Here is a 48,632-nt window from a genome sequence, read left to right as displayed (position 1 = left end):
CGGTCAGCCCTCCAAGAGCCGACCACCCATGAATCATTGAAAAATTGATTCGGGAATCCTATAACGCACGGCAAAATCAACAATCTGCCAAAGTAGTGCTCGGCGTCGGAGCTAGGATATTGCGGCGGTCCTGGCTATTACTATCCCGTTATGGCGGTGGGCCGGGCATCGGCGTGAACTTCGGCACACGCGGCTGGCAATCGTCCCGCGGCGCAGCTCGTCACTCTGTGCGGCCTTGGTCATCTTGGGCAAGGCGCTCAGAATCTTCTTCTCGATTAAGTAATCTTCTTCTCGGTTAAGTTGATGTCTTTGAGCGTGTCATGGAAAAGGTCTTGTAGAATCTAAGGTTTGCTCACCGCGTGCCTCCAGATGATAAAATCGAGACGACAAGCCGCGGACTGCCGCGAGTTCCGACGCAAAAGCCTGGCGCGAGCGACGCCGGGCTTTCATAAGTACAGATCTCGTCTCACCAGTAAGGCGAGGCCTGGTAGTAGTCATAGACGCGCCGGTCGTTCTCGCGATTCCAGCTCCAGTCATTGTCGCTGGTGTAGCGCGGCGCTTTGTCCAACTGGTCTCTGGTGATGTTGGTGCGGTATCCGCCGAGATTGGTATCATAGGTTAGGCTCGACCACGGCGTTGGATAGTGATCATCGCCGATGCCGAGGAAGCCGCCATAGCCCAGGACCGCGTAGGCGACCTTGCCCGATACCTTGTCGATCATGACGCGCTCGATGCTGCCAATCTTCTGCTGGTCGGCTCCATAAACGGCGGTGCCTTCAACCTTGTCACTGCCGATAAGATTTCCTGTCTCGCGTTCTGCCATCACTCTCTCCCGGGTACATGGTTAGAACTTGAACGCGGGCATGACGAGCTCGTTCCTAGCGCTGAGAGCGTCGCAGGAGATTATGGCCGCCAGGTATCCAGCACCTCGTCCGCTTCCGCCAGCTCGATCTGGACATCGAAGCGCTGGGCGTAGAGGTGGAGGGAGGCCTCATGCGCAGCATCGGACGAGGAGCACAAACCGTCTTTCACGACGATGACGCGGTAGCCGAAGTCGACGGCGTCGAGCACCGTTGCGAGCACACAGACGTCGGTCTCGGAGCCGGTCACGAGCAGCGTCTCGACATGCTTCTCCAGCAAATAGGCCCGCAACGCTCCGGTTGCGAAGGCTGAATAAACCGGCTTGTCGATGGAATGAGCGGGCGGCGCAAAGCCCTCGAGCTCGGGCACCAGGCGCAACAGATTGAGATCCATCTTGCCGCGTGTCACCGTCGACCATTTCTCATAGTAAGCGCGCCACATGCCAGCTGCATCTCCCGGCACAACGGGCGGAATAAAGCGCGTGAAGATGGTGCGCTCGGGCGCGCGGGCCACGAGCTCCTGAATGACTGGCACGACACGCGGCATCCACGGCGTGGGCCACGGGCCGCCTGCGGCAAAGAGGCGCTGCATGTCGATGCAGAGATGCGCGGCGCGATCACCGAGTGAGGCCTTAAGCCGTCCCATGCCGTACTTCCCGGTGCCATAGAGGAAGACCGTACCAAGCCGTCAGGAGGGAAACGAACACGGAAGTGCCGATCGCGATGGCACTACGGGTGTCCTCGCTGACGACGTAAAACACGACCGCGACGTCGGCGGCGATCCCGAGCGCGAGGGGAAGCTCGGCTGCGATCACGAGCGCGGAGCCGATGCGGAAGAATTGCGGATCATCCTCGCCGTGATAGGCGAGGCGATGCAGCGATGCGGGCGTCATCAGGAGAAGGATCGAGAATGCCACGGACAGAAGCCCGGCCGCATGGACGGCCTGCATCGAGCCGGGTAAGGCTTGGAAGGATTTTGTCAGCGTCGCTACCAATTGAAAGCCGAGCAGCGCCTGCCCGCCCGGGATGATGACGCGTGCTTCGGTCAGAAGCTGTTCAATCTTGGTTTTGAGCGGCGTCTCACTCTCCGGGGGCAGCGGCTTGGCTTTCCGCCGCAAAGCCATTCCCAACCCGAAGTGGAGGCAAAGTCCGACCGCGGCCAGGCCCGTTCCCACGGCCACGCCAACTTCCTGCCCAACAAGGAAATCGAAAATGCGCCAAGGCCCAGCGTCAGCGGCAGGAGGCTCCAGCCAGTCAGGCTTGTCGCGACATGTAGCGCCCGGTGTCGGCTTTGGCCATGGCAGGCGATGCAGTGATACATGGAGGGGGCAATGAGGAGACCAACGCTGCCGCAGAGCAGCACCAGCGCCGCGCATTGAAGCGAATGCCCCGCTGGCGACACATCCTGGAAATGGTCCTGAAACACCCCTTGAAAAGCAAAGCCGAATAGAACCTGCGCGCCCAGGATAAGGAGGCGGGATTCGTCGAGGGCGGTCTTGAACCTTGCATCAAGTTCTTGCGTCATTGCATTTTTGTGAACTTTTGTTGCGCTTGCTGGTTCCAAATAAAAAGGGCGAGGAATGATGCAAGCATTGCACCCGCTTAGACACCTACGGGCGGCCTTCGCTACGTGCACGAGACTCTCCGCGATGCCGGCCATGCGGTAGGGCGCATGCATGGCGGATGGCGCCGGCCAGCTGTCTTTTGACTAGCCGCGCGTCCTTCAGCCGCCCAACGTCCGGGAGCGGTCCGCACCGGTCAACCGGGGACGCCCGCAACGGGGCAGCTGGGGACCCATAATCTTGTCCGCGGCCACGCGAAGAGCCCCCGCACGTTTCATCGCTTCGATCCGGGCTGGTCCCGGTGGTAGCGCCCGCGCCTTGTCGAGCGCGACTATAGCGTGAGCATCAAGTTCAGGCGCTGAGCGCGACTCAAAAGCTTTCTTCACCGGTCAACCGTTCTTGCCTTGCCGCATTGCCTTGAGGAAGCCTCAGCTGTCCGTGGCTCATATTTAGCGGCGACCTGGCGCATTCCACAGCTCATCATCAGCATCGCTTGGGTCAACACGCCGGTCGATCAAGCCAGACAGCACCGATTTGATAGCGCGCGGGGCCTGCCGAGCGCCTACGCGTTGGCATCTCGTTCACAAAACGACAGCATGGTCGAGCGGAAGCCGGCAACGCACGATGGTCCGGCCTTGCTCGCGCAGCAGATGCAGCTCTCCGTCGAGCGCACGCACGCGTTCGTGCATGCCGGTCAGGCCTCTGCCGAACGTCAAGTTCTGCCGCAGACCAATGCCGTCGTCGGATATTTCGATCTCGATCTGACCTCCGTTAACCGTCACCATGACACCCATGGTTGTTGCCTGCGCGTGCCGGAGCACATTGGTCACACCCTCCTGGATCACCCGATAGGTGGTTTGCGAGAGCAGGCCGTCGAGGACGTTCAAACGAGGATCTATGCGGGATGTCACGCCGAGGCCGGGAGCCTGGGACTGGGCATTGCGCAGCACCGCTTGCACGCTGGCGGTCAATCCCAGTTCTGCAACATAGACCGGGCTCAGGCCCTCCAGCACGCGCCGGTTGGCCTGTTGCAGGGCTTCGGTCGCGCTGAGAATTCCGTGCGCCGGTGAGCCGGGATCGGGTGGGCCCTCGGCGTCGGGATCGGACAGTGCCGTAGCGTTGGCGCGGATGGCGAACAGAAGTGGGCCGATCTCGTCATGGAGCTCGCGGGCCAGCTCGCGGCGCTCGTCGTCCTGCACGGCGACGAGTTTGCGCAGCAAGTCTCGATTGTCGCGGCTGAGGCGCTTCAGCGTCGCGGCGAGTTCATTGGCTTCCGCACAGCTTTTGCGGATCTCGGGTGGGCCGGCCAACGGAATCGCAATGTCATAAACGCCGTTTCGCATCCGGGTCAGTCCGGCACCGAGCTGTGCCAGCGGGCAAAGCGCCGTGCCCGTCGTGAAATAGGCGCTGAGTCCTGCGAGTAGCATCAGCGCTGCGCTCGACGCGGCGATGACCAGGAATCCCACCCATTTTTCCAGGACTTCAGCCGAGAGGTCGGGTCTGAAGACGATATCACCGACATGCGCCGTTCGGATTTCGACCGGATGGGTCGAGCCGAGCTCGGGAATCTGCAGCAGAGCGGTAAACCAGGCGGGAACGCCGCCGCGGTACGTGTCCGAGGCGACGCGCTGCCGCTCGGAACCCGACGGCACGAACGCGATGGCGGCAGGCATGCGGAGCGCGCCCGCGAATGCATCGAGCGTTTGCTGCGGATTGTCCGCGGCGGCGAGCGCAGCGTTCAGCGCATCGGCCACGAGCTCGGCAGAGCGCGCGCCTTGGGCGTTCTCATTCTCGAACTGCTCCGGAGAGAAGGTCTGCAACGCAAGGCCGCCGAGCAGCAATCCGCCGATAACCATTGCTGCCATGGGCAGCAACAGCCGTGCACGAAGAGAGAGGCGGTTCCACAGTCTGGGCACATCGGGCTCCGATCGGTGATTCTTCTCTTTCAATCTCTGCGCTAAGTTTCTATTTTGGCGGAGGAGGAAGCGTGCGCGATACAGTCAAATCAACCACGAGAATATTGATCGTCGACGACCATCCCGTGGTGGTGTCGGGCTGCCGGTCCCTTTTTGCCGCAGACAAGACAGTGAAAATCGATGAGGCCGCAGATGCCAAGGCCGGCCACCGAGCTTTCACACAGAAGCGGCCAGACGTGACAGTCATCGATATCAAGCTGCCCGATGTGTCCGGATTCGAGCTGCTGCGCAGGATCCGCAAGGATGATCCAGACGCCCGTATTATCATGTTCAGCATGAATGACGATCCCGCATTCGTTGCGCGGGCTGTGGAGATGGGCGCCCAAGGCTATCTCTCGAAAAGCGACGATCCGCGCCTGTTCGTCAAGGCGGTGCGCAAGGTCGCGGCCGGCGAACGATTCATTTCGCCTCACCTTGCCGAGGCGATGGCCTTCGCCGGCGCCGCGATCAAGGCTAATCCCGCGTCGCAGATGTCGGCGCGGGAGCTGGAAATCCTGCGGCTGCTTGGCCGCGGCGACAAGATCGTTGACGTCGCAGCAGCGCTCGGTATCTCGTACAAGACAGTCGCCAATAGCACGTCCCTGCTCAAGCAAAAGCTCGGTGCGAAGAACCACTCCGACCTTGTGCGGATCGCCGTCGAAATGGGACTCGGCTGACCCTTGCGCGAATTGAACTAGCCGCGACTAGTGACGCGGCCAGTTCTTCACTGCTGGAAGAACCAGGTCGCATTCGTCGAGGCAACGGAAGCGACGAATGTACCCTTCCGGCAATCTCCATCCGGGCCGTAGCGAAGGCTCACCAGCTCGGTAACTGCCAGCCCTGCCAGTCTGGCGCGCGGTAGCTCGCAAATCGCTGACTGCGTTGTGCAAGGCGCCGCCGACTGTCGCGTTGTGCATGCCGGGCAGGTTTTACGCGTCGAGCGGCTTGCTCAGGCGGCTTCGACGGGGTTAGCCGAGGCGCGTCGGCTTGCGCAACCGCTGCAGCCTGCGCTTCGAGCATCGGAGAGAGGGTGGTGATAGGAGTCGGGTCGGCAGGTGAAGCGGTGACGATCGGAGCGTTGGTATCCATCTGTATCGCCTCGGGCCACTTATGCTGCGAGTGAATGCGGATCGTCACGTGGTCGATGTCGTTACGGGCAATGGTGACTGGCGCTGCCGGAAGATACCAATCCGCGAAAAGCAGCAAGCCGAGCAGCATCGCGCTTGTGAACAGAAAATATCGAAACAGAGGCATCAAACCGTCAACACTATGCAGAGCCGCATATCGGCACCGGCGTCCCTCGTGCTCACGGAAGGTAAACCGCTCGTGCGGACCGCAGGCCTGGGTGTTCGCTTGTGGTCCGCCGATCGGGGTCGTGATCAGCATGCCGGCGACATTGCCGAGGTCATTGCGGTCCCGATGAGCCCGCTGCTCAGGCAAACATGTCGCGCTCGGAGCAGCTTAAGCCGACCGTTCCAGTTGCCGCCGTTGACGCCTGCGCTGTCGTCCCTCGCGTCTGCTCGGTCGCTGCGTCGAGCGGGCGAGGCGGGGGGACGGCAGGTGCGTCAGTCTGCTGCGGGCACAGGCGCAGCTGAAACCTCCGGCACGACCGGCAAGGGTGACAGATTCGGCAAGCGTGAGGATCTCGCGGCCGACGTCGGTCGGTTGCCAGCCCGTTTCGTCCCGCAGCACCAGGCGGTTTGCGAACAGGTCAAGGTCCGGCACGCGGGCGGCGAGACACCGCATTCTCTGCGTTCATTCCGGGCCGCTCGAATTCAGGATGGCAAGATCACGCTTGAGCTCGGCGACGCTGGCGCGCCCGCCCGGATAGCTCGACAGCACCCTCGGGATTGCCATCTGCGACGACACGCCACGCCATGCCACCCCACGCATCACCGACATCGTGGAGGGTCGGGCGAATCTTGTAAAGCGATCGAAAGGCTGGAGGCCTGCGCGGGGACGGGAATAGCCTTAGTGCGCCAACTGTTCGGTGCACCGCGCTTGCCCGCCTCTCACCACGACGACGAAGGGGACGGCCCATGCCGCCGCGGCATTGCCTAGCAGCACCATGGTCAAAATGGCTTGCGTGAACATTAAACGGACCTCCGCTGCACAGCGGCCCAAGGCCGTCGCGGCCGCATGGGGACGCCGCGGGGTCGGGGCGGGTCATCATCCTCGTCGTCCAGCCGCCGCAGCGCGCCGAGGATATCGGCCAGTCGAATGGTGTGGCCCATACCGGGAATCTCACGCAAAGCGGGACAGGATTCGACGGTGAACATGTCGGACGCCCATGACGACAGGATGATCCGCTTCTCCGGCACGGAAAGCTCATCGTCCTTCAGCACGTCCTCCGGCGAGGCATAGTGTGCGGCTGGGTGGAAGATGGGGTTGAGATTGCTGGTGTTCGTGTTTGCGTTACTCATCGGTTGCCTCCCTACGCTCCTTTCTTCGGGACGGGTTCGAGTTGGTGCCGGACGGCGGCGGAGCCGCCGCCCGGATGTCGCTACTGCGTGTTGATGGCGATGCGCTTGACGCCCGCCCGCGGATTCTCGGATTTGGGCAGCGACACGGTCAGGATCCCGTTCTTGAACGACGCTTCCGCCTTGTCTTCTTCAACGTCCTCGAGCGGGATCCGCCGCTCGAAGGCGCCGTAGGCGCGCTCGGTGAAGTACCTGCCTTCGTCGCTGCGCTCGGCTTTCTTCTCGCCGCGAATGGGCAGGACACCGCCGGCGATTTCGATCTGGACGTCCTTCTCCGTCATGCCGGGCAGTTCGGCCGTGATGGTCAGTGCTTGATCGGTCTCACTGAGCTCGATCTTGGGCCAGCCGAATTGCCCTTCCATCAGCGGCGACAGACCGGTCCCGCCGAAGCTGCGGAAGGCATCGTCGAACAGGCGGTTCATCTCGCGATGAAGAGTCATGAACGGATCTTGCCGCGCGTCGGCGCAAGTTCCTGATTCCGCGACCAGGGAATGAGATCACGAATTGCCATTGGTTGTTCTCCTTTGTTGGATGGGGCAGGGAGCGCGGCCGCCCTTGCGAGCCGCCGCGTTCCGCCATCGAACCTTGGCTGGCGTCAGGCTGCCTTCTTCTGCTCGATCCGCGAAGGAGAAGCGCCGCCTGCGATCTGGATCCGGCGCGGCTTCATCGCCTCGGGCACATCGCGGACCAGATCGATGATCAGCAGTCCGTCGCGGAGAGAGACCTCTTTCACCTGGACGTAATCGGCCAAGTTGAACACGCGCCGGAACGGACGCGCGGCGATCCCCTGGTAGAGATACTCGCCGGCCGCCTTCTCGGGCTTCCTGCCCTCGATGGTGAGCGCGTTCTGCTCGGCGATCACCGTGATGTCGTCGGCGCCGAATGCGGCGACGGCGAGCGAGATCCGGTAGTGGTCCTCGCCGAAGCGTTCGATGTTGTACGGGGGATAGTGATCCTCGGTCGCCTGGCGCATTGTGCTGTCGACGAGGTTGGCCAGGTGGTCGAAGCCGATGGTGGAGCGCCACAGGGGCGCGAAGTCAAAGGTCGTCCTCATAACCAAGTCCTCCATAGAGCAAGATGGGTACGAAGGAGCGCAGGACAGGGGTTTCAGACGGGGTCCCGAAGACACCGACCCGGCGCCCGCACCGGGCCCGATCTGGCGCCCGGCACACCGCTCTCGCGGTGAAAATTGACTTAGAAAAACCGAAAGTCGTTTCAAGAGGTAGGCCGCAAAAATTTATAGGCATAGCGGCGACGCTCGTCGTCGCCGCTATGCCGCTTTTTCGAAGGAGTCGGATAGGCGCCTTGGCAGCCGATCGCCGGCGAATATTTTTGCGCCGGGAAATCCCCTTTCCCGGTTTCTCAACACCCAAAAGGGCCTTAAGACCGTCAGGAGTGACAACGATGCTCGATGAAGATATCGCCCTTACTCGCGGGCACCGCAACAACGTGCCGTCGATACCGTTTCAAAGAATTGCTCAACGTCGGAGCTGCTTCTTAGACCGGCTGCCTAGACGGTCGACAAGGACGAAAATTGAGCCGATCACGACAGCACCGACTGCTATTGCGTCGGTGATCAAAAGCACTGGTGGTTCGCGCAAGAGCTTTCCCTCGATGAAAATGGCCGCAGTGCACTGCGCACTGCGGCCCGTCCGGGAAAATTGCCTGTCAGTGAAATGAAAATACTTCCAGCCCGGTTGAGATCGAGGCTGCCGCACGGATTTCGATCAGTGGAGTCTACGGATTTCGATGAGTGGAGTCTAAAGTGCTGTTCCAGTAGATAGGACATTGCGCATGTTGCTGGGCGGTGACAGCAAAGTCCGCCATGCGAGGGCGAAGAAGCCCAGGGTCGACAGCAATCCATGCCCCTCAATTCCAAATCCTCGCGCACGCCCCGGAAAAACGGATGCCGTACCCTCCCTGGGCAGATTTGGCGCGGTACTCGATCTCGACCAGAACCTTGGCCCACCCATATCCCCTTATGCGCAATGCGCTGGGGCTGCGTCTTGCGGATCAGGGGCGTCAGGCGCTCGCGGAGGTCATCGGCCGACGAACGTAATGGTCCGGCTTCCATTTGACCGCACAGATGAGCAACTTTGGCCTCAGCGTGCCCCCTCGCGCTGAGGCCGTTTTCTTGTGCTTGGCGCTATTGGAACTTCCAGGCACCTGACCTGTTGGGGCGCGGGTGCTTACCGCCCCGATCTGAGACGGCTCCTGCAATCCTGCCCCCAAGCCCTGCGGGGGCCGTCTCGATACGGGGTCCCAGCGCCTCCCCATAGGAATTTTCGGTCTGCGCAAAACCGTTCGCAGAAGCTGCTCGCGTTGTTGCCTGTTTGCTGGCCCCCTTCAACGCTGTGTTCACTTGTGTACATACGTCAATCGTCGACGGATGTAGTATCCTCCCGTCACCGAGCGACCCTTGGCTTATGTCGGTGATGAGACCGCTGTCACCGCGCTCCCGCCCTCCTCCCATGGAAAGGGCAGCGCATGACCATCAAGCGCCGTCGATTTAAGCAAGCCTCAAGTCTAGAAGAACGCCTCGCTGATCATGCGATGCGCCTCCGCGCGGCGGCCGGGAAGCTTTCGTCCTGTGCCGAGCGGGAAGATTTGCTTCGCAGAGCTCGGCAGGATGAGACCGCGCTTCACGTCAGCGAGTGGCTGCGGTCGCCTGGTCTTAGGCCGCCAGAGTAAGCCTCTTCACTCATGGTATCGGGCGAGCCCTGGTCGGGAGTGGGTGCCTACGTCGCAGAGGTGAATTGGACACTTGTCAAGTGGAGATAACTCGGGAGGGGCCCTCTCGGTCGTCCCTTTTCCAGATACACTTGGGACCGCGTGAAGCGCACGACGGGACGGCTCCGGCGCCCGCCGCTGCCTAACAAGGCGCGCCGGGGCCGTCTCGACTGGCTCCGATAACACAACGCCGCCCGCTTAAAATGCATGCGGGCGGCGTTGGCTCTAGCCCCAGGAAGGAAATGCAAAATCCTGATAACTATGAGGATGCGGACGCAGGCCGAAGGTACATGCTCCGGATCGCTGCAGAGAAGGTAGCTCGTAAGGGCTACGCGAACAGGTCCGTGCCGGCTTGCCTCATCTGCGTGAACGTGCCGTTCTCGTGAACGGGCTCCAGCCAGCATGCGCGATCGCCAGCTTCAGCCCCGGTGTATTTGGCCGGCGTCGCCTTATCCTTCGCAGGAAGGGGTCGTTCAGCTTCGCGATGTAGATCCGGCCGTCCTGCTATGACTCAAACGCTCGTGCATGCTCCATGAGCCTGCGGGCGGCTTTCTCGGGGTCGGAGTAGGGACGATCTGCGGTGAGTTTCATAGGCGAGGAATCACGACTTCCATCCCGCACTGAATGGCACCGCGTGGCCAACCCCGTCATGCCAATTCGGAACGGGGCCCCTGTCCGCGTTCATAGCGGCCAGTGTAGACTTCGATCTCAGCCATTGGCTTGATCTCGCCTTGGGGCATAGCCCAGACATGGGCACCAGATACCGGTTTTGCGAATCTGGATTTGCATATCCATGAAGCCAAAACGACTGGCGGAACGACGCCGATCAAGGGGCGATCCCGTCTTTCTCAGCGCTGCGCAACAGTCGAATATGTTGGATCGGCGGGGATCTGTGCTTCGTATTGCTTAGCTTTTTCAAGTAGCGCGTCGCGAACTGGACCTTCCGGCAAAAGCGCGGCTTGATGGCGTGCCTCTCTCGCGCATTCTGCTAGTTTACTTGCCAGTTCCTCCTTCTCGCGATCCATAGTCGTTCCTCGGAGCAGCCAAGAAAGCCACGCTAGCGCGGTTGGCTCGTGTTTTCTTGCCACGTCGGCGAATGCTCAGAAATCCACTTGGTCGCGTCGTGCTCCGTAACGAAACCCTTGATGACTTCGGTTTCGCCATCGGCCCACAGAATATCGATCCTCCAGCCGGTGCCGGGGTTTTTGCAAGCCATGAAAGCTGGTCGCTGCTCGATCATTGCTTGACTATGCGCCGACGGTGGCGAGCTACAAGCCAGTGATCCTGCCACACTTCGCTTTTTTTGGTGCGCCGAACGACGGCGGTCATTGCTTCTCTGCGGGGAGCCGATGCCGCTGGGCAGCGTTGGAGCCGGGGATCGTGGTGGAGTTTCCGCCGCGGAGCCGCGCCAGTGCAGTCCCCCGGCCAGAGTTTGGTGCCTCTGGCCGCGCCAACCAATTTGCACCCATTGGCGCTTGCGGCTTGAGCTGAGCCGGAGGCCGTTAACCGCTCGCGGTGGAGCAGTTTGGGCAAACGCGCTAGTTGCTAAGAGCAGTTCGAAAGTCCAACCAGCGGCTTCATGTCCGTCCCCAGAGTTTTGTTGGTAGCGCCTAACTGCGCACGAAATCTCGCAAGATCTCGAAGTTTCATCGCGGTCCGGCCCTTGCGGAAGCTTCCGAGCGGTGGCTTTTAGCTTCACCGCCATTTCTTCTAGCGCCTGTAAGGTCGGTCATCGTCATTTCTTCGCCCTAGGCTCATCTGGACCGGTCGGCCGAAACGATGCTCATCACTGCTTCTCTGCGGGGAGTGCTGATGCCACTCGGCCTGCCTATGCGCGCGCCAGGGCTGGGTTAGTATGTGAGAACCAGTAGGCGCTGCACAATCGCGCCGAGGCAAACGAGTACCACCAACAGCTTAAGGAGATTCGCCAACCGGCGATCCGGGGCAAACTTTTCGATTGCCCAAAAACAGATTGCTCCCACCACAACGATGATCAGAATGCCGATTAAGAGTGTAATGATCGACATTGTGCAGGTCTCCTCCGCGCTATTTCTTCGCCTCGAAACAGTTCATTTCCGGTTCCGGTCGCGACGCACCTTCTGGAATTCCTCGGGACCTTTGATGAGCTTGCGCTTGCGGCTGGCTTGATCGTCCGCGCTGGCTGCAGGATCGGTCGCCTTGTCGATTGCAACGCCTGCCAACTCCCGGGCGCGTTGCCTCGGGCCTTCGTGACCCCGCCGGTCGTCGCGCTCAGGCTGGGGCTTGGTCGATATGGTCAACCCGAGTTCGACCAACCGCCGGAGGGCTTCAGACAGAGAAGGCAGATCCGGTTGATATTCAGCCCATCTGACTACGCTCGCGCGCATTTCAGGAGATGCGCGGAACCCCATTAGGGGATCCTTGCCCGTAGCCGGCCGGCCTCGCTTTTTAGGTTGAACTTTTATTGACTTCTTCATGATTTAGGTTGTACCTTAAAAGCGCGCCGAGCGGAAGGTGGGTGCTTCGGTCGCGGCTGTGACCGAGCCACGAAGGAGTGGAATCCAGATCACCCAGGCTAACAGCGTGCATCGCACGCTGCCGTCAAGCACGTCTGCAATCTACGCAGACAATCCCCCCGTTGCCCACTGATCGTCAAAGCGCGCTCGGGCGCCTCGGTAAGCTGCGACAGAAGGCCAGCGCCGAGATCGAAAGGCTGGTCGACTTCCTCGATGCCAGCGACATCGATCCGGACCTTGAGGAGATCGACATGTGCGAGCCGATCGGCGATGAAGAAGCATCCCTCGGTTCGCTCGATCGGGCCGCGAACCAGGACCGCTGGGGCGACGGTGCCCATTCATGGGGGGCCGGCGATGTTGATCGTGAGCTAGACCGGGGCGACGATGAGCCGAGCCTCGGTGCCGTTGAGCTGCACCCATGCTGCCTCGAATCGCCCAACGGCTCTAACCCGACAGGCAACCAAACCCATTGGGCCGCAGGCGGGCTCCGAGATCTCAAGCACGACCCTGCGGAGTCCGGCATCGCCGATCTGGGGGCCTTCTCGAGCAATCGGACCAAGGGATTGGGACCGGGGGGCGTGGCATGAACCAGATAACCCGAGGGATCGGCCTGCAGATGATTGCGGGTGCTGCAGCCGCCTCAGCGCTCAGCGGACTAGCCGGAGCCGCCGAGGCTTCCGCTGATCCAGCACTCGCCGCCATCGCCAACATCGACAAGCCTCGGCGACCACCTGGCTTCCATCTACGCATGCGATTGGGCGGAGGTACAGATGCGTACTACGACGCCCAAGACCACAACGAAGCCTGCTGTCACGCTGCAAGAGATGCCGCGTGGGAGCTGGCGGCAACGATACCCACCACCCTTGCTGGCAGTCGCCGCCGTTCTCCAGTTCACGAACGAGGTGGAGGACGAGGGCGATGAGTGGCCCGACGCCGACGACCATCGGCCGGGAAGGCTGGCACTACCAGCTAAGGCAGACGATGGCCGCTGCGGAGATGAAGTTAGCGACAGCGTGAGGATGGAGAGCCCGCCGGTTCACGCCGACGGGTTTTGCTTTGCGGTATGCTGCGCTAGCGATAGGCTGGCATCATTGCTTTAAGAGGGAGAATGCGACGTGGCGACGGGTACTGTGAAATGGTTCAATCCAGTCAAGGGATTTGGATTCATCCAGCCACAATGGCGGCAAGGATGTATTCGTGCACATCTCGGCGGTGGAGAAAGCCGGTCAAAGCAGCCTCAATGAGGGTGCCAAAGTAGGCTACGAAGAGAGGGAAAACCGGGGCAAGACGTCGGCGGAGAATCTGAGAATGGGCTGACGAACTGTAGCCGGGAGCGAGCCCGCCGGTTTAGGTCCGGCGGGCTTTTTCTCGGCGCTCAGATATCCCAGCCCGCTACCCTTAGCATTTCGTTGCGATCTTCCACGGTCATGCACGCTTTCGTCGAATAATCAAGTGCAACGAGCTTGCCCTTGAGCCGCCCCCAATCGGAGGCCTTGTATTCGAAGGCTCGCCGTCCTCGCCGGGGAAATAGTCAATCGGGGAAGCCATCGGTATCGAGCAGTATTCTATGGTCAACATAAGATAGCGGTTCAGCGGCTGTCATGATCAACAAATTGCTGGCCCCAGTCCGGCTGGTTTGGCTGGGTGAGAAAGTGCTCGATCATGATGACACGCGCTGGGGGCATCATCACAGAGCGGCAGCGCCGTAAAATTGAAATCACGCTCTCGTCGCTCTCATCCATCAGAACGGATTTGATCAAATAAGCATCGCCGCCCTTTGGGATGCTCTTGAATGCATCCCCGCCCATGATCTCGCAGCGATCCGCAACGTTCACGCCTGCGAGCAAGTCTTTTGCCTTGACGACAACATGTGGCAGATCGAATTAGTCCGTGTGGCAATTAATTCCGGTCACCCCGCGAAAAAAGAGGAAGTGCTCCTGTCGCCCTCGAGGAACATTGCCTTCATTCACGTGTTCACGCAGCGCCGCATGGAGCGGCGAGGAGAGACTCATGAAGAAGCTGCTGCTGATGTCCGCGGCCGCCGCGCTCATCTCGACGGGCGCGATGGCTCAGTCGACGGTGGTCACCACCACAGGCGCCGGTCATGCCGCCGTGCAGATCGAGCCGGAATACCGCACCAAGATTCGCACCTACGTGACCGAGCACAAGATCCGCCCGGTCGAGACGCGCGAGAAGATCGTCGTCGGCCAGCCCGTGCCGCGCGATGTCGAGCTCGAGGCGGTGCCCGCTGACTGGGGTCCGTCGCTCACCAAATACCGCTACATCTACTCCGGCGAACGCGTGATGCTGGTCGATCCGTCGACGCGCACCGTGGTCCAAGAGGTGGACTAAGTCCACCGCGGCGGGTCGCGTCGAGGATGCGGCCCGCCTCATGCCGATAACCCCGGCACCCGCCGAAAAACCATCCCTTGCGCAGCGAGCGCCGGTCCATGCCGATCTTCCGATATTTCGCGTTCGTCGGCGGGCTGCTGCTGGCGCTGCTCTTCGCCGCGGACCGCTACCTCCCGACTCCGGTCGAGCGTACCAACGCGACCGACCGACAGGACGACCATCAGGATCCGGTCGGCGAGGAGCCTCCCGGAGAAGATCGTCGTCGACACGCGGCCGCGCGCCGATGCTCCGAGGATGGCGCAGGCTCACCCGATGCCGGGGGAACCGCAGCAATCGGCGCGAGAGGCGATGGCCTCGACGATGCCTGCAGCGCCACCTCCCTACGTTAAGAAAGAGCTGCTTGGGCGCAACCGGGCGGAAGCTCGTCCGCAGGCAAAGCGGGGGGCGAAATCCGCGAGAAGGCCAGCCGAATCCCGGCTGGCATTCGAGCGGCACGATTTCTTCGCCGACGGATGGTGGTGACCTGCAATATCCGACTTCATCACGCAACAAAACGGGCCGCGCTCGTTCCGAACGCGGCCTGACGGGGCCGAGAGGGAGGGCGCCGCCTCACCAGTGGTGACGATGCCAGCGGTGCCGCACGACTGGATAGGCGCCGCCGTAATAGGCATACGCCGGCCGGACAACGCGACGGTACCGGTAGCCATAGGAGACCGGCGCCGTGTAGTAGGTCGTGGCGTAGCCTCCGCCCCAGCGGTAGGGCGCGTCGTACCCATAGTCGTAGGCGTAGGGTCTGCCGTAATAGCCGGCGCCGTAGTAGCCTGGGGCGTAGTCGTAGTAGCCCGGCCCCCAGGCATACGCCGAGGAGGCAAGCCCGCCGATCACCGCGCCGGCGATCAGGCCGCCGGCGATACCCGGTCCCCAGCCACCTCGCCAATGAGCTTCGGCGGGCGACGTCGGCGCGATCGAACTGAGACCGAGAGCACCGACCGTCGCCGTCACCATTGCAATCTTCCTCATCGGATTACTCCTTTCCACGTTTCCTTGCCCGGCCGAACAACGGGAAAAACAGGCAATGGTTGCTAGTCGCCTCGATTCCGAGGGGAATGGATGCTCGTCGCCGCCGGCGTCACTCGAAATTTTCGAGCTTTATTTCGGCCGAAGCCGGGTTCGATCCGCGTGCGGTACGGCGACTATCGGAGCTTGCCGAGCTGGACTTCGAGTGTAGACTTGCCGGGATATTGGGGCGCTTAACACTGTTGATTTCGGCGCCCATGAGATCGCGCTACGATTGTTTTTCCTTTGGGGGGCCCATTCGATCCGGCAACGACCGCGCTTCTGCGCGCCGTCCTCGACGAAGTCTGCGAAGACGTCTCGCGCTATGAGACCGGCGCCCGCACTCACGTGGCGTCCAGGATTCTGGAAGCCGCGACGAATGGCGACACTTCGCGCGACAGGCTGAAGCAGGTCGGCCGCGAGGCCCTTCAGGACGCGCCGACGATGTGGCGGTAGGGGGGAGCGGGGCTGAATTTCCAGGTCACGGCGCTGAAGATCCTGGTGAGCTATCCCGACGGTTTCGCCCTCATGGCGGACCTCAAGCGCGACATGGCCATCCGGGCGACGAGCGGACGTGACTGGGCCGAGCGGACCAAACGCTTGGCCGCGCGCGTGCCGGATCTGGACATCTTCTCGCAAGGACTGGTGGAGGGCCTGAGCGGCGGTTGGCGCATCATTGAGAAGGGCCGCCGACAATTGGAGTTCATGGAAGCCCGGCCTGACGAGCCGGATCCGGCAATCGAACCACCAGTAGCTGAACGGTTGCCGACGCCTCGCCTTCCCTCCTCAGCACGGCTTGGTCGAGTCCAACGCCGGCAGCGCCGCCGAGCTCGCGAGCGCGCGCGGGCGAAAGCTTCCTGATAGACTACCGAGCGCTTCTCCGCCAAAGGTCGAAGCTTCGGGAAAAACTAGAAACTTTCGCCATCGCGCTGAGTTGACAGCGACTGGATGCAGTCGCTCGGAGCGTGAGGATGGTTGACGGAGTCGCAGTGAAAAGAGCGGCAGAGACGGCCTGGACCGTGTATCGGGCGGCGCATCCTGACGTCGACGTTCAGGACAGCCGCCGCTGCCTGCTCGAGCGCTATCTGCACAGGAAACGGGAAGAGCGAGAGAGCGATGCCGAAGAACTCGCCAGCTTCGGGATAGCCTACCTGCACCAGCTTCCCGAAGACGAATGTTGACGGGCATGAAGATGTTCGTCGCGCGCGCGGTTCGCGAGAGCACAAGGCCCAGTTGGACGCTGCTCGCGATTTCATACCTCATTTCCGCGGTCATCGTGATTGTCCTGCGGTTCGTGGTCGGGGCCTAGCCGATGCGGATCGCCCAGCTTGCTCCGTTGGCCGAGAGCGTTCCACCGAAGCTCTATGGCGGCACGGAGCGCGTGATCGCCTGGCTTGTCGACGAACTGGTCGGGCTCGGACACGACGTCACCCTGTTCGCGAGCGGAGATTCGAAGACGAAGGGAAAGCTCCACCCTGTCTGGCCGCGCGCGCTACGCCTGGGGCGGAAGGGTGCGGATCCGAACGCCGCATGCGCGCTGCTGATCGAGGCCATCGCCGAGCGCGCGGGCGACTTCGACGTGATCCACTCCCACGTCGACTGGTTGCCTCTTCCAGTGCTGAGCCGGACCGGCGTGCCGTTCCTGACGACGATGCACGGCCGGCTCGACCTTCCCGGTCTGTCCGACGTGATCGAGGCTTTCGCGAACGCCGCCTTCGTCTCGATTTCCGGCAACCAGCGTCGACCGCTTCCGGACGCAAACTGGATCGCGACGATCCAGCACGGTCTGCCCAAGCATCTGCTACGGCCCTCCTATGAACCGGGCTCGTACCTGGCCTTTCTCGGGCGACTGACGGCGGACAAGGGACCGGAAGCCGCCATGCGCATCGCACGCGCCGCGCGGATGCCGCTGCGGATAGCGGCCAAGATACCTCGCGCGGAGACGGCCTACTTCAAGAAGAAGCTCGAGCCGAATATCGATGGCGGGGAAATCAAACTTGTCGGCGAGGTGGACGAAATCAGGAAGCAGCCGTTCCTCGCCGGGGCTGCCGCCTTGCTGTTTCCGATCGAATGGCCGGAGCCGTTCGGGCTCGTCATGATCGAAGCGATGGCGTGCGGGACGCCTGTGATTGCCTACCGAGCCGGCTCGGTGCCCGAAGTAGTGGAAGACGGCGTTACCGGCTTTATCGTGGATAACGAGGAGCAGGCAATCAGGGCGGTAAACGAACTTGGCCGGCTGGACAGAACAGTGGTCCGCGCCCGGTTCGAGGAGCGCTTCGCCGCGAGCCGGATGGCGAAGGAATACGAATGCCGATATCGCGAGTTGGTCGATCGTGGAGGACGCGAAGGATTCGAGAAGGGGTTAGCCAGTTCTCGCCTCACAGTCGGAACGCCTTCCGAATCTCTTCGTTGAGTTGCCATCAGGAGGCTCGCGTGGCAATCGCGGCCGTTGGGCCGGCATCTGAAAGGAGGCCGACGTTCGAGGAGACAATCGAGCTTTCTTGGCGTTACTCTGCTTGGCACTGCCGTGATCGGCGACTCTGCGTTTGCGCAATCCACTCAACCGGCTGATCGCGCCGCGCCGGCTATCACCGCTCAACCGGCCGATGCGAAGATGGCCGCTCAAGGGCAATTGGTGTGCTTCGAACCTGATGGGCCTGAACGTTAACGACGAGGCCAACGAGAAGCTCGGAGACATCAACGAGCTGCTCGTCGACGAAGAGCGACAGATCAATGCGGTGGTAATCGGCATCGGCGGCTTCGTCGGGCGAGCACGATATCAGGCTGAAGTTCGTCGATGAACCGGTCCGGACCAGCTCGAGCAGCACCTCGACCACCTCGCGCGACACCACCACCGGCGCGGCTTCGACGAACGCGAACGACTTGTCCCAGGTGACGCCGTCATGAGCGGCAACAAGGGGCAATTGAAGGGGCTCCCGCTCAAACACCTGGACTACAATTAGGGCGGTGAAAGTTCACAGAGAAACGGCGCCGCTGGGCCCTTTTTTGCCCCTGCAGTGGGTTCAAGAAAGGCTTGCCCGGATTGCGGGCGAGCCATTTTGGGAACTACTGTTCGCTTAGTGCATATGAACTATCCAATAGCCGACGCCGCCAACAACGAGCACGGCGGGAACGGCCCATAAAATCAGTACCGGCATCTTCTTCTCCAATTGCTGTCAGAACGTTTTCGCGAGGCCGGCTAGGCCCTGCGATAGCCGTTTACTGTTCGGTGCAGACCTTGGTGGTCTTCACGGCGGACTCGGCTTCCGTCTTGGTCTTGTAGACGCCGTCGCCCACGACCGTCGTGGTGGTGGTCGTCGGCTTGGTGTCGACGACGGTGCACTTCTTGGTAGTCGCGTCGCGAACGATGTAGAACTCGGCGGCGTTGGCGGCCTGGGTGCCGAGGGCGAAGGCGGCGAGAGCGCCGCAGACGATCAACTTCTTCATGGTGTCTTCTCCAATGGCTTCTAAGTAGCCACTGCCAACGAGAAGGCTCGCAGGAAGTTCCGTTTGTTCCCGATCACTGGGGCGGCGCGCCTCCGCAATGCGGGAATGATTCCCCTGCTGGCTGGAAGAATTTTCGGCTGCGCCGCTTCAGACGATTTACCGAAACTTCCCGATCAGGAACCCGACGCTTTGTCCGGTGTTGTTCGGCGACCAATTAGGAGGATTTCAGATGAACAAGCGTTTATTGTTAGCTACGACCGCCGCAGTCGCGCTCGCGACTTCAGCTCTCGCGCAATCTTCTCCAAGCACGTCGAATCCGTCGGCTACGCAGCGTCAGCAGGATTCCACATCGACGACGCCGTCGACACCGTCGTCCAACTCCTCTTCGGGATCCGCGGAGACCAATCCTTCGGCGAATTCGGCCCAGATGCAGCCTCCGTCATCGACCGGTCAGAGCGCTGCAGGCCAAACCTCTAACTCCGGTACGGGCACCACCACCACGCAGGCGCCCACGTCGAACAACTCTACCAACCAGGCGCAGACCAGCCAGCCCTCAAACCAGACCAATCCGCCTTCGAACCAGGCGCAGACCAATCCGCCTGCGAATAATCAGACGCAGAGCGCGAACCCACCGGCTTCGGGCACCAATCAGGCGCAGTCCCCGACGGGTAGCAATTCGACCACCACGGCCCAGCAGCCGAACAGCCAGCAGAACACGGCCGATCGTTCGTCGAACATGAACGTGAATGCGTCTGTAAACATCAACGATCAGCAGCGGACCCGGATCAGCACGTCGATTTCGCACCTGAATGTGCAGCCGCTCAACAACGTGAATTTCTCGTTGTCGGTCGGCACAGCCGTGCCGCACGATGTACGTCTGCAGCCGCTGCCTGCTGAGGTCGTCGAGATCGTGCCGCAGTACCGGGGCTACAGCTTCGTCCTGGTGAAGGACGAGATCGTGATCGTGGAGCCCTCCAGCTACAAGATCGTCGCGGTCCTGCCGCACTCGGGCCGCTCCACGGCGGCGGCGCCGGCGCGCAGCGAACAGCGGAAGACGACCTTCAGCGACAGCGACCGGGAGGTGATCCGCAAGCACGCCAAGGCGCGCCCGGTCGAGCGCGAGCGTCGCACCACCGGCAGCACGGTTCGTACTGAGATCCGCTCCGGAGAGCGCGTGCCGGAAGGCGTGGAGATCGAAGCGTTCCCCGAAGAGGTTTATCGGGATGCTCCGACCCTTCGCGAGTACCGGTATATCAACCGGGACAGCCGCACTTACATCGTCGAACCCCACGAGCGCCGCGTCATCGAAGAGATCGACTGATCTCGAGCCATAGGAGAACGACCATGAAGACCATCGTTCTAGGAGCTCTCGCTGCGGCCCTGATGGCGTCGTCCGCGAGTGCCGCCCCTCTTGCACCTGCGGCCATCGCGTCGGCTGATGCTGCGGGCATTGAGCAGGTCCGGCTCGTCTGCAACGAGTACGGCCGCTGCTACCAGACCCGTGCCCCCCGCTACGTCGAACGCTATTACGGCAGAGACGACGGCTACGAGGTCCGCCGGAGCTATGGCTACTATGGCGGGCCGGGCTACTACGAACGCGGCTACGGCTATTCCGGCGGTGGCCCCAGCATTTTCAGCTTCGGCACCCGGAGCTGGTGAACCAGGAAAGGGCCGCTCCCTGAGCGGCCCTTTCGTCAGTCGATTACGTCTCCGCGGTGAGGGATGTCTGCTGTTGCGAAACTCCTGGGACAGAAGGAGCAACCGCTGGCGCGGCTCGAAGCCGATCCTGGCTCGAACGAGTGTGCGGAAATCCAGGCGCTCCTCGCCAAGGTCGAGACTGGCCTGAAGCAGGATTCCGCCGCTGCAGGCGAAGACCAATAGCCTGGGGGGCAAAGGATTCGGAGGGAGCTTCGTCGAAGCCTCCGGCTCGCGGCGCTTCCCAGGCTTGGCGGAAAAGGACCCAACTCGGGGGCCGGGGCCATGAGCTGGGGCCGGTACGGGGTTCGTCCCTTGGGGCAGGGATGCAATGCTCCTTCGGCAGATTGGTGCTACCCCGCCCGCAGCGGGTGATAACAATTGGCCATCGACCGGATACATACTTCAAAACTCACCTCTTGGGCCTGAGGAGATCGCGCAGCTTTCGAGGGCCTATGAACAGGCTCTGCGGTCGATTGGTTAGTGGATCGCAACGACCCCCTGACCGAACTGATCGCCAAAAAGATCATCGAGATCTGGTCAGGCCGGCCTCAAGGACCGCCGATCAAGGAAGATTTCGCTGGCACCTGCCGCGTCGCCAGCAGGACCCGCCTGCGGCGAATGCCGCGGCTGGCAATCTGCACGTCGACCATCGCGTCGCGGGGAAGCGTCACCTCCTGGACCGTTTGCTCTCCTTGACCGCGCGCATGACCTCTCCGAAATGAACGATTTCACTCCAACAGTTGGGAAACTCCGACCCCCGACTTGCTCCTTGACGCGGAGCGGCGGCTCTCGCCGATGAGGGCCGACTTCGCGGCTGATGAGCAAATCGCGGAGCTGCAGCCAGGAACGTGCCCCCGATGGGAACGACCGCCTCCGGATCGAATTGATCTCGCGGAAACCGAGCAAGGAGAAAGCTCATGAAATGGATCTTCACGGCGGCATGCGTGGCCGCGATGGCGCTGGCTTTCGCCTCCGGCGCGGACGCGAAGGGTTGCATCAAGGGTGCCATCGTCGGCGGCGTCGCCGGCCACATGGCAGGGCATGGCAAACTCGGCGCTGCCGCCGGCTGCGCGATCGGCCATCACGAGGCGAACAAGAAGGACCCGAACAATTCCAATGCTCAGGCGCCGTCGGGCCAGAAGTGACCTTCCCGCTGCGGGCGCTTCGAGGTGAGGCGGCCTTGCGCCGAAGCCCGTCGGATCCCGACGATCGAAACCGAGACCCCGGTCGTCGGGTCTACATGAGTACTGCAGGAGGCGGGATGAAGCTGGTATCGGCGCTCGTTCTTGGGCTTGTCGCCTCGACCTCCGCCGTCTCGGCGCAACCGGTGAGATGGACCAGCTATTCCATCCCGCAGACAGGTACCTCTGTCGATTTCCCGGCATCGATCTTTACCGAAGAAGCGGGCCGGCCGAACGGTTACGGACAGCGATTTCGGACGGCGGACGGCCGAGCCGACCTTACGATACAGGCCGTAGCCAACGTCTCGAACGATTCACCCGCTGCATTTCTCGCAAAGAAGCATCCGCCCGCGCACATTCAGTACAAGCGCACGACGCCTCGGTTTTTCGCGGTGTCCAGTGATAAGGGCGAGAAGGTTTGGTACAACCGATGCAACTTCTCGAATGGATGGATTCACTGCGTCCTGATTAACTACCCGGCGAGCGAAGAGCGCGAGTGGGACGACATCGTAACGCGCATCAGTCTTTCGCTGAGGGGCAGATAAGTCGGGTGCGGGATGGCTTCGCGCCTGCAGGCGAGAGCGCGCCAGGGCGAGTGGCTCCGGAACGCCGAGGTTCCGGAGAGGCCGCCGCCTTTGGCTATCCTCGCGAGCGCTAGTTCTGAATAGCGGGTCGTGAGACCTTTGGCTATCTGCGACAGGCGCCGTAGTTCAACGGCGGGCGACGGCCCCTGCGGTTCAATGGGGCAGCACGATTATCGTTCCTGCGACCCGCCCCGGTCGCCGCTGAGACCATCGCTCCGAGGATGTGCCAGCAGGTGGGCTCGCAACGAGGGTTGACGTGATGCGAAACGGCGCCGACATCTATCGGAAATATAGCCTGCCTATCGTGCGGGAAATCGGCGGACGGCTGCGTTCGATCATCAAGGAAGAGCCGGAATTGTCTGCCGCCCTGCGTCTGCAATTGGAGCAGCTCCGGAAATCCGAAACCTCCTGACTCGGTCCCCGAGGACGCGCCGATCTATGCCTTACGCGGTAGCCGCCGCCCGCCCAACGTCGGTGATGCGATACTCGATATCTCCGGATGGAAGCGGTTCGGTTTCCACCAGACCCAGCTCCACGAGCCGCGCCACGATTTCATGGTCGAACGTCGGCGGGCTAGCCCAGGATTCGCCGAGGAGCTTCCTCAGAAAATCGCGCTCCAGATCGGTCAGTTCCATCCTCGAACTCCGCTCGGACTTCCAGCATTCATTGCGGCGCGTCATCCGATCCGGCCGCTCGATCCCTGGGATCAACATTTCACCGCGGACTCTGCCGGGAACGGAGGCATCTTGGCCCCGTTTATTTCCGAAGACAACAGGAGGTCAACATGGCCACGATGGAAGATCGGGAGACGTTCAGCCTGATCGGCAGCGACAAGGTGGAGGGCACGAACGTGTACGCGGCCGACGGGGAAAAGGTCGGCTACATCGAGCGCGTGATGATTGACAAGGTCGGTGGCAAGGTTTCGTACGCGGTGCTCAGCTTCGGCGGCCTGCTCGGCATCGGCGACGGTCACTATCCGCTGCCGTGGCTGAATACGACACTAACCGCGGCGGCTACGTCACTGGCATCGCCCAGGATCAGCTCCGCGGCGCCCCCAAATACGCTGACGAGAGCAGTTGGAATTGGAGCGACCTGGCGACCACGCGCTCCGCGAACGCCTATTACGGTGTGCCGGTGGCTTGAGGCAGCACGACATTTTGGCGCCTGGCTGCCCGACGGCAAAGCTCGCTCTTCTGTCGACCACGGGCCAACCTACCGCCGCACCCGGCTCGATCGCTGAGGAGACTTGAAAGTGAGTGATGCCGTTCGTGTTCTAGTCGTGGAGGATGAAGCTCTCATCGCCAGCTTCGTGGAGGACGCTTTGTCCGACGGCGGTTTCGAGGCCTGCTCGGTCCATTCGGGGGAGGCGGCCCTCTCCACGTTTTGCGATGGCCGCGAGGGATGTCGGGTCCTGCTGACGGACATCAACCTGGGTGGTGGTATAAGTGGCTGGGAACTCGCGCAGCAGATCAGGGAAATTTCGCCTGGCTTTCCCGTGGTCTACATGACGAGCGCCAGCGCGCCTGAGTGGAAATCGCGGGGCGTCGACGGTAGCGTCCTGATCCAGAAGCCCTTTGCCCCGGCGCAATTGGCTGCCGCCGTCTCGCAGCTACTCGATACCGGGGCCTCACCGGCTTGAACCGGGATCGTTGTAAGTTTCCGATCCTTCGATCGAGCCCGCAAGGGTGGCAGCGGACCGTCGCTTGCTCGCGCTATCCTTTTGCGTTGCGGCCCGCGGTCATGAACTCACTCAAGTATTCCTTTCCGGACGACCGTCCGGCCAAGGAATCGAATTGTCGGTTTCGGATAATGGCGTCGGCCTCGGCGGCGATGGCGATCCCGCGGGGCTTTGATCGCGCATCATCGTGTTCCTGACGCAGCAGCTCGAGGGCAAGCTGACCTAAGAACGCCTGGAGGTGGGCTTCGCGTCAGACTGCGCGCGTGCCCACACCTTTGTTTGATGGAGAGCGACTGCGATGTCCGCTTCCCATCGCCGGGATGAAAAGTGGATCCACCCCAATTCCGCCCCTGGGCACCATTTATTCATTCTCCCCCTTCTACCGGGCTGCACTAATACGCGTGGAACAGGCTCTCGGGCGGCCGCTGCCGAACCCTGGCCCGAACCGCCGGCGTCTGTGATGGAAACCAGGGGCGGCGGCTTCGGCCGCCGCACCCCCTTCGTTGGTGAGAGATAACTGTGAAGTGCTGATCATCGCGAAGCGCTTCTGCCTAGGCCAGCGCTAGCGTCGACTACGCCCCAGAAGTGCTCCGATCAGAAAGGCCGTGGCTAACATCTCAAGCGGAGCTTCACGGGTTGCCGCGCTGAGACGATCGATCCACGTCGGGCGCTCGGTCGCTGGGAATCCTCTGAGAAAACTCACGCAGCGTTTCTCTGACGCCTACTTCTGTCTCTTCGATTGACATTGTCTTGCCCCCAGACGCTGAGAACGCTGAGCGGATCGCTTAGGTCGCGGAGGCCGGTGGTTTCGCAAGTATCCGCCATAACGGGCGGCGAGCCCGCGTTCAATTCGCATGAACGATTGCAGCGATTAATTAAGGAGAGCCTGCTGCTCGGGTCCGGCCTTTGCGTGATAAAGAAAGTCCGAAATCTCTATCCTCGTAAAGGCGCCGCCCGAAGGTAGATTGGCCTCGTGCAGCACAAATAGGCGTCCGTCATCCTCGCTACAGAGTGTCCATGGATCCCCGTTAGAGCTATGGTAAAGTTCGCGTTGACCGGGTTGTGCAAGTGGACCGTGGCGCGCTCGACAACAAGCGCGCCGTTGGAGTTTATGCAATCAGAATGGGACGCCGTAGTATTCGTTCACCGATCGACCGACCGTCGGATCATTCCAATTCCAACCGGCCTCGTCACGATATTTCGGCGCGCCCTGAAGCTGGCTCTCGGTGATGCCAGTGACATAGCCTCCAAGATTGGTGTCATACTTCAGGGATTGCCACGGGAGAGGGTAGTGGTCGTCGCCGATGCCGAGAAATCCGCCGACGCTAAGAACCGCATACGACACTTTCCCGCTCATCTTGTCGATCATCAGCCGTTCGATGCTGCCGATCTTCTGGCTATCGGCTCCATAGACTGCAGTGCCTTCGACTTTGTCGCTGCCGATCAGGTTGCCGGCCTCGTTCGCTTCCAATGCCATGATAAATTCTCCAAAAACAACTGTTTCGGAAGGCAATCATCGCAATCGTCAAACGTTCCTATCGGGAGGCGCTTCAGTCTGTCACACGGCCAGCGCTCAACAGCCAACCGTGAACAACTTGCCATTTGTCTTCGACAGAGCCGAAATCGATTAAGTCCGAATTCGATGATTGAAGCTCTAAGAAAAATTTGAAGGCGTCACGTCCCGTTGGGCTTGTTAGTCCTGGCTGCGCCCCAATCCAACGGTCCCACGCCGTGAGGATCGCTATTCTTGCATCCGTCGTGGTCATGACTGGGAGCTTCCAAGCGCAGTACCGACTGAAGCCGGGGCCGCGCAACTTTAAGGGCGCTGAGGTGTTTCTCGCCGGCAACGATATTTTTGGAGCTTTGCCGACGAGCAACAAACCGACGTTCGAGGGGCCTTCAAGTTCCTAAGCCCTGCGCTGACTTCAAGGTGCTTGGAACGGTCGCCCTTTCGGCAAGTTTCGTACCGACTGAGCCGATCGTGCTCATCTGATGGGCATCGACCGATGGTACTGCACCGCAACGACGACGATCGCTGCCGGCCTGGCTTTGGCTATCACCTGAAGGTCCACTCATTTCGAGCGGTCACCATCATACTCGCGTGGGTGTTAATCTTCGCCGCGTTCTACGAAAAGCCCGAATTGCTAACCGGCGCCCAGCGCGCCCTTCAACGTGGGATCGAGGCCGTTGGCGATGCTATCCCTGCTCCGTGGGGGCCGCGGATCGAGTTTGTCTTTCGGGAAATCGGCGGTCTCATCTGGCTCCAAATCGCGCTGCTCATCTTCGCGCTGCGCTTAGCCCTTTCTGTCTTCGCGTTCACCGCGCGGATCATCTTCCGCAGTGACCGAAGGCCGTAAGGGGGCCCCATTCGGCCGGAAACTCGGCACGGCATCTGCATGCCGTCGGAGACCATGTTTTCCAAAGTAGGATCGATCCCATGGAACTTACGATTTTACCTGCTACGGCCTTCAAGTCACCGGCGATCAGCCTTTCGGGCGTCGTCGACTACAATATGTACACCGCGTTTCGAACGCAGTTCGACAACGCGGCCGATAAAGACCTCATCGTTATCGAACTGTCGACATTAGGCGGCGATCCGGAGGTCGCCCGAATGATGGGAGAGGATGTGCGATTCGCGAGCGAGACGGAGCCGCAGAGGCGCTTCGTGTTCCTAGGTAAGGCCGTGATCTACTCCGCGGGCGTGACACTCATGAGCTTCTTCGCTCGGCCGAACCGATACCTCACGCGCGGCACGCGGCTGATGATCCACGAACGCAAGCTATCTAAGAGCCTTGTGATCGATGGCCCTCTGACGACCTGCATTGCCGTCGTAAAGGCGACGCTCAACGAAATCGAATGCTCGATTGCAATACAGAATGAGGGCTTTCAACATCTCATCTTGGGATCGAACGTGACGCTCGATGAGGTTTTGCAGAAGGCGCCTTCAAATTGGTATGTCGAAGCACAGGAGGCAAAGGCGAGGGGGCTGGTTGAGGCGGTCCTTTAATTCTGTCGACGCGCGCGCAACGCGACGGGCAAAAGCACCTCAATCACATCGTCGCCCACCGGGACCGGGACTGAGCCGCTATTACCGCCGCCCCCCTTATAGGAGCCCGACACCAAACGATGTTACTCGCGGATCGTGGATACGACGCGGATCCGCCAACCTCATATGGGGGTGGGATCGTGTTCCTTGCCGGTCATGTAGCCCCCAAGCTTGCTCTATTCAGAAAGCTGGATTTTGCGGCCTTTCAGTTCAGGCTCTTACTGCAGTCGATACCAGTCAGCCGATCCGCCTCGATCGATTACGTCCCGGCAGTCGTCGACCCGTTCGTGGCTTCGCGTAGGGCCGACATGACTTCTTCCGTCGCGGTCTGCTGGATCATGTGGCCGTTTCCCGCGATCCGGTGAAAACTGCTGTGCGGGATGTCAGAATGCAGCCTGGCCGACTGCGCCTCAATATCGACGAGCTTGTCCTGCTCGCCTGCGATGATCACAACCGGCATCTTGAGATCGCCGTAGTGCCCGCGCTCCATCAGCGCGTCCGGGACCATCAGCGTGGCTTCCGCCGCGGCAGCCCTCAGTTGGGATGGCCGCAGCGCCAATTCTTTCGGAAAGCCACTGAATTTTTCGGGCACGCGTCGCGGTTCGAACATCTTTGTCATCATCTTTGGCCACGCGAGCCGCGCGACCAAAGGCGAAAAGGTATGGCTAAGAATGTCGCCGACCAGGGGCAGCGAGGCCGGGAGAGATGTGAACGTGTCGGACCGGACGGAAGGGTAGTAGTATCCGGACGCGAGAACCAGTCCGCGGACAAAGGACGGATATTGGAGGGCCATGGCGACGGCGACCGATGCGCCCCATGAGTGACCCAGAACGATTGCGCTGGAAACACCAATCTTTCGCAGCGCGAGTTTCAATAGCTTCGCTTGAGCGTCAGGTGTCCATACGACGTTGCGCGGGCGCTCACTGTGTCCAAACCCTGGGCGGTCGAATGCGATGACGCGGTATTGCTTGGCCGCTAGGTCGATGAGTCCGCTGCACTCGAAATCCTGAACCATGCTCCCGTTGCCATGCAGAAGGACAATTGGATCGCCATCGCCGCGCTCCACGTAATGCAGCCGGACGCCATTCACTTCGACGAGGCGTCCCTTGGGTGGATTTGTCGCTTCAGCCTCTTTTCCAAGGTACAGGTTGACTGCTGCTATTGCCGCCATGGAAGCGACGATGATGGACGCGGTAGTGATCAGGGAGCCGCTGTCGGGCGCGGCGGAATGAGCTCGGCGCGCGCGGGCCGCTTGGACAGAATTCATCGGGCGCTTTCTGGATTGCCTGCAATCCGGACGACGCCCGAATGTTGCGGCGCAGGATGAACATGCGGTAGCCGAAGTCGTTCCACCAGTCGCCCTATTTTCAGGCCATCATTGTCGGAACAAAAGTTTATGTCTTGGACCATTCCTCCTCGCGTGGTATCCGCCCCCTCGTGCCCGAGCAGCTTCAACTAGTTGAGCCCGGGTTCGCCGGGGGCTGGTCAACATCATCAACGCCACCTCGCGACCTGAGGCGCGCGCTGCGTCTCATTCAGGTTCGTCACGCCAAAGTCGGCTAGCTGGCCCGCCGTCGTCGCTACCATACCGTAGACGAACAATACGACGACGGCGCCGATGAGCCCGGCACCTTCTCCGGGCTGGTACCAGCCAAGCGCCTGGACAAGATAGGTCGCCACGAACGCCCCTACGATTCCCAGGATCGTGGTTAGAATGAACCCCGATCGCTCGTTGTCGCCGGGCATGATGAACTTCGCTATCACGCCCGCGGCGAAGTCCAATTGATGCGCATGTCTCTTCTCCAGCAATGCGATGGTTCTATCCCGTCGCCGGAGGCGGAAGGCGTCCGTTGTGCAAACCGCTCAGGGATCCTTGGCGCCCCGCCGGCTGACCGGAGGTCGGCTACGGAACATGTCCGCCAGCTTGTCCCGACTTTGGTAACCGGCGATCTCAAGCAATCTTAGCAGCGCGGTCATAGCCGGCATTCCGCGGCGCCTATTCGGTTCCTGAATTCGAGGATGGATAATCGTGTGCAAAAAAGCGACCCGCCTAGGCGGGCCGCCGATATTTTACCGCACTGCCGAGCCGTAGAGCTCGCGCTCCCTGCGTACTTCGTCCGCGCCATAGGGCTGCGCCGAGGGATCGTAACTCTTCCACCCTGCCTTCTGCCAGGCCGCGCTGCGGTCGCGCAGGTTGACGGCGGCCTGGTTCAGGATCGTTTCGTACCGCGCACGATCAGCATCCGGGACGCGCGCCGATACCAGCGTGCCTCCACGCCTCACGCCTTCGGCGTAGAGCGGAGCTTCCTCATTGGAGACGCCAGCCTGCGTCAATGCACCGACGACGCCGCCCGCAGCACCGCCGGCAACGGCACCCAGCGCGGTCGACGCGAGCCACCCGGCCGCGACCACCGGACCCAAGCCGGGGATCGCCAACAGGCCGAGGCCTGCGAGCAAGCCGGCGGCGCCGCCGAGGCCCGCGCCGACGCCCGCTCCCGTAGCCGCACCTTCGGCACGATCGTCGACCCCATCGCGGTCACGATCGACCTTATTGTCGGTGCTGTACCAGTTGTCGGAGTTGTTAGCGACGATGCTCAAATCCGTATGCGGTACACCGGCCGCCTCCAGGCTCGTCACCGCGCGTTGCGCGTCGGAGTAGTTGTCGTATAGACGTGAAATCGTAACGGTCATAATAAATCCTTCTCTAGCTTCGCTGTTGAGCGCTCGGTTACTTGGTGGCGTTCACGTTGCCTTGGAAGTCCAAGCTGACATCGGTCGAGACGCCGCCCTTGCTGGCCTTCCCGCGCCACACGCCGTTGTCGTCCTTCTTCAAGGACGTGACCTGCGTGTAGCCCGCTTCCTCGATCTTCGATTTGGCCTGGCCCTCGGTGAAGCTGTTGGCGCCTGATACCGGCTTGTTGGAATTGTTCTGGCCAGAGCTGTTGACCGCGTTGTTGTTCGGCCGATCGGTTGCCGGCGGATTTTGCGCAAACGACGGACTTGCCAAAAGCGACGCAGCCGTCAGCAAAAGAAAAAACTTCTTATTCATTATCGTCCTCCAGAGGTGGACCGACACAACATGTCCCGACCTAAGAGGTTCCTAGGGGCCAATTGGTGAGAAGCGTTTCTGTCATTACGGAGCGGCGCGGGCTTCGTGCTCTGCCGAAGGCGTGCCGCTAACAGGCGTTGCGGCGCGAAGTAGGAAGGCGATGCGGATGGCAGAGGAGGGGAGTCGCGCGCGTCTGCGTGATGTCATTTGAGGTTGCAGATCGTGCAGCCGAGAACGACGCCAGCGACGACGGCGCTGACCATGTTCGAGCCAGCGAGGACCAAGTCTCTTTGGATGATGCAGTAACGTGCAGATCGTGGAGACCGTGGCACGCGACACCAACGATCACGCGGATGATAGTTTGGCGGCGACTGCCTGGGGCGCCAACGAAAATATTCTCCTGGGTTTGGCTGTCGTCGCCGGCGGCTGGGTGCCACTCGAAGAGGAGCGGAGCAGTTGCCGCGAGCCGGCAATCGAGCGCTGGCATGACTCCCTGGTCCGCTCCGCGCTCGACATGCCGTCGCCGTTGCCGCGCTCGGCGCGCTGGGGATGCTCGCCCTTCGCCGAGTGTTCCGGCTGCTGGTCGAACACAGCGTCGCCGGCGCGCATCGCGAGCGCTTCACTGGCATGGCTGTGCGTCTCGGTGACGGCGTGGTTCGCCAGGCGCAAGCTGCGTACTGCTCATAGGCCGGAACGCAACCGCGGCCCCGCGATGTCGCGGACCCGCGGAAGTCATCGCGGAAGACGTCAAGCCGCAGTGGAAGCTGTGGCGTTGACGCCCTTCCGTAGCGCCACGGTGTTCAGCTTGGTATTCGCCGCCTTCTCTTCGTTAAGGTTCGTAGTCAGGAAGCGCACGATCTCGTCGTGGCCGAGCTCTTCGGCCCAGGCGATCAGCGTCCCATAGCGGCACATCTCATAGTGCTCGACCGCCTGCGCGTTGGCCACGATGGCGGCGTCCAGAACCGCCTTGTCCTCGATCTCTGCTGCGGTTTCGTCGGCCTCCTTTATGATACCATCGATGGCCGGGCACTTCGTGCCGCTCGGCTCCTTGCCTAGCTTGGCGAACACCTTCTCGAGCCGCTCGACCTGCTTGTTGGTTTCCTCGAGATGATTCTTCAGGCCCGTGACCAGATCGCGATTGGTTGCCTTCTCGATCATCTTCGGCAGCGATTTAAGGATTTGCTGCTCGGCGTAGTAGATGTCCTGAAGACCATGGATCAGAAGGTCGTCCATGGTTTTGATGTCTTTGGTAAAGAAGCCCATAATTGATCTCCTCTCGCAATGAAAGCAATGGAACGTTGATCCGCTCTTCGCGGTTCCTATGCGCATCGAAGGTATCCGTCTTGTCGCCCATCGATGCCTCTCTGCAAGAGGATGGACGAGAGGCACGAGACGCGGGATATAGGCATAGGTGCGAAACGCAAGGGCGGAGGCGGTAGTCTGCGCCGTATCCGATATCGCCGAGATAGCGCTCGGCTGTGAGCCTTATGCGATAACCGCTTCGGAGCCCGCACGCCGGCGCGATCAGTCAAAGGTGCTTTGCTCTTCAGGCCGAAAAATCCACTCTCGCCAAACCGTCAACAATACGGCCATGACGACGGGTCCTAAAAACAAGCCGAGTAGGCCGAAGGCGGCCAGCCCGCCGAAAATTCCGAGAAACGCAAAGAGGAAAGGGAGCCGCGCCGCGCCCCCGACCAGAGTGGGCCAAATATAGTGATCTCCCGCGAGCATGACGGTCGCGCCCCAGAAAATGACGCCGGCGGCTGCGACCCCGCTGCCACCGCCGGACAAAAGCGTCGCGGCGGCGGCCGTGAACACTGCCCAGGCACCGAATGGGAGCATCGCAAAAGCCGTGGTTATGATGGTGAACATCACGGCATTTGGTACGCCTGCAGCAACGTATCCGACGCCGATCAACAAGCCTTCGCCGATGGCGACGATCACGGTGCCGTTTACAGTCCCTCGGATCGAATCCACGATCTTCTGCGCTACGCCCTCGCCGGGATGCCCCAGGATGCGATCGCACGTCTCGATGGTGCGGTTAGCGACCGAGCGGCCGTTGCTGAGGAGCACAAACAAGGCAAATAAAGAGAAGAAGAGCATGAACAGGCGCCGTATGAGCTGACCGCCGAACGTGTTGAATAGACCGGACGCATCGTCCGCATTGATGGTCTTGAGCCAGGCAGTCGCGGCTTTGGGATCCGACAGATTATCGCGCCACCATAGCTGCAGGATCTCAGCTACGACCGGCAGGCGAGCGATCCAGTCGGGCACTTCGATTCCACTCTCCCTGGCTTTCTTCAGCCAATTCGCGATGTCACCGCTTTGCTCAGCCACTCGGTAGATGGCAAGCGCCATGGGCGTAAACAGGATGAGCGCGACGATCGCCGTGAAGGCGACAGCTGCCAGCCTTGTTGGGCCCGACGTGAGCCGTGCGGCGAACATGATTAGAGAGGCCACAAGGTGATGGCGAGAATGGTCGCCCAGATCAAAGGTGGCAGGAATCCCCCGGCGGTCCACAACGAGAGCGCTACCACCGCCACCGCAAAGACCACGCGGGCATTCCTACGCGCGCTTGAACCAAACGGGAGCGGCTTTTGCTGCACCGGGTTGCGAGATGCTTCGCGATCCGATGCTGTCGGTGTACCGGGCTTGGCTATCCGCTTGCTAACCGTGTTGGGGCGACCCACTCGCTACCTCGCTTGGCGTTCCGGCGCTCGTCGATTCTACCGGGGTCGCAAATCCGACGCCGTAAAGTAGGCCCGGCTCGTCAGAAACACCCGAGACTTGATCGAGGTTCCATCCGAAGGACGGATGGGGTGAGGCTTCGGAATAACTCTAAGGTCACTTCCGCCTATCGGAGACATCGATCCCGTCCGCCGGTGCCGCTGAGGCCGCTTCCCTTAGAGGTTGCCGACAAGTGAAGCCTTGATCCGCGAGCGCCAGCCGAGGCCATGTCAAATTCTGCCTGTAACTTCCGCACTTCCTCACTCAAGGCCGCTTCGGCAGATTCCTCCAAAGCCTTCTGCCGGATACCGCCAAGTTGCCAACTCGGGCTGTAACCCTTTACGCGGATCAGCTTAAGGCCGGTTATCCAGACCGCTTCTCAAGTTCGGCGGCGAGCTCATGCTGATACAGACATCCGGCGTGTTCTCCAGGCGCATCGCACTTGATCGGCTCACAATCCGGGCAGATGCTTTTGATCTTCTTCGCCAGGGCGCAAATCGGCCGGATCCCGCGAATCCTTCCCAGGTCTCACCGTATCAATTTGCTGCGTGGGTGCGGTTTTACTTGTGTAGTCCATGCCGTTTACCCGTCGCGTAATTGGCTGTAGCAACAATGGTCCAGCCATGAGGATGAACGCGATGCTCACTTGCAGTTTTTGCAAATCTTCCCCACCATCTTGTCGGTGTTGCTGTTCTCTTGATCGATCTTAGCGTCACTCGCAGCCCTCCCGATCCCGCCGGCAGGCGCGGTCTGCGCAGTTGCTGCAGAGCCCGAGGAAGTAGTGTTGCCTGCGGCATTGGTGCCGGGCGTCAGGGCGTTGCTTCCGGTGTCGGTCCTTTGCCCCCGTTCCTGATTGACCTGGGCTGAGCCGTTTCAGGGGCATTGCCGAAAGCCGTGTTGCCAGGAGCGACAGCGGTGCCAGCAGGATTTGCTGCTTCTGACCCGCAGTGCCGACACTGCTTGTAGTCGAAGGCGAAGATGCCCCGTACCGCTGCACCGGACGAGGCTGCGCCGCCGGCTCCTCCACCCGCGGATCCACCGCCGCTGCCACCACCACCGCCTTGAGCGAAAGCGGCGCAGGGTAGGATAATCGCCAAAGCCAAGGCAAAACGAGAGAGCTTCACGTCGCGACTTCTCAGCGACCAAGCGGGCTCTCGAGGTTTCGTTCCTAGGAGTTATGCGTACTAGGCGTTGAGGACGCCGAATCGCCGCCGGTAAGCCTCGATGGCCCGGTTCGAGAGCAGCAACCTGCTACGTTCACCCTTCCGGACCATTTGTTGGATTTTGCAGGACAGAAATCGGCTGGCTTCGGCAGCGTCGCCGAGGTCGCCCGAGCGCTCGAGGAATTCCCAGGCGATTTGGACTGAATGCTCAACAAGATGAGAAAGTGGGGTGTCGGCCATAGTGAGCCGAACGTTTGCTCCTCCCCGGGGTTCCTAGGCCCCCTCGGAGGACGCCGGGCGTCGCCGAGATAGGGCATCCATTAGCCGGCGGCCGACTCCGATCTCTGATCGCCGTCCACGAGAGCAATGTGAGCGGCGTAATAGCTTGTCTTCGCCACCACGACCCGCCAGCTGCGGACCTCCAGGGAACATGGTCTGAACCCCGTAGTTGCTCTTCGGTCGATTCCGCACGCGGAGAGGGAGATCAGATCTTTCCACGGGCGTGTGTTGCAACGGTACCACCATGACCCGCGAGTACGGGGCGGTAAGAAATCAAGGGTCGTTCGCAAATGGCACCCCTAACGCGGGTCGAACGGACGCCAGAGGACCGCCGGGAACGTAGACGTCTGCGACGCGAAAAGCAGCGCGAGGACAATATCAAGCGTGCCGCAAAGATGCATGCTGCTCGTTTCAAGACGAAGACTGAACGTGCAGAGAATCCGCCGCGGCACAGACAGTTTGTCCACGTTGGATGCTCCGGCTGGCGTTACTGGAAATGGCGGAACTCGTTTTATGCCGGTGTGCAGCAGGCCGAGTGGTTCAATCACTATTTGAAGCATTTTGACACGGTCGAAATCAATGCATCTTTCTACTCGTGGCCGACAGTCGCCGGTATTCAATCCTGGCGGCGTCAGCCCGGGAAGAAGAAGTTCGTCTACACAGTCAAAGTCTCCGAACTCATAACGCATGTGAAGCGGTTCAAGGGGACAAAGACGCTCATCCGGGATTTTGGAATGATCGCCGATATTCTAGGTGATCGGATGGGCTGCTTTCTGTTTCAAATGCCGCCGAGCTATCGTTACACCAGGAACCGGCTCAAGGACATTGTCAGCCAGCTTGATCCCGGACGTCGCAACGTCGTGGAGTTTCGGCATGCGAGTTGGTGGAATGAAGAGGTCTATGAAGCTTTTCGTACCGCCGGGATTATCTTCTGCTCCTGCAGCGGGCCACGCTTGCCGGACGAACTCGTTCGGACGAGCGATGAACTCTACATCCGCTTGCACGGCCCAAAGCGATGGTATCGTCACGATTATTCCAGGAGCGAGCTGGCGATCTGGGCCAAAAGGATCAAAGCGAGCGGAGCGAAGCAGGCCTGGGTCTATTTCAACAATGACAACGACGCGCACGCTCCCAAGAACGCGACAACCTTCAGGCGCATGCTGACCGCCGTGCTCAAGGTCTGACGCGCGGAATTGGAACTCTGCCGGTCATGGAAACGTTCTGACGTGTTTGGAGAGCCTCATGACCAGCAAATCGCTCTGGATGGATACTGACGTCGCACCTGATGCGGGCGTGATCGATGGCGTGCACGAGTGCGACGTCGCCGTGATCGGCTCCGGGATTGCCGGGATATCGACGGCATATGAGCTTTGCCAGCGCGGCAAGTCCGTCATTGTCATCGACCGCGGCCGCATTTGCGGTGGCATGACGTCGCGGACGTCGGCTCACCTTGCTCCCTTGTGCGATGACCTCGTCGGCGAAATGACGAAGATCAGGGGCCACGAAGCAACTAAGCTCTTCTGCGACAGTCAGGCCGCTGCCATCGACCGTATCGAGGAAATCCAGAAGAGAGAGAAGATCGACTGCGACTTTCGGAGGCTTGACGGCTATCTTTTTCAGGGCCGCGAGATGCCGTCCGATACGTTCGACCAGGAAATGGATGCGGTCCGCGAGGTTGGCGCCCCCGTCCACCGGCTGATGGGCGTGCCCCTCAAAGGGTGCGAGGACCGTCACGCTTTGCGCTATCCTCGGCAGGCGACGTTTCATCCCCTCAAATATCTTGCCGGGGTGGCAAAGGCCTGCAGTAAGAAGGGCGCAATCTTTTTCCGGGACAGTCCGGTAGATGAAGTAACTGAGGACAATGGCGTCGTTACCGTCAAAGCGGCGCGCGGCGCTATTCGCGCCAAACATGCAGTTGTCGCAACGAACTCTTCGATCTCGGACCGCTTTGCAATCCATACCAAGACGGCTCCCTACCGGACTTATGTCATCACCTTCGAGATCAAGCACGGCGCGCTGCCTGACGCTCTCTACTGGGACACTGAAGATCCCTACCATTATGTCCGCCTGCATCTCGGCCCCGCCAATACCGACTATGTACTGATCGGAGGTGAAGATCACAAAAGCGGTGAGGCAGATGATGCTGGTGAACGTTTTGACAGACTGGAAGCCTGGGCCCGCAGCCTGATCGCCGGCCTCGGCAAAGAAACGCACCGCTGGTCCGGGCAGGTGCTCGATACAATCGATTATGCCGGCTTCATCGGACGGGAATCTGGCGGCAAGAACATCTACGTCGCGATGGGCGATTCCGGGCAAGGGCTGACGCACGGTGTCGCCGGCGCGATGCTGAATACGAGCCTTGTCTTGGGCGAGGATCACCCCTGGAAGGACATCTACGAGCCGGGCCGGATTCCTCTCAAGGCCGCGAAGAACTTTGTGACTGAGAACATCACCGCACTTAAAAGCTTTGCAGAGTATGTTGCGCCTGGCGAGGTCAGTTCACTTGACGATCTGAAGTCCGGCAAAGGCGCGATTGTGCGGCGTGGACTAGAAAAACTTGCCGCCTTTAGAGACGAGGCAGGGGCCCTGCACCTGAGGTCGGCGAGCTGCACTCATGTGGGGTGTCACCTGCATTGGAACAGCTTTGAGACGTGTTGGGACTGCCCCTGTCATGGATCAATTTTCGATGTCGACGGACAGCCAATCAACGCTCCTGCCATCGGGCCTCTTGCTCGTGTCGAAGACTAAGCGGCGTGAAAAAGGGCCGCATCACCATCGAGGCCATGGAGGCCCGTTCGGTCGACACCCTTCCGATAGGCGAGGAATGGCTGTACGAACCGAAATGGGATGGCTTCCGTTGCCTTCTGGTGCGGAAGGGCGCGCAAGTCGACCTCCATTCGAAATCCGGACAGATCCTCAGCCGGTACTTTCCCGAAGTTATAGCCGGCGCGCTAACAATCCGCGAGAAGAGCTTTGTCCTCGACGGCGAAATCGTTGTTACGACAGGTGGTCAGTTCTCATTCGATGACCTGTTGCAGCGCATTCACCCCGCTGCAAGCCGCGTGAAGAAATTGGCGACGGAGACCTCGGCCTTCTTCCTCGCGTTCGATCTATTGATGAATGGCGGAAGCGATCTGGCCAGTGAGCCTCTCGCAAAGCGGCGACCACTTCTGGAGGATTTCGCCGGCCGTTTTTTCTCGAAGGCAAACCTATTTCGCCTTTCGCCCGCCAGCACGAAGTTGAGCGATGCCCAACGCTGGCTCGCGTCGGCGGGTGGTGGAAGCGATGGCGTCATTGCAAAGCGCCTCGACCTTCCTTACCAAGCCTGCAATCGAGAGGGTATGCAGAAGATAAAGCGTTACCAAACTGCAGACTATGTCATCGGCGGCTTTCGCTACGGTGAACACCGTCGGGCGGGCCGGCAGTTCGTCGGGTCGATTCTTCTCGGGCTCTACGATGACGACGGGTTGCTGCACCACATCGGATTTTCGTCAGGGATCAAAGCAAAGGACAAGCCGACTTTGACCGATAAGCTCGAAGCCATCAAGCAAGCTCAGAGCTTTACCGGAAATGCCCCGGGCGGTCCCAGTCGCTGGTCGACGAAGCGATCGTCAGAATGGCAACCGATCAAGCCGAAATATGTGGTCGAAGTGTCCTACGATCATTTCACGGGCGGCCGCTTCCGTCACGGGACTTCGATCATCAGGTGGCGCTCGGACAAAAAGCCTTCTCAATGCACATTCGAACAGGTGAGGCAGAAAGTCGATCGCGCTCTCTTATCCGAGCTCGGGATCGCTGGACGTCTGTCTCGGTAGAGGGTTGCGAGCGGGAAATCGGCGTGCCCTTGGTCCGGAATGAGTGGGCGCTAACGTTGACATGATGCGGTCTGTGGCGGCTCCCGATCCGGCTTGTTAGCATTGTCGCTGAACATTTTTGGATCGTGAGCACCACGGCGGTCCGTCCATTGGCACAGTTCATCAGGGCGATCTCGCCCTGTTGCGCGTGGCGAATGGCATGCGCCATTGCACGTAAACGCGGGGCACTGCCATTCCAGAACTCGTCGTCGGCCATTTTAACGGCGCCGGCGTAATGGATAGTCATCATGCTCAGAATTCGGCAGGAGAGACCTCGCGCAACTGATCGATCTGTGCGTCATCGAGCAGCCCCGGCATAGCTGCCCGTTCCCGGGCGGAACAGACCTGTATCGGCGAGTCGAACCAGCTCAGCCAATAGTGGTCAAACAATCGCTTTTCGCCGCTTTGGCTCGCCGCCATGAGTTTTGCAAGTGCTCGCAGATGCGGATCCATAGCTCTCGCCGCAATCAACGCCAGCTGGATACCCTGTTCATGGTGCGTCGACATATGTCGGACGAAGGTTTGATCGCGATCAGCCTCGCGACCAAACCATGGAACTTCACGATCATAGACTGAGAAGAGTGCAAGCGTGCTCAAGGCGACGAGTCCTGTGGCGGCCCCGGCGGCCCAGACTCGAAGAAATCTTTCTGCTTTCAACGCCGCGCGGGGAGACTGGCGCAGCCAAGCGTAGAAAGGATACATCGAGGCCGACGTAAAATGGACCAAGGGATGCATGAGCCGGGTATCGACCTTACCAAAGCGCCTCCAACCGATGCTCGCGACTCTTACGGATAAGCCGTTCGATGATCAGCCTGGGTCTTCGAGAACAAATATGATGGCTTCCGCATGGTTGCGGAAATGAGGAGCGGCAAAGGTTTCGCTCTACGGTCGCAACAGCCGTGACCGGAAGTCATTGGGAACGAGTTTCTTCGAGGAAGCGGAGACGCAGGGCCTTGAGGGGATCATGGCCAAGCGTGCCGATAGCCGCTACACGTCGGGGGCGTACGTTCGACTGGCTGAAGATCAAAACCGCCAAACGCCAGGAGGTTGTCATCGCGGGCCTTACCGCGCCAAGACGGACCAGGCCGTTTCTCGGCGCTCTCGCGCTGGCCGTGCGGGAAGGCGGCGATTGGCGCTACATCGGCCATGTCGGCACCGGATTCACGCACAAGACTCTGGAAGAGCTCCACGGCAAGCTCATCAAGCTGAAAACGCCAAGATCGCCATTCTCCGCAAAAGTGAAGGACGAAGCCGTAACGACCCGGGTCAAGCCACGCTGGTCGCTCAAGTGAAGTTTGCGGAATGAACGAACGTCGGGGGCTTCGCCAGCCCGCGTATCTCGGGCTTCGAACCGACAAGCGTGCACGGGACGTTGTTTGTGAGCGTGCCCGAACGCGCAAAGCATAGCAGCCTGCTTTTCGTACGGGCGCGTGACTGGGCCTCGCCTCAATGCTCAATTTTGCAGCTCGTCAAAGGCGGCTTAAGGATACTTTCGCGGTCGCCCTCGCCGAGCAAAGGTACCGCGGGCATCGGCCGCCTTTCGTAAGAGCCCGGCCTTCTTCAAAGCCTCTGCTTTGGCCGATCCGTTCGTCATCGCGCGAGCCGCTTCCAGCCTCGCTCGCTTCGGCATCCAGGTCCCGCTCGTCGTCCGCCATGGTCACGTCGGATGGTCCACGCTGACCCTCTCTCCTTGGGAATTACGCGCGATCGACCGCAAAGGTCCTAGTTCGCGGCAGATCGCTCAGCGGCGCTGTCCTTTTCAACTCTCGACATGCTGCAAGGAATGCCCATTAGGAACGATTCCAATCATCCGCTCGTTCGAGATGATCTTTCCTCTCAGGTCGAGTGCCTTCCATGTATCACCACGTCAAGAAGCTGATGTTCACCGTTCGCGTCGATGAGCCGGATCCCCGGTTCGGCAATATGCTTCTCGAACAGTTTGGAGGCGCCAACGGCGAACTCGCCGCCGCCATGCAGTATTCCATTCAGGGGCTGAATTGTGAGGATCCGGATCGCAAAGACCTTCTGATGGATATCGGCACGGAAGAGCTGAGCCATCTCGAGGTCGTCGGAACACTGGCTCGCTTGCACCTCAAGCCCTCCAAGTTCGACCGTGAGGCCGCTGAGGCCGATCCCTTGATCGCGATCGCCGGGGGCGGCGGCGTGAATCTGTTCAATTCACAAGGTAACGCCTGGACGGCCGACTATCTGAAGATCACGGGCGAGTTAGACGTCGACCTGAGGAGCAACATCGCCGCGGAAGCCCGGGCCAAGATCGTCTACGAGCGTCTGATCAATTTCTGCGACGATGCCGGCACAAAGGATGCGTTGCAGTTCCTGATGACCCGCGAGATTACCCACATGAAGGCTTTCGGGCTGGCACTTGAAAGCATGGGTAAGCCTTCCCTCAGTATCGGGCGCATCGCACCGACACCCGGCCTTGTCAACCAGTTCTTCAACGATTCCACCGGCTCGGGTGATCACGGTGAGATCGATACACGCGGTCCGTGGAATGAGGGCGGCGACTGGGTCTTTACGGAATCGCCGGCCATCCAGGGCGGGGATGGCGGTCCGGCGAGCGCGATCGTCACCGAAAGCTCGCCGCCCACGGACGAGTCCGGGCTTGGCGAACTGCTCATCGACGAACTGCGGGACATCCTGCACGCCGAGAAGCAGTTGACCAAGGCGCTTCCCAAGATGGCGGAAGCGGCGCGCTTCGACCAGTTGCGCGAGCTTTTTGAGTTGCACCTCACGGAGACCGAGAGCCAGATCGAACGCATCAACCAATGTTTCGAGTTGCTGGGCAAGACAGGCCGCGCCAAGCCCTGCAAGGGCATGATGGGTTTGGTAGAGGAAGGTCAGGATATCATCGCCGAGGGCGAGAAGAAGGAGGACGCTGCCGCCGATCTGGCCCTGATCGGCGCGGCCCAACGCGTCGAACATTACGAGATTTCTGGTTACACCACGGCTCGCAATCTCGCGCAGCAGCTCCGGCACGGCGCGATCGTCAGTTTGCTGTCCAAGTCTTTGGCCGAGGAAGAGAACGCTGACCAGCTGTTGAATCAGGTCGCTCGCTCGCTGATGTCGGTTGCCAAGATGCCGGTTGCGTTAGAGCAGGCCGACCCGGGGAAATAGCTGTCAGATCGGCAGAGAGTTTGGCTGGGAACCATGGGATCAGGCGAACATTACCCAAATTATGAAAGGCCATCGTCATGCGCCGTTCAAAGTTACAACCCGTTCGCAACAAGCTCGGCCTGTCGGATCGCACGCGGGTCCGGATACTCAAGAAACGGCTCCGCGTCACGGAGCGGAGCTGGTGAGATCGTAGGCAGGATTGGCAATTCGATAGCCGCCATCAGCAAGGAGTAAACGACCCGGAAGGCCTGTCTCATTCCGAAGGTCGCTGAGCTTCCCGCAGCAGCGGTCATCGCCTCCGTAGCCACCGACGACTCGACCCAGATCGGGACTAGTGAACAAGCCCCGTAGCGGTCTTCGTTTCAAGGGGGCTCATGGATTTATCGACGACCGCTAGAGAGAAGCTCGTTCTCGCAGCGTTCAGCCCGCGACGCTCCCGGATCACAGAGGGCAAGCCCTTTCCGCTTGGAGCGACCTGGGATGGACTTGGGGTCAACTTCGCACTGTTTTCGGCGCATGCCAGCAAAGTCTGACTGTTTGACGACGCTGGCGAAACCGAACTCGAAGAGAAAGACGATCCCGCCATGGTCGCCCGCCAAGGCTATGACGCCATGATGAAAGGCGAGGGCGATGTCGTCACCGGCCCCAAGAACGAGATCCAATCCGCGGTGGCAAACGTGACGCCTGCGGAGACGCTCGCGAAGCAACATCGCTAAATGGCGGAACCCGGCTCCGCCAGGTAAATCGGGAAGAAATTGTCATGCTTATGAAGTCAATGCTGGTCGGCGCGCTGCGGGCAGTTAGCCTACCGTCGCGTTTGCCGGTCCTTGCAGCACCGCCAATCGAGACACCGGATCAGGACCGGTCACGACCGGAAAGGCGAGCGAGACCACGGGCGCTGCCTTGCCTCCAGCAAAGGAGCACCCGCCGACGTCGGCATGAACAAGGCCAGCGAACATACCGCGACGTCGTCGCAAGACGCCCAGCGTCAGATGCAGGGCCAGAGCCGACGGCAGCTGAACAGTCGGAGGCGGCCGGTGCGGGCGGCAAGGATATAGGTCGGAAGAGTTCCCAAGTGGAGCGCGAGAGGTTGGCAGTAACAGTTGCTAGTCGTGCTCTGAAAAAAGGCTGGGCCTGCCCAGGCTCTTATATCCTCATAGCGCGGGGAGAGGATCGTTAGAGTTCCGCAGGGGTTGTCTATCCTGCCAGGGCGGCGAGGCGCTCGTTGATGGATGAAGCCGTTAAAAAGCCGAAGCAACTAAACGGGAAACGCCCCGCGCGCGAATACGTCCGCGTGCGCGGTGCCCGTGAGCACAATCTTAAAAACGTGGACGTGGACATCCCGCGTGACGCGCTGGTCGTCTTCACCGGCGTGTCAGGCTCAGGGAAGTCGTCTCTGGCGTTCGGCACGCTCTATGCTGAGGCTCAGCGCCGCTATCTGGAATCTGTCTCGCCTTATGCCCGACGGCTGTTTCACCAGATGGCCGTGCCGGAGGTCGACGAGATCGAAGGCTTGCCGCCGGCCGTCGCGCTTCAGCAGCAGAGGGGATCGCCAACGACGCGATCGAGCGTCGGCAGCGTTACGACACTGTCGAATCTTCTTCGCATGCTCTATTCACGCGCGGGCGATTATCCGCGATCACAGAAGCTGCTGTACGCCGAAGCCTTCTCGCCCAACTCGGCCGAGGGCGCCTGTCCGCGGTGCCACGGACTCGGGCGCATCTATGACGTCACCGAGCACACCATGGTGCCGGACGATAAGTTGACTATCCGGGAGCGAGCGATCGCGGCGTGGCCCACCGCATGGCACGGCCAGAACCTGCGCGACATCCTGACGACGCTCGGTTACGACATCGACAGGCCGTGGCGCGAGTTGCCAAAGAAGGCGCGCAATTGGATCCTGTTCACGGACGAGCAGCCGACCGTCCCTGTCTACGCGGGATTCGATGCAAAGGAAGTGCGCAGGGCGCTGAAGCGCAAGGAAGAGCCGAGCTATCAAGGCACGTTTACTGGCGCCAGGCGCTACGTGATGGAGACCTTCGCCAACACGACTAGCGCGATGATGAAGAAGCGAGTTGCTCAGTTCATGTTGAGCACCGAATGTCCCGCATGCAACGGCAAGCGGCTGAAGCCGGAGGCACTGTCGGTCAAATTCGCTGGTATGGATATCGCCGACATCGCTCGGGTCCCGTTGCAACGGCTGACTGAGCTGATGCGACCCTACTGCGTGAATGCCGGCGCTGGTCGCGAGGCGCATCCGGAAAAGGCCGTGGTCGTGCAGCGGATCGCGGAGGATCTGGTCGGGCGGCTTGGCGTGCTGCTCGATCTCGGGCTCGGTTACCTCACGCTCGAGCGCAGCACGCCAACTCTGTCGCCGGGTGAACTCCAGCGCCTGCGGCTTGCAACGCAGGTCCGGTCCAATCTTTTCGGTGTTGTTTACGTGCTCGATGAGCCGTCGGCCGGGCTTCACCCGGCAGACACCGAGGCTCTTCTCCGTGCGCTCGACCGGCTCAAGGTGGCGGGCAATTCACTGTTCGTGGTCGAGCACGAGCTGGACGTCATTCGCCACGCCGACTGGGTCGTCGATGTCGGGCCGGAGGCCGGAACGCATGGTGGCGAGATTCTCTACAGCGGTCCCCTCGATGGCCTAAGCAAGGTCGAGAGATCCCGCACCCGAGAATATCTGTTCGGATCGCGCACGCCGCCGACGCGAAGAGAACGATGCCCTCAGGGCTGGCTTCGTCTGCGCGACGTCACCCGCAACAACTTGCGAAACCTTGACGTCGATTTGCCCCTCGGTGTGCTGGCGAGCGTGACCGGCGTCTCGGGGTCTGGCAAATCAAGCCTGGTCAGCCAATTTTTGGTCGAGGCGCTGGTCCAGCACTTCGGTCATTCGCCTTCGCCGGAGGAGCCCGACGAAGAAGATCTCGAGCGCGCAACGGTCGGAACTATGGGGGGAGAAATCGCCGAAGGACTCGAACGTCTGAAGCGACTGGTCGTGGTCGACCAGAAGCCGATTGGCAGAACGCCCCGATCGAACCTGGCGACTTACACCGGACTATTTGACCATGTCCGGAAACTCTTTGCGGCAACCAAGGAGGCGCGCCGGCATCGCTATGACGCCGGCCGCTTCTCGTTCAATCTGCCCAAGGGCCGATGTCCGACGTGTCAAGGCGAGGGCTTCGTATGCGTCGAGCTTCTCTTCCTGCCGAGCGTCTATGCGCCGTGCCCGGATTGCCATGGCGCGCGCTACAATGGTGAGACGCTGGCCGTCAAGTTGAACGGCAAATCGATCGCCGATGTTCTCGCAATGACCGTCGAGACCGCTCACGCGTTCTTCGCCGAGGATCCGGTCATCGCGCGCTCACTGGACGTCTTACGCCAGGTCGGACTTGGATACATACGACTCGGTCAACCTGCCACAGAGCTGTCCGGCGGCGAGGCACAACGCGTCAAGCTCGCCACCGAGCTGCAGCGCACCCAGCGATCCCAAACAATTTACGTCCTCGATGAACCGACGACGGGTCTGCATCCGTCCGACGTCGAAAGACTGATCGTTCAGCTGGACGGACTTGTCGCTTCCGGCAACTCCGTGATCGTTGTCGAGCATGACATGGCGGTCGTCGCCGCAAGCGACTGGGTGATCGATATTGGCCCGGGCGCGGGTGAAGACGGAGGACGTATCGTCGCGGCAGGAACACCTGTGCAGGTCGCGGGTCAATCGCTCGGCCGCACGGCGCACTATCTCGAACGGGTTCTGGCCCAAGATCGACGGGCGAGGCTTGCTCAGCCTTAGAATGCTCGAAGAGAAACTCAAGTAAGCCACTATCGCGAGCTGAAGCGACGGGCGGCCAGCCGGCCGCAATCGCTGAAGGTCGAAGGCTCCGACGAGCTGTTCGTCAACGGCAAGATCGATCTGGCCGATCGGGTCATGGCGATCGCCGGCGCGGTGGTTGGCGGCCCCAGCTCAATCGCCATAGCATCTCTCGCAAAGTCTGCGCGTCCGCCGGCGCCGCAGTTTTCTGGTCGTTGTCGAAATAGACATACACGTCATAGCCTCGCCGCTTCCAGGACTTGAGGCGCTCGGCCCACTGGGCGAGCTCCGCCTGTGAGTAATGGCCGTGATTGCGTCCGCTTGGGCCATGTCCACGGACATAGACGAAGTCCGCCGTGCGTTTCCATGACTCCGGCGCATCGTGATGGTCCGACAGGCAGAGTGAGATGCTCTCGTAGGAGAGCATTCTGAAAATGCTCGGCTGATACCAGCTCAGGTGACGAAATTCGGAACTGTAGCGGCGTTTCCTGGACAAGAGCTTGAAGAACGAGCCGAGCCGCTCGGGTCCGCCTCGAACTGAGGCGGAAGCTGAAACAGAATCGGCCCCGTCTTGCCGCGCAACAGCGAAATGCGGTTCTCCAGCAGTTCGAGGCTGTTTTCGGAGCGATCTGAAAGGCGCTTCCAGTGCGTGATGACCTTGGACGCCCTCCAGGCAAAGACAAAATCGCGGCCAGTCTGCTCCCGCCACGCCGTCACGGCCTCCGGCGTCGGCGTGCGATAAAACACCCCGTTCAGCTCGGGGGTGTCGAACTGATCGGCATAGTAGCTGAGCTGGTCTTTGATCCAGACCCCCGGGGGGAAAGGCCTCGCCAGGAGGCTAGTGCCAGCCCGAGGCAGCCGCGCTGCCTGGGCGCACGACTTCAATAGCGATCGTTCGATCGCCGCGACGTTCCAGGCATTACCCGGGGCAAGCTTCGTCGTGAATGGCGCGGCGATGGCGTCGGAATCCGCGCTTGTCACTGGTGCGGCCGAGATGAAGTGGTCGAACGGCTGGTCTGCGATGGCGACGTTCGAAGGCGAGTTCTCCAATGTAACGCGCTCCTATGCCGGCAAAGGTGTTCTGCGTTACGTGTGGTGAGCAGGAATAGTCACGTATCCCGGTTAGGCTCATGCCTCCGAAATAGTTTGTCTGCGTCGCGTTGCTGCTAAGGAAACAGCAGGACCATGACGGCCTCCGGGCTTTGCTCAGGCTGCACGGATAGCATCCGCTATTGCGTTCGCCAGATCTCCTGGAGTTTCAAAGCCAACCCCACCGAGAAGTTCCACATCTACTGGTGTGCCTCTCAGGCGGTCTGACAGATTGGCAGAACGCGATAACACGTAAACATGAATGCCGCCGGCAACGTTCATGCGAACGGCAATTGCCAGATCAATATTGGATTGTCGGCGTTGCCTAAGAATCCATTGTGAACGTCCAGATTTTGTCTTGTGGAATCGGAGCATGTAGATCTGAACTTTAAATTTGTCATTCACGACGTATGCTCTGGCGTTGAAGTCGAAGCGTGTTGTCAAGTTCAAGCGACGCATCGCCGCGACAATCGAAGGCAGAACGCCTTGGCGTTTCAATGAAGTCTCTCGCTTGGCGGATCCATTCGAAAATTTGTTTTTTGGATGGTATCCGATCAACTCGTAAGCCTTGACCAGGCTCCCGAAGCGCTTTTGATAGCTTTGAGTTTTCGGCGTCGACGCTGCGTTGTTGATCAGCGTGCTATTCAGGCGGCCGTTTAGTGTTAAAAGGCGGCTAAGATTTTCAAGCATGCACTCGTCAGACTTGCGCCTGGTGAGATCGGCGAATCTCCGTTGTGCTGCGTGAAACAGATGCTCGTCGATGACCGCCTCAAACGCGTTGACTGATCGTATCCACGTCTCTGGCGGGTTCTTCACCCCCTTGCTTTTCAGCTTGAATGACGTGCGATTATAGACGTTGGTGCCGATGTACTTTTCATTTGAAAGCATGCTTGAGATTGTGTTGCGGTTCCATGGTCGCCCGAACTCGTTGACGTGCCCCTCTTGATTCAGTTCATTGGCTATTTGAATTTCATTCTTTTCGTCGAATGCGAAGGATCTGAACATGCGCCGGACCAGGGCGACTTCATCAGCCGGCCCCGGAACAAGGATAACGCGATCGGATTGAATGAATTTTCGTTCTCCGTGAGCCAAGGTGGTTCTTGGAGAGCCGCTAGCGTCAATCAAAGTCCGCCTCAAACCATATCCAGGGGGGGCTCCTTGCCAATAGCCGCGGCGTCCTAGAGTGCAGTGTCCAGCGAAGACTTTGGAGGAAAGGCGCCTGCTGTAGCCCGCGGCGTCAACTCTCTGAAGACACTTGAGCAAAGTCGATGCAAGGCTGCCATCGTTCTCAAAATCTTCGGCGCAATAGATGACCGGAATGCCTGACCCCTTGCAGAGATATTCATAGTGCGCGCTTTCATCGGCGTCCTGGAAGCGGCCCCAACGACTAACGTCGTAAACCAGGATGACTCCGAAGTCGGCTTGCTTAGTCTGGACGTCGTTTAGCAGAGACTTCAGGCCTGGTCGGCCGTTCAAATCTAGGCCGCTACGCGCTTCGTCGGAATATTTCCGAACGATTTCGATGCCGTGAGCAGCAGCGTATGCTGCAATCGCTTCCGCCTGATTTAGCGTTGAGTAGTCCTGCTCGTCCGTAGACATGCGGACGTACTGCGCCGCTCGCCGAGCTCTTTCGGAGTTGGGCAAATGGTCCCATCGCTCGATTAAATCGCTGACCATCGGATGGGCCCTCGCCGGGCCGCTGACAACTTAGCAGAGGCGGCAGGCCTGGCCAAGGCTAGATGGAGGCCGCAGCCTTATCTTCCTTGTCCGGGCCCCGCATGACGATTTTGAGCGCGTCATCAGGAAGTGGCCGCTGAAGCGCTTTGGCCTCATCCCACGGCGCGTGCATCCAGACATCGCGCTCTTCATCGGTCGTCAGGATGACCGGCATGGCTTTCGGGTGAATTGGCTCGACGATCGCATTTGGCGCAGTTGTCAGGAAGCCATAGACTAGGTGAGGCCCGGGGATCGGCCTGGACTTCGTCCCGCGGTCACCCTTGAACTCGGTCCAGATCCCGGCGAAGGCTGTCAGCGGTCGATCATCGTTCAACGCGAACCAAACGACGTCTTTCTTCTTGGTCTCCGGGTTCGGCTCCGGCGCGTATTCGGCAAAGCTGTTAAACGGGACCAGACAACGGCTTTCCGGCTTCAGCCAAGCGCGCCAGTGCGGTGAGGAGGTGTTGCGGATGTTGGTCACGGGCGGGCCGCCTGTTCGCGGCGGCGGGGCATGCCCCAGCGCATCAGCACCATCTCGCGTTCATCACCAGTGTTGCGTATAACCGGAGCCGGATAATCAGGGAAGTCACTCGGCATGGGAGCGAGGTTGCCGATATACCGATTGACCACCCGAAACAAGTTGAGGATCGCCGCTTGATTGGTCGTGATGCTGTAGAGATTA

Annotated in this window: 48 protein-coding genes and 13 pseudogenes; 29 read left to right on the top strand and 32 right to left on the bottom strand. The window is 60.6% G+C overall.

Going from position 1 to position 48,632, the window contains the following annotated elements:
- Window positions 1-210 precede the first annotated feature (210 nt).
- From H8B02_RS48480 to H8B02_RS12245, 6 genes and pseudogenes are all read right to left on the bottom strand, one after another.
- Window positions 211-341 (bottom strand): annotated as a pseudogene (locus H8B02_RS48480) (DUF892 family protein); the annotation flags it as partial.
- Window positions 342-466: 125 nt separating this feature from the next.
- On the bottom strand, window positions 467-823 hold the full coding sequence (locus tag H8B02_RS12260) for a PRC-barrel domain-containing protein (RefSeq protein WP_229166463.1): 357 nt from the start codon (window positions 821-823) through the stop codon (window positions 467-469).
- A gap of 80 nt (window positions 824-903) precedes the next feature.
- Window positions 904-1,506, bottom strand: a complete 603-nt coding sequence (locus H8B02_RS12255; RefSeq protein WP_229166462.1) for a cysteine hydrolase family protein — start codon at window positions 1,504-1,506, stop codon at window positions 904-906.
- Window positions 1,493-2,041 (bottom strand): DUF6328 family protein, encoded by a 549-nt coding sequence (locus H8B02_RS12250; protein WP_229166461.1) that lies wholly within the window; start codon window positions 2,039-2,041, stop codon window positions 1,493-1,495. The genes H8B02_RS12255 and H8B02_RS12250 overlap by 14 nt, the downstream gene beginning before the upstream one ends.
- 50 nt (window positions 2,042-2,091) lie before the next feature.
- Window positions 2,092-2,385, bottom strand: a pseudogene (locus H8B02_RS48885) (DUF6328 family protein); the annotation flags it as partial.
- 618 nt (window positions 2,386-3,003) lie between these two features.
- The gene (locus H8B02_RS12245; RefSeq protein WP_312000834.1) at window positions 3,004-4,371 is read right to left on the bottom strand and encodes a histidine kinase; all 1,368 of its coding nucleotides are present in this window, start codon (window positions 4,369-4,371) and stop codon (window positions 3,004-3,006) included.
- A 38-nt stretch (window positions 4,372-4,409) separates the two neighbouring features.
- On the opposite strand from H8B02_RS12245, the gene H8B02_RS12240 reads away from it, so the two are divergent.
- Window positions 4,410-5,054, top strand: a complete 645-nt coding sequence (locus tag H8B02_RS12240; protein WP_229166467.1) for a response regulator transcription factor — start codon at window positions 4,410-4,412, stop codon at window positions 5,052-5,054.
- A gap of 139 nt (window positions 5,055-5,193) precedes the next feature.
- Here the strand turns inward: H8B02_RS12240 and H8B02_RS12235 are convergent, their stop codons facing one another.
- The 10 genes and pseudogenes from H8B02_RS12235 to H8B02_RS12185 form a co-directional block, all read right to left on the bottom strand.
- Window positions 5,194-5,763, bottom strand: coding sequence for a hypothetical protein (locus tag H8B02_RS12235; RefSeq protein ID WP_229166459.1), 570 nt, complete (start codon window positions 5,761-5,763; stop codon window positions 5,194-5,196).
- 369 nt (window positions 5,764-6,132) lie between these two features.
- Entirely contained in the window at window positions 6,133-6,279 is a 147-nt protein-coding gene (locus tag H8B02_RS12230) for a hypothetical protein (protein WP_229166458.1), read from the bottom strand.
- Between the two features lie 191 nt (window positions 6,280-6,470).
- A complete protein-coding gene (locus H8B02_RS12225; protein ID WP_229166457.1) occupies window positions 6,471-6,800 on the bottom strand; it encodes a hypothetical protein in 330 nt (109 codons plus the stop codon).
- 80 nt (window positions 6,801-6,880) lie between these two features.
- Window positions 6,881-7,368, bottom strand: a pseudogene (locus H8B02_RS12220) (Hsp20/alpha crystallin family protein).
- 84 nt (window positions 7,369-7,452) lie between these two features.
- Window positions 7,453-7,911, bottom strand: a complete 459-nt coding sequence (locus tag H8B02_RS12215) for an Hsp20 family protein (RefSeq protein WP_229166456.1) — start codon at window positions 7,909-7,911, stop codon at window positions 7,453-7,455.
- An 822-nt stretch (window positions 7,912-8,733) separates the two neighbouring features.
- Window positions 8,734-8,907, bottom strand: a pseudogene (locus H8B02_RS12210) (ATP dependent DNA ligase); the annotation flags it as partial.
- A 1,528-nt stretch (window positions 8,908-10,435) separates the two neighbouring features.
- Complete coding sequence (locus tag H8B02_RS12200) at window positions 10,436-10,612, bottom strand: hypothetical protein (protein ID WP_229166454.1); 177 nt, start codon at window positions 10,610-10,612, stop codon at window positions 10,436-10,438.
- Between the two features lie 32 nt (window positions 10,613-10,644).
- On the bottom strand, window positions 10,645-10,827 hold the full coding sequence (locus H8B02_RS12195) for a hypothetical protein (RefSeq protein ID WP_229166453.1): 183 nt from the start codon (window positions 10,825-10,827) through the stop codon (window positions 10,645-10,647).
- A gap of 610 nt (window positions 10,828-11,437) precedes the next feature.
- Window positions 11,438-11,614: a hypothetical protein gene (locus H8B02_RS12190; RefSeq protein WP_229166452.1), complete on the bottom strand. Its 177-nt coding sequence runs from the start codon at window positions 11,612-11,614 to the stop codon at window positions 11,438-11,440.
- Window positions 11,615-11,656: 42 nt separating this feature from the next.
- Window positions 11,657-11,977, bottom strand: a complete 321-nt coding sequence (locus H8B02_RS12185; RefSeq protein WP_229166451.1) for a hypothetical protein — start codon at window positions 11,975-11,977, stop codon at window positions 11,657-11,659.
- 227 nt (window positions 11,978-12,204) lie between these two features.
- Here H8B02_RS12185 and H8B02_RS12180 point away from each other — a divergent pair, with 227 nt between their 5' ends.
- Window positions 12,205-12,669 carry a hypothetical protein gene (locus H8B02_RS12180; protein ID WP_229166450.1) on the top strand — a complete coding sequence of 155 codons (465 nt, stop codon included), beginning with the start codon at window positions 12,205-12,207 and terminating at the stop codon, window positions 12,667-12,669.
- Between the two features lie 528 nt (window positions 12,670-13,197).
- Window positions 13,198-13,378, top strand: a pseudogene (locus tag H8B02_RS12175) (cold-shock protein); the annotation flags it as partial.
- A 293-nt stretch (window positions 13,379-13,671) separates the two neighbouring features.
- Here H8B02_RS12175 and H8B02_RS12170 read toward each other — a convergent pair.
- Window positions 13,672-13,959 (bottom strand): methyltransferase, encoded by a 288-nt coding sequence (locus H8B02_RS12170; RefSeq protein ID WP_283842181.1) that lies wholly within the window; start codon window positions 13,957-13,959, stop codon window positions 13,672-13,674.
- A 133-nt stretch (window positions 13,960-14,092) separates the two neighbouring features.
- Here H8B02_RS12170 and H8B02_RS12165 point away from each other — a divergent pair, with 133 nt between their 5' ends.
- Together H8B02_RS12165 and H8B02_RS12160 are read left to right on the top strand one after the other, a co-directional pair.
- Window positions 14,093-14,434: a DUF1236 domain-containing protein gene (locus tag H8B02_RS12165; RefSeq protein ID WP_229166448.1), complete on the top strand. Its 342-nt coding sequence runs from the start codon at window positions 14,093-14,095 to the stop codon at window positions 14,432-14,434.
- Window positions 14,435-14,532: 98 nt separating this feature from the next.
- Window positions 14,533-14,823 (top strand): hypothetical protein, encoded by a 291-nt coding sequence (locus H8B02_RS12160; protein ID WP_229166447.1) that lies wholly within the window; start codon window positions 14,533-14,535, stop codon window positions 14,821-14,823.
- A 220-nt stretch (window positions 14,824-15,043) separates the two neighbouring features.
- On the opposite strand, the gene H8B02_RS12155 is transcribed toward H8B02_RS12160, so the two are convergent.
- Entirely contained in the window at window positions 15,044-15,454 is a 411-nt protein-coding gene (locus H8B02_RS12155; RefSeq protein WP_229166446.1) for a hypothetical protein, read from the bottom strand.
- A gap of 282 nt (window positions 15,455-15,736) precedes the next feature.
- Here H8B02_RS12155 and H8B02_RS12150 point away from each other — a divergent pair, with 282 nt between their 5' ends.
- From H8B02_RS12150 to H8B02_RS12130, 5 genes are all read left to right on the top strand, one after another.
- Window positions 15,737-15,946, top strand: coding sequence for a hypothetical protein (locus H8B02_RS12150; RefSeq protein WP_229166445.1), 210 nt, complete (start codon window positions 15,737-15,739; stop codon window positions 15,944-15,946).
- A 12-nt stretch (window positions 15,947-15,958) separates the two neighbouring features.
- The gene (locus tag H8B02_RS12145) at window positions 15,959-16,351 is read left to right on the top strand and encodes a hypothetical protein (protein ID WP_229166466.1); all 393 of its coding nucleotides are present in this window, start codon (window positions 15,959-15,961) and stop codon (window positions 16,349-16,351) included.
- Window positions 16,352-16,461: 110 nt separating this feature from the next.
- On the top strand, window positions 16,462-16,671 hold the full coding sequence (locus tag H8B02_RS12140; RefSeq protein WP_229166444.1) for a hypothetical protein: 210 nt from the start codon (window positions 16,462-16,464) through the stop codon (window positions 16,669-16,671).
- A gap of 131 nt (window positions 16,672-16,802) precedes the next feature.
- Entirely contained in the window at window positions 16,803-17,903 is a 1,101-nt protein-coding gene (locus tag H8B02_RS12135; protein WP_229166443.1) for a glycosyltransferase family 4 protein, read from the top strand.
- A 193-nt stretch (window positions 17,904-18,096) separates the two neighbouring features.
- A complete protein-coding gene (locus H8B02_RS12130) occupies window positions 18,097-18,291 on the top strand; it encodes a PRC-barrel domain-containing protein (protein WP_312000835.1) in 195 nt (64 codons plus the stop codon).
- 418 nt (window positions 18,292-18,709) lie between these two features.
- Here H8B02_RS12130 and H8B02_RS12125 read toward each other — a convergent pair whose 3' ends face one another.
- Window positions 18,710-18,937 (bottom strand): hypothetical protein, encoded by a 228-nt coding sequence (locus H8B02_RS12125; RefSeq protein WP_229166441.1) that lies wholly within the window; start codon window positions 18,935-18,937, stop codon window positions 18,710-18,712.
- A gap of 229 nt (window positions 18,938-19,166) precedes the next feature.
- Between H8B02_RS12125 and H8B02_RS12120 the strand changes: the two genes are divergently transcribed.
- The 7 genes from H8B02_RS12120 to H8B02_RS12090 all read left to right on the top strand — a co-directional run bounded on the left by H8B02_RS12120 (window position 19,167) and on the right by H8B02_RS12090 (window position 22,812).
- The gene (locus tag H8B02_RS12120) at window positions 19,167-20,258 is read left to right on the top strand and encodes a DUF1236 domain-containing protein (RefSeq protein ID WP_229166440.1); all 1,092 of its coding nucleotides are present in this window, start codon (window positions 19,167-19,169) and stop codon (window positions 20,256-20,258) included.
- Between the two features lie 23 nt (window positions 20,259-20,281).
- Window positions 20,282-20,596 carry a hypothetical protein gene (locus tag H8B02_RS12115; RefSeq protein ID WP_229166439.1) on the top strand — a complete coding sequence of 105 codons (315 nt, stop codon included), beginning with the start codon at window positions 20,282-20,284 and terminating at the stop codon, window positions 20,594-20,596.
- A 63-nt stretch (window positions 20,597-20,659) separates the two neighbouring features.
- Window positions 20,660-20,818, top strand: a complete 159-nt coding sequence (locus tag H8B02_RS12110; RefSeq protein ID WP_229166438.1) for a hypothetical protein — start codon at window positions 20,660-20,662, stop codon at window positions 20,816-20,818.
- A 297-nt stretch (window positions 20,819-21,115) separates the two neighbouring features.
- On the top strand, window positions 21,116-21,331 hold the full coding sequence (locus H8B02_RS12105) for a hypothetical protein (protein ID WP_229166437.1): 216 nt from the start codon (window positions 21,116-21,118) through the stop codon (window positions 21,329-21,331).
- Window positions 21,332-21,552: 221 nt separating this feature from the next.
- Window positions 21,553-21,780: a hypothetical protein gene (locus H8B02_RS12100; protein WP_229166436.1), complete on the top strand. Its 228-nt coding sequence runs from the start codon at window positions 21,553-21,555 to the stop codon at window positions 21,778-21,780.
- 116 nt (window positions 21,781-21,896) lie between these two features.
- Complete coding sequence (locus H8B02_RS12095; protein WP_229166435.1) at window positions 21,897-22,361, top strand: hypothetical protein; 465 nt, start codon at window positions 21,897-21,899, stop codon at window positions 22,359-22,361.
- Between the two features lie 295 nt (window positions 22,362-22,656).
- Window positions 22,657-22,812, top strand: coding sequence for a hypothetical protein (locus H8B02_RS12090; RefSeq protein WP_229166468.1), 156 nt, complete (start codon window positions 22,657-22,659; stop codon window positions 22,810-22,812).
- A 31-nt stretch (window positions 22,813-22,843) separates the two neighbouring features.
- On the opposite strand, the gene H8B02_RS12085 is transcribed toward H8B02_RS12090, so the two are convergent.
- Window positions 22,844-23,035, bottom strand: a complete 192-nt coding sequence (locus H8B02_RS12085; protein WP_229166434.1) for a hypothetical protein — start codon at window positions 23,033-23,035, stop codon at window positions 22,844-22,846.
- 149 nt (window positions 23,036-23,184) lie between these two features.
- Between H8B02_RS12085 and H8B02_RS12080 the strand changes: the two are divergent.
- Window positions 23,185-23,543, top strand: a pseudogene (locus tag H8B02_RS12080) (PRC-barrel domain-containing protein).
- A gap of 109 nt (window positions 23,544-23,652) precedes the next feature.
- Window positions 23,653-24,039 (top strand): response regulator, encoded by a 387-nt coding sequence (locus tag H8B02_RS12075; RefSeq protein WP_229166433.1) that lies wholly within the window; start codon window positions 23,653-23,655, stop codon window positions 24,037-24,039.
- A 1,156-nt stretch (window positions 24,040-25,195) separates the two neighbouring features.
- On the opposite strand, the gene H8B02_RS12070 is transcribed toward H8B02_RS12075, so the two are convergent.
- Complete coding sequence (locus tag H8B02_RS12070; RefSeq protein ID WP_229166432.1) at window positions 25,196-25,555, bottom strand: PRC-barrel domain-containing protein; 360 nt, start codon at window positions 25,553-25,555, stop codon at window positions 25,196-25,198.
- Window positions 25,556-26,084: 529 nt separating this feature from the next.
- On the opposite strand from H8B02_RS12070, the gene H8B02_RS12065 reads away from it, so the two are divergent.
- Window positions 26,085-26,435, top strand: a complete 351-nt coding sequence (locus H8B02_RS12065) for a hypothetical protein (RefSeq protein WP_229166431.1) — start codon at window positions 26,085-26,087, stop codon at window positions 26,433-26,435.
- Window positions 26,436-26,515: 80 nt separating this feature from the next.
- A complete protein-coding gene (locus H8B02_RS12060; RefSeq protein WP_229166430.1) occupies window positions 26,516-27,085 on the top strand; it encodes a peptidase S14 in 570 nt (189 codons plus the stop codon).
- Between the two features lie 298 nt (window positions 27,086-27,383).
- Here the strand turns inward: H8B02_RS12060 and H8B02_RS12055 are convergent, their stop codons facing one another.
- The 7 genes and pseudogenes from H8B02_RS12055 to H8B02_RS12025 form a co-directional block, all read right to left on the bottom strand.
- Entirely contained in the window at window positions 27,384-28,391 is a 1,008-nt protein-coding gene (locus tag H8B02_RS12055) for an alpha/beta fold hydrolase (protein WP_376711646.1), read from the bottom strand.
- A gap of 311 nt (window positions 28,392-28,702) precedes the next feature.
- A pseudogene (locus H8B02_RS12050) lies at window positions 28,703-28,870 on the bottom strand (GlsB/YeaQ/YmgE family stress response membrane protein); the annotation flags it as partial.
- A gap of 324 nt (window positions 28,871-29,194) precedes the next feature.
- Window positions 29,195-29,815 (bottom strand): general stress protein, encoded by a 621-nt coding sequence (locus H8B02_RS12045; protein ID WP_229166429.1) that lies wholly within the window; start codon window positions 29,813-29,815, stop codon window positions 29,195-29,197.
- A 37-nt stretch (window positions 29,816-29,852) separates the two neighbouring features.
- Window positions 29,853-30,173: a hypothetical protein gene (locus tag H8B02_RS12040; RefSeq protein WP_229166428.1), complete on the bottom strand. Its 321-nt coding sequence runs from the start codon at window positions 30,171-30,173 to the stop codon at window positions 29,853-29,855.
- Window positions 30,174-30,518: 345 nt separating this feature from the next.
- On the bottom strand, window positions 30,519-30,842 hold the full coding sequence (locus H8B02_RS12035) for a hypothetical protein (protein ID WP_229166427.1): 324 nt from the start codon (window positions 30,840-30,842) through the stop codon (window positions 30,519-30,521).
- Window positions 30,843-30,920: 78 nt separating this feature from the next.
- Window positions 30,921-31,436 carry a YciE/YciF ferroxidase family protein gene (locus tag H8B02_RS12030; protein ID WP_229166426.1) on the bottom strand — a complete coding sequence of 172 codons (516 nt, stop codon included), beginning with the start codon at window positions 31,434-31,436 and terminating at the stop codon, window positions 30,921-30,923.
- Between the two features lie 261 nt (window positions 31,437-31,697).
- Window positions 31,698-32,618 (bottom strand): AI-2E family transporter, encoded by a 921-nt coding sequence (locus H8B02_RS12025; protein ID WP_229166425.1) that lies wholly within the window; start codon window positions 32,616-32,618, stop codon window positions 31,698-31,700.
- Between the two features lie 2,014 nt (window positions 32,619-34,632).
- Here H8B02_RS12025 and H8B02_RS12020 point away from each other — a divergent pair.
- Genes H8B02_RS12020 through H8B02_RS12010 form a run of 3 tightly spaced genes read left to right on the top strand, consistent with a single transcriptional unit; the run spans window position 34,633 to window position 38,157 of the window.
- Window positions 34,633-35,526: a DUF72 domain-containing protein gene (locus H8B02_RS12020; protein WP_229166424.1), complete on the top strand. Its 894-nt coding sequence runs from the start codon at window positions 34,633-34,635 to the stop codon at window positions 35,524-35,526.
- A 58-nt stretch (window positions 35,527-35,584) separates the two neighbouring features.
- Window positions 35,585-37,090 carry an FAD-dependent oxidoreductase gene (locus tag H8B02_RS12015; RefSeq protein ID WP_229166423.1) on the top strand — a complete coding sequence of 502 codons (1,506 nt, stop codon included), beginning with the start codon at window positions 35,585-35,587 and terminating at the stop codon, window positions 37,088-37,090.
- A gap of 35 nt (window positions 37,091-37,125) precedes the next feature.
- The gene (locus H8B02_RS12010; protein WP_229166464.1) at window positions 37,126-38,157 is read left to right on the top strand and encodes an ATP-dependent DNA ligase; all 1,032 of its coding nucleotides are present in this window, start codon (window positions 37,126-37,128) and stop codon (window positions 38,155-38,157) included.
- On the opposite strand, the pseudogene H8B02_RS48880 reads toward H8B02_RS12010, so the two are convergent.
- A pseudogene (locus H8B02_RS48880) lies at window positions 38,045-38,703 on the bottom strand (DUF305 domain-containing protein). The gene H8B02_RS12010 and the pseudogene H8B02_RS48880 overlap by 113 nt on opposite strands.
- Window positions 38,704-38,929: 226 nt before the next feature.
- On the opposite strand from H8B02_RS48880, the pseudogene H8B02_RS12000 reads away from it, so the two are divergent.
- The 4 genes and pseudogenes from H8B02_RS12000 (at window position 38,930) to uvrA (ending at window position 45,127) form a co-directional block, all read left to right on the top strand.
- A pseudogene (locus H8B02_RS12000) lies at window positions 38,930-39,603 on the top strand (ATP dependent DNA ligase).
- A gap of 447 nt (window positions 39,604-40,050) precedes the next feature.
- Window positions 40,051-41,331: a DUF892 family protein gene (locus tag H8B02_RS11995; RefSeq protein ID WP_229166421.1), complete on the top strand. Its 1,281-nt coding sequence runs from the start codon at window positions 40,051-40,053 to the stop codon at window positions 41,329-41,331.
- Window positions 41,332-41,897: 566 nt separating this feature from the next.
- Window positions 41,898-42,047 (top strand): annotated as a pseudogene (locus H8B02_RS11985) (SDR family NAD(P)-dependent oxidoreductase); the annotation flags it as partial.
- A 512-nt stretch (window positions 42,048-42,559) separates the two neighbouring features.
- Window positions 42,560-45,127 carry an excinuclease ABC subunit UvrA gene (gene uvrA, locus H8B02_RS11980; protein WP_229166420.1) on the top strand — a complete coding sequence of 856 codons (2,568 nt, stop codon included), beginning with the start codon at window positions 42,560-42,562 and terminating at the stop codon, window positions 45,125-45,127.
- Between the two features lie 133 nt (window positions 45,128-45,260).
- Here the strand turns inward: uvrA and H8B02_RS11975 are convergent.
- A pseudogene (locus H8B02_RS11975) lies at window positions 45,261-46,022 on the bottom strand (DUF72 domain-containing protein).
- Between H8B02_RS11975 and H8B02_RS11970 the strand changes: the two are divergent.
- Window positions 46,005-46,244, top strand: a pseudogene (locus tag H8B02_RS11970) (autotransporter outer membrane beta-barrel domain-containing protein); the annotation flags it as partial. The pseudogenes H8B02_RS11975 and H8B02_RS11970 sit on opposite strands and share 18 nt — an antisense overlap.
- Before the next feature lie 107 nt (window positions 46,245-46,351).
- On the opposite strand, the gene H8B02_RS11965 reads toward H8B02_RS11970, so the two are convergent.
- A complete protein-coding gene (locus H8B02_RS11965; RefSeq protein WP_283842180.1) occupies window positions 46,352-47,911 on the bottom strand; it encodes a recombinase family protein in 1,560 nt (519 codons plus the stop codon).
- A gap of 58 nt (window positions 47,912-47,969) precedes the next feature.
- A pseudogene (locus H8B02_RS11960) lies at window positions 47,970-48,632 on the bottom strand (SOS response-associated peptidase); the annotation flags it as partial.

This window comes from Bradyrhizobium altum, assembly GCF_020889705.1.
In the GTDB taxonomy this organism is placed as follows: Bacteria; Pseudomonadota; Alphaproteobacteria; order Rhizobiales; family Xanthobacteraceae; genus Bradyrhizobium; species Bradyrhizobium altum.
This window is presented reverse-complemented; position numbering and strand designations above follow the sequence as displayed.

Bases quoted from the DNA above. Each gene is read 5' to 3' on its own strand.
- H8B02_RS12095 (WP_229166435.1), top strand. From the start codon at position 21,897: ATGAAGCTGGTATCGGCGCTCGTTCTTGGGCTTGTCGCCTCGACCTCC.
- H8B02_RS11965 (WP_283842180.1), bottom strand. From the start codon at position 47,911: ATGGTCAGCGATTTAATCGAGCGATGGGACCATTTGCCCAACTCCGAA.
- H8B02_RS12195 (WP_229166453.1), bottom strand. From the start codon at position 10,827: ATGATCGAGCAGCGACCAGCTTTCATGGCTTGCAAAAACCCCGGCACC.
- H8B02_RS12185 (WP_229166451.1), bottom strand. From the start codon at position 11,977: ATGGGGTTCCGCGCATCTCCTGAAATGCGCGCGAGCGTAGTCAGATGG.
- H8B02_RS12085 (WP_229166434.1), bottom strand. From the start codon at position 23,035: ATGGAACTGACCGATCTGGAGCGCGATTTTCTGAGGAAGCTCCTCGGC.
- uvrA (WP_229166420.1), top strand. From the start codon at position 42,560: ATGGATGAAGCCGTTAAAAAGCCGAAGCAACTAAACGGGAAACGCCCC.
- H8B02_RS12010 (WP_229166464.1), top strand. From the start codon at position 37,126: ATGGAGGCCCGTTCGGTCGACACCCTTCCGATAGGCGAGGAATGGCTG.
- H8B02_RS12040 (WP_229166428.1), bottom strand. From the start codon at position 30,173: ATGAATAAGAAGTTTTTTCTTTTGCTGACGGCTGCGTCGCTTTTGGCA.
- H8B02_RS12255 (WP_229166462.1), bottom strand. From the start codon at position 1,506: ATGGGACGGCTTAAGGCCTCACTCGGTGATCGCGCCGCGCATCTCTGC.
- H8B02_RS12045 (WP_229166429.1), bottom strand. From the start codon at position 29,815: ATGACCGTTACGATTTCACGTCTATACGACAACTACTCCGACGCGCAA.
- H8B02_RS12125 (WP_229166441.1), bottom strand. From the start codon at position 18,937: ATGAAGAAGTTGATCGTCTGCGGCGCTCTCGCCGCCTTCGCCCTCGGC.
- H8B02_RS12225 (WP_229166457.1), bottom strand. From the start codon at position 6,800: ATGAGTAACGCAAACACGAACACCAGCAATCTCAACCCCATCTTCCAC.
- H8B02_RS12020 (WP_229166424.1), top strand. From the start codon at position 34,633: ATGGCACCCCTAACGCGGGTCGAACGGACGCCAGAGGACCGCCGGGAA.
- H8B02_RS12015 (WP_229166423.1), top strand. From the start codon at position 35,585: ATGACCAGCAAATCGCTCTGGATGGATACTGACGTCGCACCTGATGCG.
- H8B02_RS11995 (WP_229166421.1), top strand. From the start codon at position 40,051: ATGTATCACCACGTCAAGAAGCTGATGTTCACCGTTCGCGTCGATGAG.
- H8B02_RS12115 (WP_229166439.1), top strand. From the start codon at position 20,282: ATGAAGACCATCGTTCTAGGAGCTCTCGCTGCGGCCCTGATGGCGTCG.
- H8B02_RS12260 (WP_229166463.1), bottom strand. From the start codon at position 823: ATGGCAGAACGCGAGACAGGAAATCTTATCGGCAGTGACAAGGTTGAA.
- H8B02_RS12215 (WP_229166456.1), bottom strand. From the start codon at position 7,911: ATGAGGACGACCTTTGACTTCGCGCCCCTGTGGCGCTCCACCATCGGC.
- H8B02_RS12100 (WP_229166436.1), top strand. From the start codon at position 21,553: ATGAAATGGATCTTCACGGCGGCATGCGTGGCCGCGATGGCGCTGGCT.
- H8B02_RS12160 (WP_229166447.1), top strand. From the start codon at position 14,533: ATGCCGATCTTCCGATATTTCGCGTTCGTCGGCGGGCTGCTGCTGGCG.
- H8B02_RS12235 (WP_229166459.1), bottom strand. From the start codon at position 5,763: ATGCTGATCACGACCCCGATCGGCGGACCACAAGCGAACACCCAGGCC.
- H8B02_RS12140 (WP_229166444.1), top strand. From the start codon at position 16,462: ATGGTTGACGGAGTCGCAGTGAAAAGAGCGGCAGAGACGGCCTGGACC.
- H8B02_RS12055 (WP_376711646.1), bottom strand. From the start codon at position 28,391: ATGAATTCTGTCCAAGCGGCCCGCGCGCGCCGAGCTCATTCCGCCGCG.
- H8B02_RS12165 (WP_229166448.1), top strand. From the start codon at position 14,093: ATGAAGAAGCTGCTGCTGATGTCCGCGGCCGCCGCGCTCATCTCGACG.
- H8B02_RS12025 (WP_229166425.1), bottom strand. From the start codon at position 32,618: ATGTTCGCCGCACGGCTCACGTCGGGCCCAACAAGGCTGGCAGCTGTC.
- H8B02_RS12155 (WP_229166446.1), bottom strand. From the start codon at position 15,454: ATGAGGAAGATTGCAATGGTGACGGCGACGGTCGGTGCTCTCGGTCTC.
- H8B02_RS12065 (WP_229166431.1), top strand. From the start codon at position 26,085: ATGGTACTGCACCGCAACGACGACGATCGCTGCCGGCCTGGCTTTGGC.
- H8B02_RS12070 (WP_229166432.1), bottom strand. From the start codon at position 25,555: ATGGCATTGGAAGCGAACGAGGCCGGCAACCTGATCGGCAGCGACAAA.
- H8B02_RS12110 (WP_229166438.1), top strand. From the start codon at position 20,660: ATGTCTGCTGTTGCGAAACTCCTGGGACAGAAGGAGCAACCGCTGGCG.
- H8B02_RS12120 (WP_229166440.1), top strand. From the start codon at position 19,167: ATGAACAAGCGTTTATTGTTAGCTACGACCGCCGCAGTCGCGCTCGCG.
- H8B02_RS12130 (WP_312000835.1), top strand. From the start codon at position 18,097: ATGCGAAGATGGCCGCTCAAGGGCAATTGGTGTGCTTCGAACCTGATG.
- H8B02_RS12135 (WP_229166443.1), top strand. From the start codon at position 16,803: ATGCGGATCGCCCAGCTTGCTCCGTTGGCCGAGAGCGTTCCACCGAAG.
- H8B02_RS12060 (WP_229166430.1), top strand. From the start codon at position 26,516: ATGGAACTTACGATTTTACCTGCTACGGCCTTCAAGTCACCGGCGATC.
- H8B02_RS12190 (WP_229166452.1), bottom strand. From the start codon at position 11,614: ATGTCGATCATTACACTCTTAATCGGCATTCTGATCATCGTTGTGGTG.
- H8B02_RS12200 (WP_229166454.1), bottom strand. From the start codon at position 10,612: ATGGATCGCGAGAAGGAGGAACTGGCAAGTAAACTAGCAGAATGCGCG.
- H8B02_RS12030 (WP_229166426.1), bottom strand. From the start codon at position 31,436: ATGGGCTTCTTTACCAAAGACATCAAAACCATGGACGACCTTCTGATC.
- H8B02_RS12230 (WP_229166458.1), bottom strand. From the start codon at position 6,279: ATGTCGGTGATGCGTGGGGTGGCATGGCGTGGCGTGTCGTCGCAGATG.